Here is a 54,668-nt window from a genome sequence, read left to right as displayed (position 1 = left end):
GCACGCTTGAACCTGTTGCATGCGCAGGTGGAACCGCACTTCCTCTACAACACGCTGGCCAACGCGCAGGTACTGACCCGCACCGATCCGGCGCGTGCCGAACAGATGCTCGGCCACCTCATTCAATACCTGCGCAGCTCGTTGCCGCAGGTGGACGAATCGGTATCCACGCTGGGCGTGGAGCTGGACCGCACCCGCGCGTACCTGGAAATCCTGCGCATCCGCATGGGCGCACGCCTGGCGGTGGAAATGCAGGTACCGAACGAACTGCACGGCGTGCACCTGCCGGCGATGGCACTGCAGACGCTGGTGGAGAACGCGATCAAGCACGGCCTGGAACCCAAGCCCGGCGGTGGCACGATCTGGATACTGGCGCGCGGCTTCGATGACCACGTGACCGTGACCGTGGCCGACGATGGGCTGGGCTTCGGCCAGGGCACCAGCGGTACCGGCATCGGCCTGAAGAACCTGCGCGAGCGCCTGCGCCTGACCTGCGGCGAGCAGGCCGGCGTGGCGATCGTTGCCAACTTCCCCAGCGGCGTGGCCGCGACCATGACCCTGCCGCAGTCGCCCAAGGAGCGCAGCCATGCCGCTTGAAGCCCTGATCGCCGAAGACGAAGAACTGCTGCGGCAGTCACTGGTGGAGCAGCTGGGCCGGTTGTGGCCGGAGCTGAAGCTGGTGGCCGAGTGCGAGGACGGTGCCAGTGCACTGGAGCAGCTGGCCGAGACGCAGCCGGATATCGCTTTTCTCGACATCCGCATGCCCGGCATCAGCGGCATCGAGGTCGCGCGCTCGCTGTCCGAGCTGAGCCCGCGCACCCAGGTAGTGTTCGTCACCGCCTACGACCAGTACGCCATCGATGCGTTCGAGCAGGGCGCGATGGACTACCTGTTGAAGCCGGTCAGTGACGAGCGCCTGCTGGCCACCCGCGAGCGCATCCTGTCGCGGCTGCCATCGACGCGCCAGGACGATGCCGTGCTGGAGCGCCTGCTGCAGCGGCTGGGCCCGTCGCAGGGCGCAGCGGAGCGCCCGCCACTGGCCTGGATCACCGCCAGCAACGGCCGCGAGACGCAGCTGATCATGCTGGAAGATGTGGCCTACTTCCGCGCCGACAACAAGTACACCACCGTGGTCACCGCTGCCGGCGAGAGCCTGTTGCGCACACCGTTGCGTGAACTGCTGGAAGTGCTCGACCCGCAGCACTTCCGCCAGATCCACCGCTCCACCATCGTCAACATGAAGGCGGTGGCAGCGGTGAGCCGCGACGATACCGGGCGCGGCGTGCTGCGCCTGCGCGGGCGCACGGAGACGCTGGTGGTCAGCCAACCGTTCATGAGCCTGTTCCGCGGCATGTAGCCGCGCCGCAGCCTCTGTCACCAGGAGCATTGCATGCGTTTTTTCCTGCTTGTCGGCTTCGCCGCATTGGCGCTTGCCGGTTGCCGGAAGTCCACTGAAACCGCGATCACCCGCACCACTGCCAATGGCGTGGACACGCTGTACAGCAAGCGCACGGTAGTGGACGGCGTGGCGCGTTTCGAGTGCATGGCCAGCCGCAGCGGCCAGTGCCATTACCTGGTGCTGGACCCGGCCTGTCGTCCTGATGCCGCCTGTGCGAAAGCGCCGATACGGTCGTTCGCGTTGGCGGCCGGCACGACCCGGGAGTTCAGGGGCCTGCCGAAGGGCTTCGCCCAGTGCGTCAGCGAGGATCGGAAAGAACAATGCCACCGTGAGTGATCACGGTGGCATTGTGGCTCCCCCCGCTTCCCTGAAGGGTCAGTAGGCAGGCTGTAGTGTCAGGTCGTGGTGGTGCTCGTTCTCGCCCACGTGGTTGAGGCGGCCGACCAGTTCGGAGTGCTGCTTCATGCGCCCGATCTCGGTCATGATGCGGATGTCCTCGTGGCGCAGCTCGCGCTTGGCGGTGACCGCCTGCTTGTAATCGAGCACTTCCGGGTAATGCTCGGCCAGGTCCAGTGCCTCGGCCACGTGCTCGACGCTGTCGGCCTTGGAGCTGATGCGTGCGCGACTGTTGAACGCCTTCATCCAGCGCTCGAAACCGGCCTGCTGATCGAACATGTTGGCCATGAACCAGATCACGAACAGGATCGAGACCCACGAACCGAACACGACTACCACGCGGGTGAACGTGATATGGAAGTCGTCGCGCCAGAGGTAGTTGGCGATCAGGCCAAGAATCAGCAGCGAGGCTGCCTGCCAGCCGACGATCGAGGCGATAAGCCATTGGCACTTGGCCTGGGCCAGCACCGCGACTTCATCGCGGATCTGCTGCTCGCTGAGATTGCGCCAATGCGCGACCTGTTTATCGAACGGGCTGCTGTAGAGCTCGTTGTCGCGAAGCAGAATTCCCAAACCCTTGAACAAAGCAATCATGGCTGGCTCCTTGTGGAACGTGCGTCGATCAGCATTGGACGGTGTGGCGGTTCCAGTTCTAGCACTTCCAGCGAGCCGTGCAATGGGCGCAATGCCAAGCTGCGCAAGGGCTTTCCCTGAATCGGTGAATGTTGTTGCACCGCAGCATCGAAGGCGCTGCCTGCGACAGGATGTCGCAGGGTGAAATGTGCTGCGGCCGCACATGAAACCGTGGCTGAGTACGAAGACTCGCCGCCGGCATCGTGATCGCCCAGAATCGGGGCCGACCGCGCAACTTGCGGCCATTCTTTCGCTTTTCCTGGACCAGTGATGCCGGCTCTGCTGCAGCGACTCTCCCGCCCCGTCACCGCGCCGATCCGGCGCTGGGTGCTGGAGGCCTTCCCCCGTGGCCAGAGCGGCATCGATTACGACCAGCCGCTGGGTGACCCGGGTTGGTTTGGACCCGACAGCGTGACCTGGCGCCTGCACGCCGAGTTCCCCTCGATGCTGGCCGGTGGCCTGTGCGCGCTGATGCTGCAGACCCTGCATCCGCGCGCGCTGGCCGGGGTCTACGATCACTCCAATTTCCGCCAGGACCTGGTGGGTCGCCTGCGTCGCACCACCGCGTTCGTTGCCGGTACCAGCTATGCGCCCACCGGCGAGGTGGAGGCGCTGGTGGCCAAGGTGCGCCGCATCCATGCACGGATCCGCGGCCAGACCGCACAGGGCGAACCCTACGCCGCCGATGATCCGCAGCTGCTGACCTGGGTGCATGTGACCGAGGCGTTCGGGTTCCTTCAGGGCTTCCGCCGGTACGGACGGGAGGTGCCGGCACACATCGCCGACCGTTACTACGATGAGTACCGCTGCGTGGCCGAGGCACTGGGTGCGGTGGACGTGCCGCGCAGCGAAGCGGAAGTGGCGGCGTACTTCTGTGCGCGGCAGCCGGAGCTGCGCGTCGACGAGCGCTCGCGCGAGGTGCTGGAGGTGCTGTCCGGCGTGCGCCTGCCGGTACCGGTGCCGGGGCTGTCGCGCGAAGTGTTCCTGGGTGCAGGCGCGGCACTGCTGCCGGACTGGGCCGAAGGCATGCTTGAACGCAGTGGCCGTCAGCGCGCGCAGGCCGCCGCGTCGGCGAAGCTGATGCAGGGCATGGCGCCGCTGTTCCGCCGTGCGTTGCCTGATGGCCTGGCCAGCCGCGCCTGTGCGCGCATGGGCGTGCCGGTGTCGGTGCTGCGCGAGTGGCCCGCCGTTCCCCGGTAGGTGCCAACCTTGGTTGGCACGCGTTGCGCGCGGTGCCGCAGGAGCGCCAACCAAGGTTGGCCTCTACCCGCGCGGATGCCGAAGTAGATCCACACCATGCGTGGATGGGCCTTACCCCGCCGACTTCAACCCGCGCAACAGCATCTCCAGCGCCGCCGTCGCCTGCCGCAGGCGCACGTCGCCATCCTCGCCCTCGGCGATCCAGAACGCGGCCTCGGCCAGGCTGCCATAGATCAGCGACGCCAGCGCCTGCGCATTCACCGGCGCCACCACGCCCTGGGCAACCAGATGTTCGATCAGGTGCTGCATCGAATGCACGCAGTGGCGCTGCGATTCCGGTGAGGCGCCACCGAGCACCGCGCGCGCATCGCGCAGCACGATGCGCTGGATCTCCGGTTCCAGCGCCATCTCCAGGTACGCGCGGCAACGCTGCACGAAGCCCTCCCAGGCATCGTCGGCGGCATCACTGATCGCCTGCAGGCGCTGGTCGGTCTCGGCATCGAGCTGGGCGACGACAGCCGCCAGCAGACCCTTCTTGTCGCCGAAGTGGTGGTACAGCGCGCCGCGGGTCAGCCCGGCCTGGGCGGTCAGGTCGTCCATCGAGGTGGCGGCATAGCCATGCTCGCTGAACACCCGGCGGGCGGTGGCCAGGAGGGTGGCGCGGGTTTCTTCCATCTCAGCGCGGGTGCGGCGAACCATTCAGAGCTCCTTACATACGCAGTGCATGATTATTTACATACGGCGCGTATGAATGTAGCCTCTTATTCATACGCCCCGTATGTATTGTCATGGCGCCCCGTGCGCCAGGCAAGTCGCTGCCTTGGAGAACCTGATGGCCACCCCCTATCGCGACCTGTTCGCGACCCCCGGCACCGCCGGCCTCGCCCTGGCCGGGCTGCTGGCACGCCTGCCGCTGCCGATGACCGGTATCGGCATCATCACCTTGCTGTCCCAGCTGTGCGGCAGCTATGCACTGGCCGGTGCGGTGTCGGCCACCTTCGTGCTGACCTATGCGTTGCTGTCGCCGCAGGTGTCGCGCTGGGTCGACCGGCGCGGGCAGGGCAGGGTACTGCCATGGGCCACTGCGGCCAGTGCGGCCGGTCTGCTGTTGCTGCTCGCGTGCACGCTGCTGGCCGCGCCGGACTGGACGCTGTTCGTTGCGGCGATGCTGGCCGGCTGCATGCCCAGCGTGTCGGCGATGGTGCGAGCGCGCTGGACCGCGACCCATCGCGGACGACCACAGCTGCAGACCGCGTATTCGCTGGAGACCGTGTTCGACGAGGTGACCTTCATCGCCGGGCCACCGTTGTCCGTCGGATTGTCGGTGGCGGTATGGCCACAGGCTGGCGTACTGGCGGCCGCCCTGCTGCTGGTGGCCGGCGTCGCCGCACTGGTGCTGCAGCGGGGCACCGAGCCGCCGACACAGCACTACGAAGGTGCAACATCCTCGCACTCGCTGCTGCGGCAACCGGAGATCCGCCTGCTGGCGTTGCTGATGCTGGCGATGGGCGTGATCGTCGGCACCGTCGACATCACCAGCGTGGCATTGGCCGAGCTGCGCGGACAGCCACTAGCTGCCAGCTGGGTGCTGTCGGCCTACGCGCTGGGCAGCTGCGCGGCGGGCCTGCTGTTTGGTGCCCTGAAGCTGCCGATGCCGCTGCCGCGCCTGTTGCTGGCCGGAGCAGCGGCCACCGCATTGACCACGTTGCCGCTGCTGTGGGTCGGCAGTCTGCGGGCACTGGCCGCTGCGGTACTGCTGGCCGGGGTGTTCTTCGCGCCGACGATGATCGTGGCGATGTCGCTGGTTGAACAACGCGTGCCCGAAGCACGCCTGACCGAAGGCATGACGTGGCTGCTGGCCGGCCTCAACATCGGCGTGGCGCTGGGCGCGGCGCTGTCCGGACAGAGCGTCGATGCGGCGGGCGTGCGCAGCGGTTTTGTGGTTGCGCTGGCGGCAGGCGGTGGCGTGCTGCTGTTCGCCTTGCTCGTGCAACGTGCGCTGCGCCCGTCTGCCGCGTCCACATCCCCTGAAGGAATCATCCCGTGAGCGCTTCATCGCCTGCGCATGCCGCGTCTGTGCCCCGCCATCCGTGGTGGGCGGTCTCCGCCGTCGGCCTCGCCACGTTCTCGGTGGTCACCACCGAAATGCTGCCGGTCGGCCTGCTGACTCCCATCGCCGAAGATCTCGGCGCGTCCACCGGCACCGCCGGCCTGATGATCTCACTGCCCGCCCTGCTGGCGGCAGTGTTCGCCCCGCTTGCGGTGATCGCAGCCGGTGGCATCGATCGTCGCCGCATCCTGTGTGCGCTGTTGGGCCTGCTGCTGGTCGCCAACCTTGCGTCGGCGCTGGCACCTGGCATCGGCTGGCTGTTGGCCGCGCGTGTGCTGGTGGGGTTCTGCATGGGCGGCATCTGGACCATTGCCGGTGGGCTGGCAGCGCGCCTGGTACCTGCGCAGCGCATCGGTCTGGCCACCTCGATCATCTTCGGAGGCGTGGCCGCAGCTTCGGTGCTCGGCGTTCCGTTGGGCGCGCTGATCGGGGATGCATTGGGCTGGCGCAGCGCGTTCGTGGCGATGACGTTGTTCAGTGCGGCGGTGATGCTGCTGCATCTGCGGGTGGTTCCCGCGTTGCCGGTCAGCACATCGGTGCGGCCGCGTCAGTTCGTGCAGCAGCTTGGCCAGCGCAACCTGCGGCGTGGCCTGTGGCTGACCGGGCTGCTGGTGTCCGGGCACTTCATCGCCTTCACGTACGTGCGGCCGCTGCTGACGTCCGTATCGGGCGTGGATGCGTCGTGGATAGGTGCACTGCTGTTTGGGTACGGCCTGGCTGGCATCGCCGGCAACTTCATCGCCGGGCCGCTGGCTGCGCGCCATCCACTGGGCATGCTGCTGGCGATAGCCTCGGGCCTGCTGCTGACGCCTCTGCTGTTCCTGTGGGTGGGAAATACGCCCTCCGCAGGTATTGCGGTGCTGCTGCTGTGGGGTCTGGCCTATGGCGGTGTATCGGTGGGCCTGATGAGCTGGATGATGAAGGCGGTGCCGCAGGCCGTGGAGATCGCCACCGCGTTGTATGTGGCGGTATTCAACATCGGCATCGCAATGGGTGCGTGGGGTGGTGGCCGCCTGCTGGATGGCGTGGGCCTGCATGCGAATCTGTGGGCTGCGGCGGTGTTGGCTGGGAGTGCCCTGCTGATGGCTGCCATCACCCGCAGGTAGATCCACGCCATGCGTGGATTCCTACCCCGTGCCGACCAAGGTCGGCACCCACCAGAGCGAAGTATGTGCCGACCAAGGTTGGCATCCACCAGAACGAGGCATGCGCCGACGATGGTTGGCCGCTACCCGGAAATGAAACGGGCGCCTTGCGGCGCCCGTTCCGGTTACATCACCACACCTTGACCCGCTTGTCCGGGGCCAGGTACAGCTTCTGGCCTTCCTTCACTTCGAACGCCGGGTACCAGGCGTCGATGTTGCGCACGGTCAATGCGCGGAACTGGCCCGGGGCATGCACATCGGTCAGCAGCGAGTTGCGCAGCGCCTGCTCGCGGCTCTTGCTGCGCCACGCCTGGGCGAAGCCGAGGAAGAAGCGCTGGTCCGGGCTGAAGCCTTCCAGGGTCTGGCCCGGCTTGCCCTGCAGCGACAGCTGGTAGGCATCGTAGGCGGTACCCAGGCCAGCCACGTCGGCGATGTTCTCGCCCAGGGTCAGCTTGCCGTTCACGTGCACGCCGGGGAACGGCTCGTAGCTGCTGAACTGCGCGGCCAGCGCATCACCGGCGGCGTTGAACTGCTTCAGGTCCTCGGCGGTCCACCAGTTGTGCAGCTTGCCGGTCTCATCGAACAGCGCGCCGGCGTTGTCGAAGCCGTGGCTGATCTCGTGGCCGATCACCGCACCGATCGCACCGTAGTTCACCGCGTCGTCGGCAGCGCCGTCGAAGAACGGCGGCTGCAGGATCGCGGCCGGGAACACCAGGCGGTTCTCCAGCGGCACGTTCATCGCATTGATGGTCTGCGGCAGCATCGCCCACTCGCTGTGGTCGACCGGCTTGCCCAGCTTGGCGATGTTGCGCTGGTACTCGAACAGCTCGGCGCGCTGTGCATTGCCCAGCGGGTCATCACGGCGGATCTCCAGGCCGGTGTAGTCGCGCCACTTCTCCGGATAGCCCATGCCCACGGTCAGGCCCGTGACCTTGGCCTTGGCATGCGCCTTGGTCTGCGGCGACATCCACGACAGCGCGTCGATGCGCTTGGCAAAAGCGGCGATGATGTTCTTCGCCATCTCGTCCGCGCGCTCCTTGGTCCTGGCGTCGAAGTGCTTTTCGACGTAGCGCTTGCCGATCGCTTCGCCGACGGCATGGTTGGCATCGTCCACCGCGCGCTTCCAGCGGTCGCTCTGCTGCGGCGTGCCGCTCAGCGCGGTGCCATGGAAGGCGAAGCGGGCATCGGCGAACCTCTTCGGCAGGTAGGCGGCGGCACGGTCCAGCGCGTGGAACGCCAGGTAGTCCTTCCAGGCGTCCAGCGGCTCGGTGGCGACCAGCCTGGACAGGCCGGCCACGGCCTTGGGCTGCCACACGATGAAGTCCTGCTGGTTGCCCAGCGCGGCCGCATCGAGGAAGGCGTTCCAGTCCAGGCCCGGCGCCTTTGCATTGAAGTCGGCCTGGGTCCAGGGGTTGGCGCCCTTGGTCACGTCGTTGGTTTCTTCCTGGGTGGCATGCGCCTGCGCGATCTTCGTTTCCAGCGCAAGGATGCGCTGCGCCTTGCCGGCCGGGTCGGCGACGCCGGCCAGCTGCAGCATCTGTGCGATGTAGGCCTGGTACTGCTTGCGCAGTTCGGCCATGCGGCCATCGCCCAGGTAGAAATCGCGGTCGGGCATGCCCAGGCCGCCCTGCACCAGGTACGGTGCGGTGCGATCCGGCTGCAGCATGTCCACCGACACCCACAGGCCGAACAGGCGGTCGGTGTAGAAGTTGGTGGCGTTGAGCAGGTCGACGTCGGCGCGCAGGTCGCCGCCGAGTGCGCGGGCCAGCCCGGCCTTGTCGGCGATCGCATCGATGGCCTTCAGCTGCGGCTGCACCGGCGCCAGACCGTGCTGCTCGATGCCGGCTTCGTCCATGTAGGCGGCGTAGTAGTCGCCGATCAGCTTGTCGTCGCCGCTGGCCTGGGTGTTGCCGGCGGCCCCTTCCAGGATGGCGCGGGTGTCGGCCAGGGTCTTCTCGGCAATGACATTGAAGCTGCCGAAGCGCGAGCGGTCGGCCGGAATCTCGGTGTTCTTCACCCAGGTGCCGTTGGCGAAGCCGAAGAAGTCGTCGCCGGCGGCGATGCTGCGGTCCATGCCGCTGGCATCGAAGCCGAAACTGCCCAGCATCGGCTTGGCCGCAGCGGGGGCGGCATCGGCCGGCGCGGTGGCACCGACGGCCGGGTCGGCCGGGCGGTCACAGGCGGCCAGGGACAGGCTGGCAACAATGGCCAGCGCCAGGGTGGGACGGCGCAGCTTGGACATGGACTTCTCTTGCAGCGGAAAACCCCAAGTCTAATCCGCTCCGGCGCCACTGGCCGCCCCCCTGCGGGGCCCGCCCTGTGCAGGATCTGGCTGAACCTGCGGATGCGATCTTCACGCCGTCACCGGGGTGGTGCATGCTGGACCCTGGAACCCTGCGCGGACACGGGGAGGTGGCCATGCAGGGCGGGGTCAGGCGTCAAGAATGGCGTCCGCCGGCCGTTGAGGTCGGGGACGTGGAGGATTCGTTCGCGCATGAAGCCAGCCGACTGCACAAGGAACATCAACCGATGCCCGCGCTGAAACGGGCGTTGGCCCGGCCGCTGCGCGCCATCACCTGGGGCGGTGTGCTGCTGGGCGTACTGCTGGTGACCGGTCTGGCCCTGATGCTGGTCAACGACCACCACCGCCGCCTGGAAGCGGCGCAGCGGCAGAGCCGCGCGCTGGCGGTGGGCAGCGAGCGCCTGCTGGCGCTGGAGCTGCGCAACCTGGAGCGGGCCATGACCGGCATCGCCGCCGACGCCGCGGAACTGTTCCGCAGCGTGCCGGCACAGGCGCCGGCCTTGCTGGATGCCTCCATCGGCGGCGTGCTGCGCCGGCACGCCGAACTGCACAGCATCGTGGTGCTCGACAGCTATGGCCGCGCATTGACGGCCGGCAAGGGCGACCTGCAGTTGCCGTTGTGGACCGATCCGCAACGGCGCGGCTCGGGCAGCGCGCTGTACATCGGCCCGCCACAGCGCGCCAGCGACGGGGGCTGGGTGGTCCCGCTGGCGCTGCCGATGGCCGATGGGCGCTGGCTGCTGGCACGGCTGCGCTGTGGCGAACTGCAGCGCATCGTCGGCGGCCTGGATGTCGGTCCCAACGGATTGGTCTCGATCAGCGATGCCCAAGGCTACATGCTGGCCCGCGTACCCGATCCGCATGGCACGGTGGGCCGCCGCTATGACCTGCCGCGCCGGGACCTGCTCGGCACGCAGGCGGTGGTCGAGCTGGGCAGCATGCCCGGCGTCGTCGACGGCGTGCCGCGCATCCTCACCATCAGCACGCTCGAACGCAGCCCGCTGGCGGTGCAGGTCGGCCTGGCCGACGAAGATGTACTCGCACCGTGGTGGCCGTACCTGAAGGCGTCGGTGGCGATCGTACTGGCCTACATCGCGGTGTTGCTGGTACTGCTGTACGCCGTGCGCCGCAGCACCCGCAGCCAGCAGGCGATGGCCGAGGAACTGAAGACGGGCCACGCCGAGCTGCGCCTGGCGCACCAGGTCGGGCGTGTCTGCACCTGGTACGTGGATGAGGACGCCGCGCTGCTGCGCTGGTCGCCGCTGGCCCGCGAGATCTTTGGGGTACAGACCGACGCCTTGCCGGTCGCGGATTTCTTCGCGCGCGTGCATCGCGATGATGCCGCGCGCCTGCAGCAGGCCTTTGACCAGGCCTTCGCCGGCAGCGCTGTGCTCGACCAGGTGTTCCGCCTGGTGCTGCCCGGGGGCGAGGTGCGCTGGGTCGGCGCGCGCGGGCAGCGGGTGGAAGTGGCCGACAGCGAGCGGCGCATGATCGGTGCGCTGACCGACCTGAGCGAACGCTATCAGGCGCGCGAGCAGATGAGCGAAGTGGAACGCCGCTTCCGCCTGCTGTTCGACCGCAATCCGGCACCGTTCTGGGTGTTCGACCCGGATACGCTGCGCTTCATCGAGGTCAACGACGCTGCAGTGCGCCAGTACGGCTACAGCCGCGACGAGTTCCTGGCGATGAGCATCCTCGACATCCGCCCGCGCGAAGGCTGGGACGAAGTGCGTGGTGCCATCCAGCGGGCGCAGGTGGGCGATCCCCCCGACGCGACCGTGCGCCTGCACCGGCGCAAGGACGGCAGTGTGTTCGAGGTGCGCGCACACCTGTCCAAGCTCGACTTCGACGGACAGCCCGCGTGCCTGGTGCTGGCCGAGGATGTCAGCGAGCGTCTGGCCTACGAGCGCGACCTGGCCTATCAGGCACGGCACAACCCGGCCACCGGCCTGCTCAATGTGCGCGCCCTGACCGAACAGCTGGACGAGCAGGAGGAGGGCTACACCATCGCCTTCGTGCAGCTGCGCGGGCTGCAGCTGGTGGCCGATACGCTGGGCCGCGAGATCGGCGATGCGGTGCTGCAGTCGATGGCGACCCGGCTCGGGGGCCTGGGCGCACGCTGTGGCACGCTGGCGTTCCAGCCGGCCGAGGATTTCGTCTTCGCCATCGGTGCCGAGCACGATACCCAGCGCGTGCTGGACGACCTGCTGCAGATCGTGTCGGCGCCGATGCGCGGCAAGGACTCGCTGCACCAGTTCGAGCCGCGCATCGGCGTGGCCGTGCACATCGCTGGTGACGGGCACACGGCCGAGCAGGTGATCGGCATGGCCGCGCAGGCCGCGCATGCGGCGCGCGCCGAGGGCAACGTGGTGGTCTGGTTCGACGCGGCCGTGACCACGCGCCTGGCCGACCGCCTGCGCCTGGCCGGGCGCATCCATGCCGCCATCGACAACGAATTCCAGCTGTATTTCCAGCCGATCCGGCATGCCGGCGATGGCAGCCCGGCAGCGCTGGAGGCACTGCTGCGCTGGCCGCAGGCCGATGGCAGCTTCATCCCGCCCAACGAGTTCATCCAGCTGTGCGAGGACACCGGGTTGATCCTGGCACTGGGCCGCTGGGTGATCCGCGCGGCGGCGAAGGCGCAGCGCCGTCTGGTCGAGGCCGGGTGGGGTGAGTTGCCGATCGCGGTCAACGTGTCGGCGGTTCAGTTCTTCAACAGCGACCTGGTGGCCGAATTCACCCGTGCCCAGCAGGATTTCGGCCTGGCCCGTGGCGCGCTGCACGTGGAGCTGACCGAGAGCAGCCTGATGCGCAAGCCGGCACAGGCGATGCAGACCATGCAGCGCCTGCACGAGCAGGGCATCCGCGTGTCGCTGGATGATTTCGGCACCGGCTATTCCAGCATGTCCTACCTGCAGCACCTGCCGCTGGACATCCTGAAGATCGACCGCAGCTTCGTCGCCGACGTGGAAACCAATCCACGCAATGCCTCGATCTGCCGCGCGCTGCTGTCGCTGGGCCACAGCATGGGCCTGACCATCATCGCTGAAGGCGTGGAGACGCCGGGGCAGCTGGACTGGCTGGCTGCGCATGGCTGTGACCAGGTGCAGGGCTACCTGTTGGGGCGGCCGGCGCCGCTGGAACAGATCATCGACGCGCTGGATGAGGTCCCCGCCTGATCGGGTTTCGTATGTGCCGGCCAGCGGCCGGCACTACCCGACCGAAGCACGACGGGGCTTCGTATGTACCGGCCAGCGGCCGGCACTACCCGACCGAAGCATGACGGGGTTTCGTATGTGCCGGCCAGCGGCCGGCACTACCCGACCGAAACATGACGGGGTTTCGTATGTGCCGGCCAGCGGCCGACACTACCCGACCGAAACATGACGGGGTTTCGTATGTGCCGGCCAGCGGCCGGCACACCCGACCGAAGCACGACGGGGCTTCGTATGTGCCGGCCAGCGGCCGGCACTACCCGACCGAAGCATGACTGGGTTCGTATGTGCCGGCCAGCGGCCGGCACTACCCGACCGAAGCATGACGGGGTTTCGTATGTGCCGGCCGGCGGCCGGCACACCCGACCGAAGCATGACGGTAGTGCCGGCCGCTGGCCGGCATTCGCCCAAGACCGGGATGTGTCTGATTGCCGGCCAGCGGCCGGCACTACCGGCAAGCGCCAGACTCGGCTACACCCCGGTGTCCACCAGATGGTCGATGAAACTGCGCACCTTCGGTGCCAGGTGGCTGCGGCTGGTGTAGACCGCGAAGATGCCGATCGGCGAGGCCTCCCATTCCGGCAGCACGCGCACCAGGCGGCCATCGGCCAGCGCGTCTTCCAGCAGGAAGTCGGGCTGCAGGATGACGCCCATGCCGGCGATCGCCGCTTCACGCAGCACGTCGCCGTTGTTGGCGTGCAGCAGGCTGTTCACCGCTACTTTCACTTCGCCGCCCGGCCCCTGCAGCGGCCAGTGGTCACCGGCGGCCCAGTAGCTGTAGCCCAGGCACGCGTGCGCCTGCAGGTCCTGCGGGGTCTGAGGGGCGCCGCGTGCGGCCAGGTAGGCCGGCGCGGCGCACAGGCTCACCCGCGATTCGCCCAAGCGGCGGGCGATCAGGGTGGGGCCCGGCTCGCGGGTGATGCGGATGGCCACGTCGTAGCCTTCCTCGACCATGTCCACCAGGCGGTCGGACAGGGCCAGGTCCAGTTCCACCTGCGGAAAGCGTTCGCGGTAACTGGCCAGCAGTGGGCCGAGGCGGGCGATGCCCCAACTGACCGGTGCATTGATGCGCAGCATGCCGGAGGGCTCCAGCGCCTGCGCGCCGATGCTGGCCTCCAGCGCGTCGAACTCGGCCAGCAGGCGCACGCATTGGGCGTAGTAGGCGGCGCCGGTGCTGGTGGGGCTGACCCGCCGCGTGGTGCGATGGAGCAGGCGGGTGGACAGGCGCTTTTCCAGTGCGGCGACCTGGCGGGTAACGCCGGCGGTGGACATGTCCAGGGCCTGGGCGGCGGCGCTGAAGCCGTTGCGCTCGACCACCGCCACGAACACGCGCATCGCCTCAAGGGTGTCCATTGTTGCGCCTTCTGAAATAAATACGGTCAATCGATCGTATTTATCGGCCCGTGAAGGCGCAATAACCTGAGCCCACTCCCTTCAAGGTGCTTTCCGATGCACGCCACGACCGCTCCTGTTTCGCCGCTGGCCCCGTATGGCGCCACCCTGCTGCGCCTGGCCCTGGGCGTGCTGTTCCTGGTCCATGCGCTGACCAAGCTGCTGGTATTCACCCCGGCCGGCACGGCAGCATTCTTCGAGTCGCTGGGCCTGCCCGGCGTGCTTGGCTACCTCACCCTCGGCGTCGAGCTGGTGATCACTGTCGCGCTCCTGCTGGGCATCTATGCGCGCTGGGTGGGCCTGGTCGGCGTGCCGCTGCTGCTGGGCACCATCGTCACCGTGCACGGCGCCAACGGCTTCGGTTTCGCCAATGCCGGCGGCGGCTGGGAATACCCGGCGTTCTGGGCGCTGGCGCTGGTGGTGCTGTTCCTGGTCGGCGATGGCAAGTGGACCCTGCGTTCGCGCTGATCGCCGCCTGATCCTGCAACTGGAGAATTCCATGTCCCGCCTGCCTTCGCTGTACATCTCCCATGGTTCGCCGATGACCGCCCTGCATCCGGGCCAGGTCGGTGTGCGCCTGGCCGAGCTGGCGCGCGACCTGCCGCCGCCGCGCGCCATCGTGATGGCCTCGGCGCACTGGCTGGGCCGGCAGCCGCTGGTCGGCGCACATCCGCAGCCGCCGACCATCCACGACTTTGGTGGCTTCCCGCGCGGGCTGTTCGAACTGCAATATCCGGCGCCGGGTGATCCGGCACTGGCCGAAGAAGTGGCTGGCCGCATCGCCGCCGCAGGCCTGCCAGTGGCCATCGACCCGCAGCGTGGCCTCGACCACGGCGCGTGGGTACCGCTGCGGCTGTTGCGCCCGCAGGCCGACATCCCGGTGGTGCCGGTGTCGATCCAGCCGCTGCTCGGCCCCGAGCATCAGTTCGCGCTGGGCCGCGCGCTGGCACCACTGCGCGAACAAGGCGTGCTGCTGGTCGGCTCGGGCAGCATCACCCACAATCTGCACGACTGGGGCGACTACCAGGACGGCAAGGAAGCGCCATACGTGCGGCCCTTCATCGAGTGGGTGGAGCAGCGGCTGGCCGCTGATGACCGCCAGGCGCTGTTCGATTACCGCCGGCAGGCCCCGTTCGCCGAGCGTGCGCACCCGACCGACGAGCACCTGCTGCCGCTGTTCTTCGCGATGGGAGCGGCCGGTGAGGGCGGTTTCGGCGCACGCCGCATCGACGCCGGCATCGATGCCGGCTTCCTGGCCATGGATCTGTACCGGTTCGACGGGGCATGAGCCGGGGCTGACGCGCGGCGGCCCCGGCCGTCGCGGTCAGGGCCGCATGTGGTAGTTTTTTCCGGGTTTCCGGCGCTGGCCCTCGTGCCTCCCCACGCGCCGCTTCCTGGAAGAAGCATGCATACCATTGAAGTCGTCCTGGCGATGCTGGTGGCCGTTGTCGCCAGCGGCTACCTGGTTCGCGTCCTCCCGTTCTCGCTGCCGTTGCCGCTGGTGCAGATCGGCCTGGGCGCGGTGATCGCCGGCGTGTTCAACCGCGGCCATGCGCTGGAGCCGGAAGTGTTCTTCCTGCTGTTCCTGCCGCCGCTGCTGTTCCTGGATGGCTGGCGCATTCCCAAGCAGGGCCTGTTCCGCGACAAGGGCGCGATCCTCGAACTGGCGTTCGGCCTGGTGGTGTTCACTGTGATCGGCGCCGGCCTGCTGATCCACTGGATGATTCCGGTGATGCCGCTGGCAGTGTGCTTCGCGCTGGCGGCCATCGTCTCGCCGACCGACCCGGTGGCGGTCGGGGCGATCGCCTCCAAGGCACCGATCCCGAAGCGCCTGATGCACATCCTGGAAGGCGAGTCGCTGCTCAACGATGCGTCCGGCCTGGTCTGCTTCCGTTTCGCGGTGGCCGCGGTGATGACCGGCTCCTTCTCGCTGGCCACGGCCTCGCTGACCTTCCTGTGGGTGGCGGTGGCCGGCCTTGCCGTGGGCGTGGCGGTCACCCTCGGCGTGTCCACCTTCCAGCGCTGGTTGTGGCGCCGCTTTGGCGAAGAGCCGGGTGCGGCGATGCTGGTCAACCTGCTGATTCCGTTCGCGGCCTACCTGCTGGCCGAAGAAATCCATGCCTCGGGCATCCTCGCTGCGGTCGCCGCCGGTATCGCGATGAGCTACGTCGAGCTGACCGGCCGTGTCTCCGGCAGCATGCGCGTGCAGCGCGCGGGCGTCTGGAACATGCTGCAGTTCAGCTTCAACGGCATCATGTTCGTGTTGCTGGGCGAGCAGCTGCCGGGCATCGTCGAGCGCGCCACCACCACCATGAACGAGTCCGGCCACCAGAGTGCATGGTGGCTGCTGGTATACGTGGTGGTGATCAACCTGGCGCTGATCCTGCTGCGCCTGCTGTGGGTATGGCTGTCGCTGCGCTGGAACCTGCTGCGCGCGCGCCGCCGTGGCCTGGAGCGGGGCGAGGCGCCGAACTGGCGCATCGTGGTGGCGACCTCGGTGGCTGGTGTGCGCGGCGCGATCACCCTGGCCGGTGTGTTGACCCTGCCGCTGTTCCTGCCCGATGGCAGTGCGTTCCCGGCGCGTGACCTGGTGATCTTCCTGGCCGCGGCGGTGATCCTGTTCTCGCTGATCGGCGCCAGCGTGGCGCTGCCGCAGCTGCTGAAGGGCCTGCAGCTGCCAGCCGATTCGGGCGAGCGCAAGGAAGAGGACCTGGCACGCAAGCTGTCCTCGAAGGCCGCGCTGGCCGGGGTCGAACGCATGCGCCAGCAGCTGGTGATGAACCAGAACACTGAGAACGTGCAGCTGTACAACGATGCTGCCTCGCGGGTGAGCCTGCTGTACCAGCGGCACCTGGAGAAAGACAACGACGGCCCCGACGTGGACCCGGAGAAGGTGCGGCGCATGGAGCTGGGTTACCGCCAGCTGCGCAGCGCGGGCCTGAATGCCGAGCGCGAGGAACTGTTCCGGTTGACCCGGCGCGGGGTGATCTCCGATGAGATCTCGCGGCGCCTGATCCGCAACCTGGACCTGCTGGAATCGCGCAAGCGCGAATGACGCGGCGGTCGTGCGCCGTCGAGCGGGGTCAGGTCCCTTTCCGCAGGAAAGGGACCTGACCCCAGGTCGGAACAGCGGGTTATTCCGGCTTCTGGTCCAGGAAATACACCTCGACCTTGCCCTTGACCTTGATGGTCATCGGGTTGCCACGGCGGTCGCGGGCCTTGCCGGCCTGCACGCGGATCCAGCCTTCGCTGACCGAGTATTCCTCGACGTTGTCGCGCTCGACGTCGTTGAAACGCACGCCAACGCCGCGCTCCAGCGCCTGCGCATCATGGAAGGGGCTGGCCGGGTTGATCGCCAGGTGGTCGGGAGGGGTATCGCTCATCGCTTCATTCACAGTGACGGCCACCAAGGCCGGCTTCAGCGGCACAGGATAAACCGTAGAATGCGGGCCTGCCCCAGAGGACGTTCCGCCATGCCCGACAACAGCGACTATTTCGACTTCGAGGAAGACATCCACGACTTCGACGAGGAGGGCTTCGAGGCGCGGGTCTGGAACCTGCTGGTGCTGATCAACCCGGGCGACGAAGAGCTGGCCCTGCAGCAGTTCAACCGCTGGCGCGAGCACCTGTCCGAGGACGGGCAGCCGCTGGAAGCGGACAGCGACTGGCTGCCGGCGCTGTTCACCGCCATCGCCTGGCAGTCCGGTTTCGATGTGGAGCGCGATGACCTGGAATCGCTGCAGTCGGCGGTGAACGAGCTGTCGGCGCGCTTCAACCTGCAGCTGGACTGGGGCGGCGACCTGGACGACGAGGACTTCGCCGAGGGCCTGGACGGCGTGCAGCTGATGTCCACCGCCTTCGACCGCCTGCGCGAGCACAACTACACGCTGTGGAGCGTGGATGCCGGCAGCGACGGCTTCACCGGCGTGATGGCGCTGACCCGCGACGACGACGCGATGCTGGCGCTGTGCTCGCTGCTGAACGTGGAAATCCGGCTGGGCAGCGACCCGTTCTGAGCGATGGGCCGATCCGCCGGGCACGACCCGGCGGGGACGATCTGCTGGGCGCGGCCTACGGCCGGTACTGCGCCCTGGCGTTGGCAATCACCGCTTTGACCAGGTCACGGTCGGTGTGCCGGGAAATCGCCCGCGCACCGAGCGCTATTGCCTGTGCGCGCAGCTCGGTAGTGACGTCGTAGTGCGCACCGCTGGCCTTGTTCTGGAAGGCCCGCAGGGGAATGCCGAGCTGCGCCGCCATCGCGTGCAGCTCGGCCAGGGTGTCGGCCATCAGGTGCGCCCAGCGCTGTCCGCGCCAGGGATGCACCGCGTCATCGACGTAGACCGTCACCCGCCGCGGCCGGTTCAGGCCTGCGGCTTGCTGTCGCTGTCAGCGGCCGGGGCGGCCTCGGCAGCGGCTTCTTCGGCCGCGTCGCCTTCGACGGCTTCGCCTTCTTCGCCTTCAGCGGCGTCGACGCCTTCGAACTCGGCAACCAGCTTGTCCAGGTATTCGTCAGCGGTCTGCTCGGATTCGGCAGCCAGGGTGTCCAGCAGCTTCTGCAGCAGTTCGGAGTACTCCAGGTTGACCTTGCGGCCTTCCTTCTCCTGCACGTTGGCCAGGTGCTTGAGCATGGCCAGCATCGGTACCGGATTCTCGGCGTTGCCCATGGTCTGGCCGCCGATCGCCAGCAGCCACTCACGGCCCTGCAGGCCGATGGCCGCGACCACCTGGCCGTCTTCGTTGGTCAGCACGGCATGGTTCTGCACCTGCTGCTGGGCATTCAGGCGGAGGAACGGGCGCTTGGCCTGCTGCTTCTTGCGCTTGTCGCGCTTGGCCTTGGAGTTCTGGGACATGGAGTGGGGTCACCTGGAAACGGAAAGACCGCCATTGTACCGGCCGCACGCAGGCGGGGTCAGATCCCTTTACATGGAAAAGGGATCTGACCCCGGTTCAACGTGCCACGGGCGCGGCCTCACCTTGCGCGGCCTGCACGTCCGGGTCGGCGGTCGGCGCCGACAGTCCCACCTGCGGGCCGGCACCGGCCAGGGCGGCCGCTTCGGCGGCCTGGGTCATCACCACGATGCTGATGCGGCGGTTGATCGGGTTCTGCGGGTCGGCCTTGTCGAACAGCACCGACGAAGACAGGCCGACCACGCGGGTGATCTTGCTGTCCTCCAGGCCACCGTCCACCAGCGCACGCCGTGCGGCGTTGGCACGATCGGCGCTCAGCTCCCAGTTGCCGTAGCCGCGCGCGGCCGAATAGGCGGTGATGTCGGTGTGGCCGGTCAGGCTGATCCGGTTCGGCACATGGTTCAGGTAGTTGGCCAGCTCGTGCAGGATCTGTTGCGTGTACGGCTTCAGCGTAGCGCTGCCGAGGTCGAACATCGGCCGGTTCTGCTTGTCCACGATCTGGATGCGCAGGCCTTCCGGGGTCAGGTCCAGCAGCAGCTGGTCCTTGAACGGCTCCAGTGCCTGGCTCCTGCTGATCGCTTCCTGCAGTTCCTTCATCAGCGCTTCCAGCTGCTGCTTGTCGCGCTGCTGCTGGTCCACCGGCTGCGGCACCGCTTCCTTCTGGTTCTGGAAGGGATCGTTGCTGCTGCCGCGCGAGATGTCGGTGGCACCACCCAGCTTGATCATCGAGGTGCTGGCGCCGCCCGGGCCGGCCATGCCGGGCGCCGGCGTGGCGTTCTGCCCGCTCAGCGGGCTGGGGTTGCGGAAGTACTCGGAAATGGCCGCACGGTCGTTCTTGTTGGTGGTGGCCATCAGCCACAGCACCAGGAAGAACGCCATCATCGCGGTCACGAAGTCAGCATAGGCCACCTTCCACGAACCGCCATGATGGGCGGCGTGGCCGGCCTTCTTGACCCGGCGGACGATGACAGTGGGCTTGGTCTCGGCCATGGTTTACTTGACCGTCTTCAGGTGCTGCTCGAAATCGGAGAAGGCCGGGCGCACGTTCGACGGCAGCGTCTTGCGGGCGAATTCCAGCGCGATCTTCGGGTTGTAGCCGCGCAGGCAGGCCAGCAGGGCGGTCTTGACCGATTCGTAGATGCGGCTGTCCTGCTCGGCGCGGGCCTCCATTGCTGCCGCCATCGGGCCGACGAAGCCGTAGCCCAGCAGGATGCCCAGGAAGGTACCGACCAGCGCGCCGGCCACGTGGCCACCGACCTCGACGATGTCACCGCCGATCGAGCCCATGGTGATGACGATGCCGAGCACCGCCGCGACGATGCCGAAACCGGGCAGTCCGTCGGCGACCTTGGTCAGCACCTGCGACGGCGCCATGGCCTCGGCGTGGTGCTTCTCCAGTTCCAGCTCCAGCAGCGGCTCGAGCTCGTGCGGCTCGATGTTGCTGCCGATCATCAGGCGCAGGCAGTCGGTGATGAAGTCGATCAGGTGGTGGTCGGCCTGCACCTTGGGGTAGTTGGCGAACAGGGCGCTCTCGGCCGGCCGCTCGACATGGTCTTCCAGGGCCATGAAGCCTTCGCGGCGGGCCTTGTTGAGCAGTTCATAGAGCAGGCTGAGGACATCGATGTAGTCCTGCTGCTTGTAGCGCGGACCCTTGAAGACACCGACCATGGCCTGCAGGGTCTGCTTGACCGTCTTGGCCGGGGTGCCGACCAGGAACGCGCCCAGTGCGGCACCGCCGATGATGACCAGCTCGTAGGGCTGCCAGAGGGCACCCAGGCGGCCGTGGGCACCGAGGTAGCCCCCGATCACGCTGATGATGACGACCAGGAATCCAACGATGATGAGCATGGGGCGACGCAAGGAGGGGGGATATCTCCTTGTCGGCCCGTCACCCGGTTTTCTGAAGAGGGAATTCTGTGAAATCGGTCAGCGGGGTGTTTCAGCCCGCCACACCGCTTTCCGCGCCGCCACGCTGCAACGGGTCGGGCCAGGGCTCGCCATTGCCGGTGAACGAAAGTGAGACGGAGTTCAGGCAGTGGCGCTCGTAGGTGGGCGGCGGACCATCCGGGAATACGTGGCCGAGGTGGCTGCCGCAGCGCGCGCAGGTGATCTCGGTGCGCACCATGCCATGGCTGGTATCGCGGATCTCGCGCACGTGCGCCGGGTCGAACGGGGCGAAGAAGCTGGGCCAGCCGGTGCCGGAATCGAACTTGGTGCTGGAGCGGAACAGCGGCAGCGCGCACAGCCGGCAGCAGTAGACGCCCTCGCGCTTGTTGTCCAGGAACACGCCGCAGAACGGCGCTTCGGTACCGTGCTGCAGCAGCACGCGGCGCTCTTCGCTGCTGAGGCCGGCGATCAGCGCCTCGGTCTGGGTGGCAGTGGGGGGCGTCAGGTCGAAGGCAGTCATGCCGGCTCTCCGTGGGGTCGATGGCCTGGGGATGCCGGAAAACGTGGGGGTGCCGGCGCGCGCTTGCAAGTGTGACGGCCGTTCATGGGCGGCACACAGGTGCAGGCGCAAGGTAAATGCGATCCACGCCGGAGCGTGCCATGAAACCGACCCTTCCCCTGCTGCTGATGGCCCTGTTGCCCACGTTGGCGCTGGCCCAGGTGCCTGCTGCCGACCCGACGGTCACCCGCAGCGCGACCACCGTGGCTCCGGCGCCGGTGGTACCGCCGCCGCAGGCCGCACGCCCGCAGCCGCAGGTGCTGCCGTCGCCGCAGCCGGCGCAGCCGATCAGGTCCACGGGTCCTGCCCGGATTGCGCCCGCCCCGGCGCCGAGGCCGGCCGACAAGGTCTATGACCGCAATGGCCGCATCGTGCCTGGCGTGCGCCCGGCTGGCCCGAACCGGGTGTTCGATTCGCGTACCGGCCGCTATTACGACAGCGTGCCGGCCGGCGATGGGCAGCAGATCAAGCGCTGAGCTCGGATGCCAGGCAAGGGTGGCAGCTTCCACACACTGCACGGCCTGAACGCACGAAAACAACATCCTGCCGATCACTGCTTTTTCGCCTGCGATTAACCGTGCCGGGACCACCGTGGCCCTGCGCCGGCATTCCGCCGCCGCATGTCCTTTGTCCACTGGATCGCGATCATGAAAAACCAGCAGAACCGTCATCCCGGCAAGGAACCGCAGGGCCGCAACCCGCAGCAACAGCAGCAACAACAGATGGAACCGCAGCAGCCGCACAAGGGTGGCAAGCAGCAGGAACAGCGCTCGCAGAAGCATCCGCAGCAGCGCTGACTGTCGACATGACCGGGGTCAGAGCCCGCTGCGCGGGATCTGACCCCTTGCCTGACCCCGACCGGGGCCGGATCCCGCAACGCGGGCTCTGACCCCAACCTGCGACCGCCTCAATCCGGAATCGGCAGGCTCAGCGTTTCCTTCACTTCTTCCATCACGATGTAGCTTTTGGATTCACGCACATGCGGCAGTGTCAGCAAGGTGCTGCCGAGCAGCTTGCGGTAGGAGGCCATCTCACTGATCCGCGCCTTCAGCAGGTAATCGAAGTCGCCCGAGACCAGATGGCACTCGAGCACATTGGGCAGCTTCAGGGCGGCGCGCCGGAACTCTTCGAAGATGTCACCGGACTTGTAGGCCAGGCTGATCTCCACGAACACCAGCAGGCTGGCCTTCACCGCCGCCGGGTCCAGGTGGGCGTGGTAGCCGGTGATCACCGCTTCGCGCTCGAGCCGGCGCACGCGCTCGGTGCACGGGGTGGTCGACAGGCCGACCCGCTCACCCAGTTCGGTGAAGGAAATACGGCCCTCCGCCTGCAGGATGCGCAGGATCTTGCGGTCGATCTTGTCCAGTTCGCGGGTACGGGTGGCCATGGCCGTCAACCTTGGGGAATGAATTGCAGGAGAACATCCTGCCGGTTGATTTCAAATCAGGCAAATCAACTGGGATTGGCTGTCTATACTTCCCCAATTATGGTCCCGGCACGCTCCAGTGCAGGGAATGATCGGGTTGGAGAAGTCCCATGCGAGTTCTAGTCCTCGGCAGCGGCGTGATCGGCACCACCAGTGCCTGGTACCTGCGACAGGCCGGGTTTGAAGTCACGGTCATCGACCGCCAACCCGGCCCGGCGCTGGAGACCAGCTTCGCCAATGCTGGCCAGCTGTCGTTCGGCTACACCTCGCCGTGGGCAGCCCCGGGCGTGCCGAAGAAGGCCATCGGCTGGCTGTTCGAGAAGCACGCGCCGCTGGCGATCAAGCCGGGCATGGACCTGGCCCAGTACCGCTGGCTGTGGCAGATGCTGCGCAACTGCACCCACGAGCGCTACGCGATCAACAAGGCGCGCATGGTGCGCATGTCCGAGTACAGCCGCGACTGCCTGAACGAGCTGCGCGCGCAGATCGGCATTGAGTTCGAAGGCCGCGACCTGGGCACCACGCAGCTGTTCCGCACCCAGCAGCAGCTGGATGCCTCTGCGCAGGACATCGAGATCCTGGCCCAGTACGGCGTGCCGTACGAGGTGCTGGACCGCGCCGGCATCATCCAGGCCGAACCGGCCCTGGCGCATGTCGATGGCCTGGTCGGCGCGCTGCGCCTGCCGCGTGACCAGACCGGCGACTGCCAGCTGTTCACCCGGCGCCTGGCGCAGATGTGCGTGGACGCCGGCGTCGAGTTCCGCTTCGACCAGGACATCACCGGCCTCGAGTTCGAGGGCGACCGCATCACCGGCGTGCGCATCGACGGCAAGCGGGAAACCGCCGACCGCTTCGTGGTCGCGCTCGGCAGCTATTCGCCGGCGCTGGTCGCACCGCTGGGCATGCGCCTGCCGGTGTACCCGCTGAAGGGCTATTCGCTGACCCTGCCGATCACCGACCCGGCGATGGCGCCGACCTCTACCATCCTCGACGAGAGCTACAAGGTGGCGGTCACCCGCTTCGACGACCGCATCCGCGTCGGTGGCATGGCCGAAGTGGCCGGTTTCGACCTGTCGCTGTCGCAGCGACGCCGCGAGACCCTGGAGCTGGTGGTCAGCGACCTCTACCCGAAGGGCGGCGACCTGTCGCGCGCACAGTTCTGGACAGGCCTGCGCCCGGCCACGCCGGACGGCACGCCGGTGATCGGCGCCACGCCGTTCCGCAACCTGTACCTCAACACCGGCCACGGCACCCTGGGCTGGACCATGGCCTGCGGCTCGGGCCGTTACCTGGCCGACCTGATGAGCGCGCGCCAGCCGCAGATCAGCACCGAAGGACTGGATATTTTCCGCTACGGCCAGTACGGTCACGCCCCGCAACATGAGAACCGCACATGCGTCCTGCCCGCGCGCTGATCGATCTGGGCGCCCTGCGCAGCAATTACCGGCTTGCCCGTGAACTGGGCGGTGGCAAGGCCCTGGCGATCATCAAGGCCGATGCCTATGGCCATGGCGCGGTGCGCTGTGCACAGGCGCTGGAAGGCGAGGCTGATGGTTTCGGCGTGGCCACCATCGAAGAGGCGCTGGAACTGCGCCAGGCCGGGATCCGTGCGCCGATCCTGCTGCTGGAAGGCATCTTCGAACCCAGTGACATGGCGCTGGTGGCCGAGCACGATTTCTGGTTCGCGGTGGGCTCGCCGTGGCAGCTGGAAGCGCTGGTCGCATTCGACAGCCCGCGCCCGCTGACCGTGTGGCTGAAGCTGGACAGCGGCATGCATCGCCTCGGCCTGGACGTGGACAGCTTCCGCGCCGCGCATGCACGCCTGTCGGCGCTGCCGCAGGTCGAGCGCATCGTGCTGATGACCCACCTGGCGCGTGCCGATGAGCTGGACAGCGAACGCACCCATGAACAGGCGGCGACCTTCGCGCGCGCCATCGACGGCCTGGACGGCGAGACCAGCGTGTGCAATTCGCCGGCACTGCTGGGCTGGCCGGATGTACGCAGCGACTGGGTGCGCCCGGGCCTGATGCTGTACGGCGCCAATCCGCTGCCGGACAACACCGCGCTGACCGAGCGCCTGCGCCCGGTGATGACGATGCAGTCGAAGGTGATTGCCGAGCGCTGGATCGAGGCCGGTGAGCCGGTGGGCTATGGCGCACGCTTCGTGGCCAAGGCGCGCACCCGCGTGGGCGTGGTCGCGCTTGGCTATGCCGACGGTTATCCGCAGTTCGCCCCCAACGGCACGCCGGTACTGATCGATGGCCAGCCCGGCGTACTGATCGGGCGCGTGTCGATGGACATGCTGACGGTGGACCTGACCGCGCATGCGCAGGCCGGCATCGGCAGTGTGGTGGAACTGTGGGGTTCTGCGCCGACGCTGTCGGAACTGGCGCCGCGCTGCGGCGTGAGTGCCTACCAGCTGCCGTGCGCGGTCAAGCGCGTGGCGAAAGTCTACGTGTAGAGCCGAGCCCGCGCTCGGCTCTGGTAGCAGCCGACCCTGGTCGGCACCGTGCAATGCGTGTCGACCAAGGTCGACACCTGCCGGCAGGTAGAGCTGCCCGGAATCATCGTGCAGCAGTAGCCCGCGTGCTCAGCTCACGCTTCACCCAGTCGTCGATCAGGCGCTTCTCGTAGCGCAGCGGATCGCTGTCGCTCTTCAGCCCCAGGTTGTGCAGGTAGCCGGTGTCGCTGAGCTTGGCTTCGCCCTCATCGACGATGCGACCACTGGCGTCCTTCAGCGTGTACTGCAGGGTGATCCGCGGCGGATAGATGTCGCGCATGATCCGGATGTCGCTGCCGCGCGGGCCGTGCCAGGGCTCGTAGTCGCCGGCGCGCTTGATGTCGACCAGGGTCACGTCCAGGGTCTGCCCGGGCTGCAGCGGTTTGGCCGCCGTGGTCTGCACGTAGCTGGCCAGCTGCTGCACCCAGTTGCCGCGTTCGGCCTCGAAGCGGTTGGTGCTCTGGCGGATTTCGGTGAATCCGGCTGGATCGTCCCACTTCACGCTGACCGGGCCATTGGCCTGCAGCGCGCGGGGCGCATCCGGATCGGTGACGGCGCGCGGCGCGGCGTTCGCGCTGCCCGCCATGAGGGCGCCTGCCAGCAGCAGGGCAGTGGCCAACGAGCGGTTCATGACGGTCTCCTGCGTCCCATCGACGGGGACGATGCGATTTATAGATCGAGTGTGATCCCGCTTTCCAGCCACCGCAACGGCCGATTGCGACACCGACAAGCGCGGTTGCCGCCAATTCATCGTCGTCAACCATGACTGACGGCGCTTGACGCTGTGAATACGCGCTTTGGAAGATGCTGTGCTTCCAATCCGGCCCGTCCAGACGCCCTTGTCCACACTGCCGCCCCTCGTGGAGCGCCCACCGATGATGGTGCAGGCGCCCGAACCCGACCTGCATCATGGCGTGCTTGAGCGCATCAACGCTGGTTTCTGCGTGATCCAGGTGCTGTTCGAGGGCGATCGTGCGGTCGACTATCGTTTCCTCGAGGTCAACGATGCCTTCGAGCGCCACACCGGGCTGAAGGATGCGCGTGGACAGCGCATGACCGGGCTGGAACCCAACCATGAGCAGGACTGGTTCCGCATCTACGGCGAGGTCGCACGCAGCGGCCGTCCCGCCCAGTTCGAGATGGAAGCGCGTGCGCTGGGTCGTTCGTTCGCGGTCGACGCGGTGCGCGTGGGCCGGCCAGGCGAGGACAAGGTCGGCATCCTGTTCTTCGACATCACCGCGCGCAAGCAGATGGAAGTGGAGCTGGGCGAGAGCGAAGCGCGCTTCAGCGCACTGGCCGACGGCCTGCCGATGCCGGTGTGGGTGCTCGATGAGCGCGGCCATGCCCGTTTCGTCAACAGCGCCTTCAGCGAGTTCTTCGGTGGCGACGAGACGCGTGTGCCGGAAGATGTCTGGCGCGGCCTGGTGCATCCGGACGATGCGTCGGTATTCGAATACGAACTGCAGGAAGCGCTGAAGGCGCAGCGTTCGATGCACGCGCTGGTGCGTGCGCGGCGCGCCGATGGCCAGTGGCGTTGGCTGGAGATGAACGCACGCCCGCGTTTCTCGCGGATGGGCCGCTTCATCGGCCTGGCCGGCAGCAGCCCGGACGTGACCGAACGCCGCGAGATCGAACTGGCCCGCGAGGAACTGCTGCAGTCCGAACGCGCCGCGCGCAGCGCTGCGGAGAACATGGCGCGGCTGAAGGACGAGTTCCTGGCCACGCTGTCGCATGAACTGCGTACGCCGCTGACCACCATCCTCGGGTGGAGTGAGCTGCTGCTGCAGCGTGTGGACAACACCAGCCCTCTGTACAAGGGCCTGAACGTGATCGCCAACAGCGCCGGCGCGCAGAAGCGGCTGATCTCGGACATGCTGGACCTCAGCAGCATGCTGCTGGGCAAAGTGCAGCTGGAGGTGGAAGTGCTGGACCTGCGCACGGTGCTGGGCGAGGCCATCGGCGCGCAGGAACTTGTGGCCGAAGGCAAGGCACTGGACGTGCACCTGCAACTGCCCGAACAGCCGAGCCTGGTGCTGGGCGATGCCACGCGCCTGCAGCAGGTGTTCTGGAACCTGCTCTCGAACGCGATCAAGTTCACCCCGGCTGAAGGCCGCATCGACCTGCAGCTGCGGGCCGACGGCAACCACTGGGAGATCACCGTGCGCGACACCGGTGATGGCATCGCACCCGAATTCCTCAATCACCTGTTCAGCCGCTTCCGCCAGGCCGATGGCACCACCACCCGGCGCCATGGTGGACTGGGACTGGGCCTGGCGATCGTGCAGCAGCTGGTCGAACTGCATGGCGGCACGGTCGCTGCGGCCAGCGAGGGCCACGGCCATGGCGCCACGTTCACCGTGCGCCTGCCGCAGCACCTTCCCGATGCCGAGCGGCGCCCGCTGCGCGAAGTGATCAGCGGGCCGATCCTGGAACCGGTGATCGTCGAGCCGTATCCGCTGCGCGGCATGCACGTGCTGGCGGTGGAAGACCAGCCGGAAGTGCTGGAGTACCTGCGGCGCATGCTGGAAGAGCAGGGCGCCAGCGTATCGGCGGCCAGTTCGGCCGGTGAGGCGCTGGCGTTGCTGGCCGACACCGGCCATCTGCAGTACCACGTGATGCTGACCGACATCGGCATGCCGGGCATGGATGGTTATGGCCTGGTGCGCACGCTGCGCGAGGACATGGGCGTGGATGCCACGACCCTGCCCGCGGTCGCCGTCACCGCGCTGGCGCGTGCCGATGACCGCCGCCGTGCGCTGGCGTCGGGTTTCCAGGAACACGTGGCCAAGCCGTACTCGGTGGCGCAGCTGGTGGCTGCGGTGCGCAAGGTGCAGGTACCCCGCGCGGACAGCGCGCTGCACTGAGCATTCACGGCCGATCGGTGACCCTGCATGCAGGAGGTCGCCGATGTCCCGCATAGCTCCCCGTATCCATACCGATCCGGCGCAGGTCGCGCGCCTGGAAGCCCTGCTGCCGCAGCTGGAAGGCGAAACGCAGGTGGAACTGATTCTGCACGATGGCCGCCGCCTGCTCGGCACGGTGGCCGTGAGGCCAACCGTGCAGCAGTACCGCAACGTCGCTGGTGATGAAGGCAGCAACGGCCAGCTGCGCCTGGATGACTACGACACGCCGGTGCAGCAGCACCATGTGTGGCTGGACGAGATCGCCAGCATCAACCGCCTGCCACCCAAGGCGCCTTGATCGGATGTAGAGCCGAGCCCACGCTCGGCTGCGCCGTCGCCCGAGCGTGGGCTCGGGCGCTACCGGTGTGTCAATGCTCGAACAGGGTCGGCGTCGCCTCGAATCGGCGTGCGTACGCCCGCTCCTCTGCAATCCTCGCCACCTCGTCATCGGCCAGGTCCGGTGCCCCGTAGACGGCGTAGGCCACGCTGCCATCGGCGCCATGGCCGACCTGGTGCAGCCGGTAGCGCGAGTGGCCGCCGCCGGTGTCCTCGGGGTAGTGCACGGGCGGATGGCTGCCTTCCAGGTCCATTTCACTGTTGTCGACCACGCCACCGACGAACAAGGCTCGCATGCAGGTTCTCCTGGGTTTCCGGGGGAGCCTCTACCCTGAACGTTTCAATGTTTCTGGCGGATCAAGGCCCCGTTCGGGTTTCGCAAAGCGGGCCGCCGGGGCCGGCCCGGCCAAGCCGGTACAATGGACGGCCCTCACGCTTGAAGTACCCGCGCCGATGGCCTCCAGCGACGACGCCCCCCTGCAGACCCTGCTCCTGCCGTTCTCCCAAGGCGCCCTGCGCTGGCCGGAGGGCCCGGTGGCTTTCCTGCGTGCCCGCGATGGCTGGCCGCTGCGCGAAGCGGCCGGCAACCGCGAGCTGCACTGCGAACAGAGCTTCGCCCCGTTCGCGCAGCCGCTGCAGCTGGCCGCCGGCTGGACCGTCAGCGGCCAGCTGGACGATGTGGCCGGCAAGGGCCGTTACCCGCTGGTGCTGGTGCTGCCGCCGCGCCAGCGTGAAGAAGCCCGTGCGCTGTTCGCCCGCGCGTTGGCGCTGGTCGCCGAGGGCGGCCGCATCGTTGCCTGCCAGGCCAACAACGAAGGCGCGCGCTCCGGTGAAGGCGACCTCAAGCAGCTGGCCGGTCTCGGCGGCTGCCTGACCAAGAACCACTGCCGCGTGTACTGGACCGCCCCGCTGCAGGGCCAGCACGACGCCGACCTGGCCAAGCGCTGGTCGGCGCTGGATGCGGTGCGCCCGATCATGGGCGGACGCTTCCTCAGCCGCCCGGGCGTGTTCGCCTGGGACCGCATCGATCCGGCATCGGCGCTGCTGGCCGAGCACCTGCCGGCCGACCTGGCCGGCCGCGCCGCCGACCTTGGCGCCGGCTACGGCTATCTCTCGCGCGAGCTGCTGGAACGCTGCCCGAAGATCACCGCGCTGGACCTGTACGAGGCCGAGCAGCGTGCGCTGGCCCTGGCCGAACTGAACCTGGCGCCGCCGCCGCGCGCGCTGCCGCTGCGCTTCCTGTGGCGCGACGTCACCGCCGGCATCGAGCCGGGCTACGACGTCATCATCAGCAACCCGCCGTTCCACACGCCGTCGCGTGCCGACCGCCCGGACATCGGCCAGCGCTTCATCGCCGTGGCCGCGCAGGCGCTGCGCCCGGGCGGACGCCTGTACGTGGTGGCCAACCGCCATCTGCCGTACGAGCACACCCTCAACGACAGCTTCGGTGCGGTGCGCGTGGTCGCCGAGCGCGACGGTTTCAAGCTGGTTGAAGCAGTGAAGGGGAAGGGCAAGTGAAGCTGGTCAAGCTCATCGCCAACCTGGGCTATGGCAGCCGCAAGCAGGTGCAGTGGATGTTCCGCGAAGGCCGCGTCACCGACGCCGACGGTGAGGTGCTGTACGCCGATGACCAGGTGCCGCACGAGGCGATCCGCGTCGATGGCGAGCCGCTGGACCCGCCGGTGGGGCTGTCGATCGCGCTGCACAAGCCCGCCGGCTACACCTGTTCGACCAAGGACACCGGCCGCCTGATCTACGACCTGCTGCCGCCGCGCTTCCGCGACCGTGATCCGGTGCTGTCCACGGTGGGCCGCCTCGACCGCGAGACCAGTGGCCTGCTGCTGCTGACCGACGATGGCGGCCTGCTGCACCGGATCATCTCGCCGAAGTCGAAGCTGCCGAAGGTCTACGAAGTCGAGTTGAGCGAGGACCTGCGCGGCGACGAAGTGGCGTTGTTCGCCAGCGGCACGCTGATGCTGGAGTCCGAGAAGACGCCCCTGCTGCCGGCTGAACTCGAAGTGCTGGAGGCGCGTCGCGCACGCCTGGTGCTGCATGAAGGCCGCTACCATCAGGTACGCCGCATGTTCGCCGCCACCGGCAACCACGTGCAGGCCCTGCACCGCAGCCGCGTCGGCGGGCTGGACCTGCAGGGGCTGGACGAAGGGCAATGGCGGCAGCTCACTTCCACCGACCTGGATACGTTGTTCGCTCCATGACCCCCTTCGCTGCGCTGCCGTTCCTGCCCGACGCCGTCATCTTCGACATGGACGGCCTGATGATCGACAGCGAGCGGGTCTCGCTGGCCTGCTGGAGCGAGGCCGCCGACGAATTCGGGCTGGGCCTGGAGGAAGCGGTGTTCCTGCGCATGGTCGGCCTCGGCGACCACGATACGCATGCGTTGCTGCGCGCGCAGGGCATCGAGGACAGCGTGATCGACGCGGTGGCGGCGCGTTGCCATGAGCTGTACGAAGCACGCACGCAGACCGGGCTGCCGCTGCGGCCGGGCATCCTGGAGCTGCTGGAGCTGCTGAAGGCGCACGCGGTACCGCGTGCGGTGGCGACCACCACGCGGCAGCCGCGCGCCAACCGCAAGTTGGCGGCCGCAGGCCTGCTGCCGTACTTCGATGCCGTGATCACCAGTGGTGATGTGGCGCGGCCGAAGCCGGCGCCGGATATCTACCTGCTGGCCGCGCAGCGGCTGGGCCAGGCGCCCGAACGTTGCCTGGCGCTGGAAGATTCACCGGCCGGCACGCGGGCCGCACTGGCCGCCGGCATGACCGTGATCCAGGTGCCGGACCTGGTGCATCCGGATGAAGAGCTGCGCGCACTGGGCCACCGCATCGTCGACTCGCTGGTGGACGCGCACGCCCTGCTGCTGCCGCTGCTGCCGAAGTAGCGGTGGGTGCCGACCTTGGTTGGCACTGAGCCGGGCATGGGCTCGGCTCCACATCTTCTGGTGGGTGCCGACCGTTGGTCGGCACACCTGTTCAATCACACCCGCCCGAACACCAGCGCAGCGTTGGTGCCACCGAAGCCGAAGCTGTTGGACATCACCGTGTCCAGCTTCTGCTCGCGGCTCTCGCGCAGGATCGGGAAGCTCTCCACCTTCGGGTCCAGCTCGCCGATGTTGGCCGAACCGGCGACGAAGCCATCGCGCATCATCAGCAGGCAGTAGATCGCCTCGTGCACGCTGGCCGCGCCCAGCGAATGGCCGGACAGCGCCTTGGTCGAGGACAGCGGTGGTACCGCATCGCCGAACACTTCACGGATCGCGTTGAGCTCGGTGACATCGCCCAGCGGGGTCGAGGTGCCGTGGGTGTTGAGGTAGTCCAGCGGGCGATCGACGCCCTGCAGTGCCATCTTCATGCAGCGCACCGCGCCCTCGCCGGACGGCGCGACCATGTCGGCGCCATCGGAGGTCACGCCGTAGCCGATCAGCTCGGCATGGATGCGCGCGCCACGCGCAACGGCGTGGTCGTAGTCCTCCAGCACCAGCATGCCGCCGCCACCGGCGATGACGAAGCCGTCGCGGTCCTTGTCGTACGGACGCGAGGCGCTGGCCGGGGTCTCGTTGAAGCTGGTCGACAGCGCGCCCATCGCATCGAACATCACGCTCATCGACCAGTGCAGGTCTTCACCGCCACCGGCGAACATGATGTCCTGCGCACCGTGGCGGATCATGTCCGCGGCAGCCCCGATGCAGTGCGCCGAGGTCGCGCAGGCGGCCGACAGCGAGTAGCTGACGCCCTTGATCTGGTAGGCCGTGGCCAGGCAGGCCGAGACCGTCGAGCACATCGTGCGCGGCACCATGTACGGGCCGACCTTGCGCACGCCACGTTCGCGCAGCAGGTCGACCGCGCCGATCTGCCATTCGCTGGAGCCGCCGCCGGAACCGGCGATCAGGCCGGTGCGCAGGTTGCTGACCTGCTCGGGGCTGAGCCCGGCATCGGCGATGGCATCGCGCATGGACAGGTAAGCGAAGGCCGCCGCATCGCTCATGAAGCGCTTCTGCTTGCGGTCGATCAGCGCCTCCAGATCGAGGTCGACGCGACCGCCGACCTGGCTGCGCAGGCCCGCTTCGGCATGGTCGGCCAAGGCGGTGATGCCCGAGCGCCCTTCGCGCAGCGCGGCCGAAACGGTATCCAGATCATTGCCGAGGCAGGACGTGATGCCCATGCCGGTGATGACGACGCGACGCATCAGAAGCTCCCGGTTTCAGTGAACAGGCCGACGCGCAGGTCGCGCGCGCTGTAGATTTCGCGGTCATCCACGTACATGCGGGCGTCCGACTGGGCCATCACCAGCTTGCGGTTGATGACACGGCTGATGTCGATCTCGTAGCGCACGAGCTTGGCGTCCGGCAGTACCTGGCCGGTGAACTTCACCTCGCCGCAGCCGAGTGCGCGGCCCTTGCCGGGGGCACCCAGCCAGGTCAGGAAGAAGCCGGTCAGCTGCCACATGGCGTCCAGGCCCAGGCAGCCGGGCATCACCGGGTCGCCGATGAAGTGGCAGCCGAAGAACCACAGGTCCGGGCGGATATCCAGCTCGGCGCGTACCATGCCCTTGCCGTGCGGTCCGCCGTCCTCGTGGATGTCGGTGATGCGGTCGAACATCAGCATCGGATCGTTGGGCAAACGGCCGGCGGCGGTGCCGAACAGTTCACCGCGTGCGCTGGCCAGCAGCTGTTCGCGGTTGAACGCGTGGAGACGGGTCATGAAGCACAATCCTGGAAGCGGGGAAACAGGGAAACAAGCGTTCGAGGATGCCCGTGGAAACTGCGCCGATCAAACATTTCAACCGTACGCAACCGTAGTGTTTTCAATGGAATACGCGCATCCTGTTGATGTGCAACGACCATACTTCGGCGTGTGGCCCGTTCGGCACGCCCCCGCCCTTTCCGCCTGACATGACCCGACTGCGCAAGATCATCCACGTCGACATGGACGCGTTCTACGCGTCGGTGGAGCAGCGCGACGATCCGTCACTGCGCGGCAAGCCGGTGGTTGTGGCATGGCGCGGCGCGCGCTCGGTGGTGTGTGCGGCGTCCTACGAGGCACGCGTGTTCGGCGTGCGTTCGGCGATGCCGGCGCTGCGCGCCGAACGCCTGTGTCCGGACGCGATCTTCGTGCCGCCGGACTTTGCACGTTACAAGGCGGTGTCACGCCAGGTACGCGAGATATTCCTGCGCCACACCGACCTGGTCGAGCCGTTGTCGCTGGACGAGGCCTACCTGGACGTGACCGAGCCGAAGAGCGGCATCGAACTGGCCACCGACATCGCCCGCACCATCCGTGCGCAGATCCGCGAGGAGACGAACCTGACCGCTTCAGCCGGGATCGCGCCGAACAAGTTCCTGGCCAAGATCGCTTCGGACTGGCGCAAGCCCGATGGCCAGTTCGTGATTCCACCGCAGCGGGTGGACGCCTTCCTGCTGCCGCTGCCGGTGAACCGGGTGCCAGGCGTCGGCAAGGTGATGGAAGGCAAACTTGCCGCGCGTGGCATCGTCACCTGCGGCGACCTGCGGCAGTGGTCCCTGGTCGACCTGGAAGAGGCGTTCGGCAGTTTCGGCCGCAGCCTGTACAACCGTGCACGCGGCATCGACGAGCGGGCGGTGGAACCGGACCAGCAGGTACAGTCGATCTCCTCGGAGGACACCTTTGCCGAGGACCTGCTGCTGGAAGACCTGGGCGAGGCGATCGTGCAACTGGCGGAGAAGACCTGGAATGCCACGCGCAAGACCGAACGCGTCGGCCACACCGTGGTGCTGAAGCTGAAGACCGCGCAGTTCCGCATCCTCACCCGCAGTTTCACCCCGGAGCGCCCGCCGGAATCGATGGAAGAACTGCGCGACATCGCACTGGCCCTGCGCGCCCGCGTCGACCTGCCGGCGGAGACGCGTTACCGCCTGGTCGGCGTCGGGCTGGGTGGGTTCCGCGAAAAGGAGGCCATGGTGCAGGGGGAATTGTTCGAGCACGGACCGAGCGATTCCACATCCCTCTGATCGGCAAAGGCGGGGTCAGAGCCCGTTGCGCAGCAACGGGATCCGACCCCAGCAGATTGCCGAGATCTGTCGAAGGCGAGGTGGGTCCGGTTGCGGGGGCGTGAGCGGCATGGATGCCGCGACCAAGCCCCCATGGACGGGTTCACGGCGTCCCCTGCCATCGGACCCACCCCGCCAACCCACAGATATCCAGCTGTTGCCGTTGCATTGAGCAGGTGCAGGGCGCAGCCCTGCAAAACAACCCTTTACCTTAAGGCCACTGCATCTCGCCCCTGGCCACTTTCGCACTCAGCTCCAGCGATGCCACGCCATCCAGCTTCGGGTAGCGCGACTGCATTGCTTTCACCAGCGCCGCACTGTCCCTGGCCTTTGCCGTCTCGGCATCGAACGCGCGGATGTAGTCCGCGGTGAAGCGCAACGCACTGGCATCCAGCGCCGCACCCGGCGCGTAATGCCCCGGCACCACCACCTTCGGCTTCAGTGCCTGCAACCGCTGCAGGGTCTGCAGCCAGTCGGTGTGCGACTTCGGCGTCTGCGTGTCGGCCATCCACACGTGCTCGCCGGCCACCACCGGAATGCCACCGACGATCGCGCGCAGCGACGGCACCCACAGCACCGTGCGGTCCGGGGTCGGGCCATCCAGGCCGATCAGCGGCAGGCGCTGGCCTTCCAGCTCCAGGGCATCGCCATCCAGCACCTGCGGCAGCACGATGCGCGCGGGCACGTCGGCACCCATCTTCGGTCCCCAGTAGGCCAGCTTGCCGGCCTGGGTCTGCTGGATATGGGCGACGGTCTGCGCGGTGGCGACGATGCGCGCCTGCGGGAACGCGTCCTGCAGGGTAGCCAGGCCGAAGTAGTAGTCCGGATCACCGTGGCTGATGTAGATGGTGGTCAGCTGCTTGCCGCTGGCGCGGATCAGCTCGACCAGTCTGCGCGCATCGCTGGCACCAAACTGCGCATTGACCAGGATCGCGTCGTGGCGGCCTTCGATCAGCACCGAGGACACCGAGAACATTGCCTGCGGGCCGGGATGGAAGGTCTGCAGGTGCAGCTGGGATTTCGTCGCCGCCGCCGGCGTCGTGGTGGCCGGTGCGGCCAGCAGCGGCGCACTGGTGAAGCTGGCGGCCAGGGCGAGGGGAAGCAGCAGGGCAGCGGTACGCATGGGAACTCCTTGTGTAGAGCCGGGCCAATGCCCGGCTGCATGTTCGCGTAGAGCCGAGCGCGGGCTTGGCTCTACATGGGACGTGCGTGGATCAATACGCTGCGGTGATGATCTGCTTCGGATACGCGTGCGCTTCCAGTTCGGCGACGAACGCCGCGCCATAGTCGGCGTAGCTGATGCGGCTGTGGCCGCTGGTATCGGCCAGGAACGCCTTGGGCTGCACGCGGTACTGGCCGCGCTCTTCACCCGGGCCGATTTCGGCGGCCGGCGAGAAGAAGGTCCAGTCCAGGTCGTCCACTGCCTGCAGGCGGTTGAACGCCTCGCGGTGGGCCAGCGCGTACGGCTTGTAGGCCTCCGGGAAGGTGGGGGTGTCGACCAGCTGCACGCCGGGTGCGACTTCCAGGCTGCCGGCACCGCCAACCACCACCAGGCGCGGCACGCCGGCCTTGCGCGCGGCAGCCACCAGCTGCGCGGCGACCTCACCGACGCGGCCGATGTCATCGCCCGGGCGCGGGCCGTAGGCACTGGCGAGCACGTCGTGGCCGGCGATGGCGGCAACCAGCGCGTCCTGGTCATCCAGCGAGGCGATCACCGGATGGGCACTGGCCAGCTCGGCCGGGAGGTCCTGCGCGCTGCGCACGATGACGGTGAGTTCGTGGCCGCGGGCCAGCGCGTGGCGGGCGATCTGGCGGCCGATGTTGCCGGTGGAACCAACGAGGGCGATCTTCATGGCAGGACTCCGTGGGGCGCTGTGGGGTGGGAATGGCGCCACTCTAGGCCGCTGCAGTCGCTCGAAAAACAGCGTATAACGCGCTTGTTTGTTGCATGGATCGAGCATATGGACCGATTGACCGCCATGACCGTGTTCGTCGAGGTGGCCGAGCGCGGCAGCCTGACCGCGGCGGCAGAGGTGCTGGACATGTCGCGGGCGATGGTCAGCCGCTACCTGGCTGAGGTCGAGGGCTGGCTGGGCGCACGCCTGCTGCACCGGACCACGCGCCGGGTCAGCCTGACCGGCCCGGGCGAGGCGGCGCTGGCGCGCTTCCGGCAGATGCTGGCGATCGGCGAGGAACTGCAGGGCGAGCTGGCCAGCGATGATCCGGAGCCGCATGGCACGCTGCGGGTGACTGCCAGCGTGTCGTTCGGGCAGAGCCACCTGGCGCGGGCGGTGGCCGGCTTTGTTGCGCGCCATCCGGCGGCACGCATCGAGCTGCTGCTGGTCGACCGCACGGTCAACCTGGTGGAGGAGCGGGTGGACCTGGCCGTGCGCATCGCGCGCCAGATCGATCCCAGCCTGATCGCGCGGCGGCTGGCCACCTGCCGCTCGGTGCTGTGCGCGACGCCGTCCTACCTGCAGGCACGCGGCACGCCGACTGCTCCCGAGCATCTGGCCGCGCACAACTGCCTGACCCACCACTACGTCGGCAAGAGCCTGTGGCAGCTGCACCGGGACGGCCGTTCACTGTCGGTGGCGGTGGGCGGCAACATCAGCGCCAACGAGGCCTCGCTGCTGCTGGAGGCAGTGCGGGCCGGTGCCGGTATCGCCATGCTGCCGACCTACCAGGTGGCGCCGCTGCTGCGTACCGGCGAGCTGATCGAACTGCTGCCCGAATTCAGCCTGGACGAACTCGGCATTCATGCCGTGTACGCGTCACGGCGACAGCAGCCCGCTATCATGCGGCGATTCCTGGACTACCTGGCCGAGTGTTTCGCCAGCCCGGCCTTCCAGGATCTGGATTGGCGCCCACCGGGCAAGGAGAACACATGAACCATGGACAGGCCTTGATCGACCACAACCGTGCTGCCTGGGACCGCCAGGCCAGCGAAGTGCGCGAATGGTCGCGCCCGGTGGAAAGTTCAACCATTGCCGCCGCGCGCGAAGGCCGCTGGCAGGTGCATCTGACCCCACGCGCGCTGCCATTGGACTGGCTGGGCGATGTGCGTGGCCGCCGCATCCTGTGCCTGGCCTCGGGCGGGGGCCAGCAGGCACCGGTGCTGGCCGCTGCGGGCGCCGACGTCACCGTGTTCGATCTCTCAGACGGGCAGCTGGAACAGGACCGCAGCGTGGCGGCGCGCGATGGACTGCAGCTGCGCACGGTGCAGGGCGACATGCGCGACCTGCACGTATTCGCCAACGACAGCTTCGACGTGGTGTTCCATCCGATCTCCAACCTGTACGTACCCGACGTGCGCCCGGTGTGGACCGAATGCCGCCGCGTGCTGGCGCGCGATGGCATGTTGATGGCCAGCTTCTACAACCCGGTGCTGTTCGTCGGCGCGCGCGATCCGCAGCTCGATGCGCAGGGCCTGATCCGGCCGCAGTACGCCATTCCCTATTCGGACCTGGAAGACCTGCCCGCCGCAGAACGTGAGGCGAAACTCGGCCGCGGCGATGCGCTGACCTTTGGCCACAGCCTGACCGAACTGATCGGCGGGCAGCTGGATGCGGGGTTCGTCATCGATCGCTTCATGGAAGACTGGCAGCCGCAGCCGCGCTTCCTGATCGACCGCTACCTGCCCACGTTCCTGGCCACCCGCGCACGCCGGATCGGTTGAGGCGGATCGGCGCAGAAACCAGCGGCGTACAATGGGCGGCCCAATGTCGTGCAGGTGCCGTCCCTTGTCGTATCCCTATCCGCTGGTCGTGTTCGACCTTGATGGCACGCTGGTCGACAGCGCAGCTGATATCGCCGAAGCACTGAACCGCACGCTGGAAGACATCGGCATGGCACGCGTGCCGGAAGCCACGGTTCTGGGCTGGATCGGCGACGGTGTGCGCCGCCTGGTCGAGCAGGCCGTGCATGCCGCGGGTCGTGAGGTCGACCTGGCCGAAGTGATGCCGGTGTTCATGGTGCACTACCGTGAGTGCCTGTTGCGCAGCCCGCGCCTGTTCGATGGCGTGGCCGAAGCGCTGATGCAGCTGCGTGCACGCGCTGTTCCGCTGGCGATCTGCACCAACAAGCCCGAAGCGCTGGTGCCGCCACTGCTGCAGCACCTGGGCATTGGTGATGCGTTCGCGCTGGTACTGGGCGGCGATTCGCTGCCGCAGCGCAAGCCCAGCGGTGAGCCGCTGCGGCACATCGCTGCGCACTTCGGGCTGGCGGTGGATGCCTGCCTGATGGTGGGTGATTCGTTGACCGACTACCGCGCCGCTGAAGAGGCGGGTATGCCGATCGCACTGGTGCGTTACGGTTATCCGCGTGGCCTGGACCTGGCCACCGCACAGGCGGTGGCGGTGATTGACGACCTGCGTGAGTTGCCGGGGTTGCAGGGCTGACGCAGGGGGTAGTGCCGGGCGCTGGCCGGCAACCCCGAGGACGTTGCCGAGGGTCACGATGTTGCCGGCCAGCGGCCGGCACTACCATGACCGTCGCGGTCATTTCGGCTGGTAACGCACGCTCAGCTGGTATTCGCGGCCGGGCTGGTTGAACCACGCCACCGTCTCGTAGCGGCGGTCGAACACGTTGGCGGCACGTGCCAGCAGCGACCACGCCGGCGTCAGCGCGTACTCGGCGCGCAGGTCCAGCGTGCCGTAGCCACCGACCTTCACCGCGTTGGCGGCATCGTCATAGCGCTTGCCCGCACCCTGCACGGTCAGGCCGGCGCGGAAATCGCCGAAGCGGCGGTCGACGTCCAGGCGCGCGGTCTGCTGTGCACGGCGCGGCAGCCAGTTGTCGAACTGGGTGCTGCCATGGGTGCGGTTGCGCGGGTCGGTGTAGCTCAGCTGCGCGTTGAGGTCGAAGCCGGCCAGCAGCACGCCACCGGTCAGTTCGGCGCCACGGATGCGCGCCTTCTCCACCTGCTGCATTTTCATCGTGGACGCATCGTAGGTGATCAGGTCATCGATGCGGGTCTCGTACACGTCCAGGCCCCAATGCCAGCCCTGGCCCTGCTGCGAAACACCGAGGTTGGCGCTCTTGGACTTCTCCGGCTTCAACGTCGGCACGCCGCTCCACGGGTCGTACAGGTCGCTGAAGGTCGGTGCCTTGAAGGCGGTGCCGTAGCTGGCATTGACGCGCAGGCCGTGGTCCAGCTGCATTGCCCAGCCGAGACTGCCGGTGGCGTGGTTGCCGAACTGCTGGTTGTCGTCGTTGCGCGCGCTGGCCTGCAGCTGGTGGCGGCCGAAGCGGCCCTGGTACTGCACGAATACACCGGTGTTGCGGCGGCTGTCGACAAGGTAGCCCGCGCTGCTGCCATCCAGGTTGTCTTCGCTCCAGTCCACGCCGGTGCTCAGCAGCTGGCTTCCGGTCAAGGTGAAGTCACCCTGCAGCGAGGCGCTGTCGCGGTGGGTCTGCGCGCTGCCGCGTGCGCCGAAGTCGCCGAAGTTGTCCGACTCGTTGTCGCTGCGGCCGACGTTGGCGGTGACGGCCAGGCGCCCGGACGGGGTGTAGCGCACCTTGCCGGCCAGCACCTGCTGGCGGATTTCCGAGTAGTTGTAATAGCCGTCGTAGTGGTTCCTGCCGTCGGCGCGCAGCGCACTGCCTTCCACATTCCACTGGTCGTTGAAGGTGTAGCCGCCACGCAGGCTCTTGGACAGGTTGCGGTAGCCGTCGCGGTCGGGTTCGTCGGCGAAGCAGCCGGTGAACAGCGTCGCCGAGCCACGGCAGGCATCGACGCCATCGGAATGCTGGTAGGCGATGTCGGCGCCGAACCAGCCGCGTTCGGTGCCACCTCCGATGCCGCCGCTGGCTTCGCGCAGGCCGTTGCTGCCACCACCGAGCTGGAAGTGCGGAGCAAAATCGCCCTGGTTGCGGCGGGTGAAGATCTGGATCACGCCACCGATGGCGTCGGCGCCGTACAGGCTGGACTGCGGGCCGCGCACGATTTCCACGCGTTCGATCTGCGCCAGCGGCAGGTCCTGGTACATGGCCAGGCCGAGGTCGGCACTGTTGATGCGCACGCCATCGACCAGCACCACGGTGTGGCCCGAGTTGGTGCCGCGCAGGAACAGCGAGCTCTGCTTGCCGAGCCCGCCGGCATTGGTCAGGTTGATGCCGGCGCGGCCGCGCAGCAGTTCCTGCAACGAGGTGGCCTGGCTGGATTCGATCTGCGCGCGGTCGATCACCTGGGCTGGTGCGATGCTGTCCTGCAGGGCGATCGGGGTGCGGGTGGCGGTGACCAGGATCTGGTCGAGCGCGGTGGTGTCATCGGCGGCCTGGGCCTGCGCGGGCAGGGCGGCCAGCACGGCCAGGGACAGCATTCGGGACTGCAGCTTCATGGGGGACTCCAGGTGCCACGCACGCCCGCGTGGCGAAGGGGAGGAGCCGCGAAGGCAGGCATGCGCCGACGCCGCAGCGCAGGCTGCGGTCATCCAGCGCCATGCCCACCGCACCGCGACCTGAGGCTTCCGGGCCGGTCTCCGGGCTTGCCGCCGGGTGGCGCGAGGCCACCGTCCAGGCGCCTTCCCATGCCTGCGGCACAGTGGCTTTGTTGCCTGGAACTGACGTGCTTACCGTTGCGGGGGCAGCGCCGGCCTGGCGTGGATTCACGCGTCACCGGCTTCCCGTTTCAACCTGCCGGCCGTGGCCGCAGGTCACCTGGAAGTGGGCGCAGTCTACGGCATCGCAGGCGGCCCGTAGCGTCGAGCGTACCCGACTGCCTTTGCTGTGCCCTTAGAATGGTCCCTCGATCCCGTGGTGCCGTTGCCGATGTCCGCCCGTTTTCCGCTGTTCCCGCGTTGCCTGTACAGGACGCACGCATGATCCTCGACCTGGTCCGCCATGCCGGCAACGGTCGCGATGAGTTCCTCGATGGCCGCAGCGATCCACCGCAGCTGGCCCGCCTGCCGCAGGAACTGGTCGACGCCTATGCTGCGCAGCCCTGGGAACGGGTGATCAGTTCGCCGCGGCTGCGCTCGCTGCACACGGCGATGGCCCTGGCCACCCCGCGCGGGCTGGACGTGGAAGCGGAGGAGGAATGGGAAGAGCTGGATTTCGGCGATTGGGACGGGCAGCCGCTGTTCGACCTGCCGGAGGACGCACTGGCGGCCTTCCATGCCGATCCGCATGCATTCCCACCGCCCAACGGTGAAAGCTGGGGCCACTTCGAGCGGCGTATCGCGCGCGCGCTGGATCGACTGCTCGATGATGACGACCCGGTGCCAACGCTGGTGGTCAGCCATGGCGGCCCGCTGCGCATGGTGCTGTCGCAGGTCTGCGGCCTGCCGATGTCGCTGTGCTGGGCACTGCGCATCGACCACGGTACGCGCCTGCGGGTACGGCTGGAACGTGGCGAAGCCGGGCTGGCAGGCGAGCTGCTAGAACTGCAGCAGCCGTAACCCATCGGTAGTGCCGGCCGCTGGCCGGCAGTCTCAGGATCGTTGAAAAGACCACGCAGTTGCCGGCCAGCGGCCGGCACTACCGGTGCGGTCAATCCTCGTCCGCATCCTCGGTCACGCTGTCTTCCGCGTCATCGTCGGCATCGAAGCGCTGCTCATGCACCGGACCCGACGCCGGGCCGGCCGCCTTCAGCGGATGCGCGGCGATGCGTGCTTCGTAATCCTGCACCAGCGCCTCACGCTGCGGCTCGCTCAGTTCCTGCCAGTGGCAGTCCAGCAGCGCGCCTTCCAGCGAGTACAGCAGGTTCAGGCTGGGCTTGAAGCCGGCGCGCTTGACCTTGACGAAGGCGCCGACTGCGCCGGTCGCAACCAGGTCCTCGCGGCTGCGCAGGCCGACCTGGCGCAGCCACGCTGCACTCTTGGGGCCGATGTTGCGCAGCTTCGGTGCGCTCATCCCAGCGCCTCGACGAACACGCGGGCGATGGCTTCCAGGCCGGCCTGGTCATCGGCATCGAAGCGGCCGATCTTCGGGCTGTCGATGTCGAACACGCCGATCAGTTCATCGCCGCGCAGCAGCGGCACCACCAGTTCCGAACGCGAGGCCGAATCGCAGGCGATATGGCCGGGGAAGGCATCGACGTCGTCCACGCGCTGGGTCACGCGCTGGCTGGCGGCGGCACCGCACACGCCCTTGTCCAGCGGGATGCGCACGCAGGCCGGCAGGCCCTGGAACGGGCCGACCACCAGTTCCTTGCCGTCGTACAGGTAGAAGCCCACCCAGTTCAGGTCGGGCAGGGCGTGGTAGACCAGTGCGGAGAGGTTGGCCGCGTTGGCGATGCGGTCGGACTCGGCGTAGACCAGGCCACGGGCCTGTTCCAGCAGCTGGGCGTATTGTTCCGGCTTGCTGCCGGTAAGCGAGGCATTGGCGAACATGCCCGCAGTCTAGCAAGCGCGCCGGGCCGGCGATAATGCACGCTCTGTTGCCCTGTTGGAGCCCATCGATGCCGTTGCCCGCTACGCTGCCGCCCGCCCTGTTCATCACCGGCACCGATACGGAGATCGGCAAGACCGCGGCCAGCACCGCGCTGCTGCATGGGCTGCGCCGGCGCGGCCTGCGCGCGGTGGGTATGAAACCGGTGGCCAGCGGCAGCGAAGACCTGGGGCAGGGCCTGCGCAACGAAGACGCGCTGGCGCTGCAGGCAGCCAGCTGGCCGGTGCCGGACTATGCCGATCTGAACCCGTATGCGCTGCGGCAGCCGCTGGCACCGGAGCTGGCCGCTGCCGAGGACGGCGTGCAGGTGGAACTGGCGCCGATCGTCGCTGCGTTCGCGCGACTGCGCGCACAGGCCGACATCGTGGTGGTGGAAGGCGTCGGTGGGTGGCTGGCGCCGGTCTCGGCCACGCTGGACCAGCTGGACCTGGTGCGAGCACTGCAGTTGCCGGTGCTGCTGGTGGTGGGCATGCGGCTGGGCTGCGTCAACCATGCGCGGCTGACTGCGCAGTCGCTGCAGGCCAGCGGCGTGCAGTGCCTGGGCTGGATCGGCAACCACATCGACCCTGCGATGCAGCGCCAGGATGAGAACATCGCCACGTTGCAGCAGCGCCTGCCGATGCCGTGCTGGGGACGGCTGCCGCATCTGCCGGGAGCGGATGGCGAAGCGCTGAGCGCGCACCTGCTCGAGTGATCCTGGGTAGTGCCGGCCGCTGGCCGGCAACCGCGTCCACCCGGTGATCCCGATGTTGCCGGCCAGCGGCCGGCACTACCGTGCTGCGGGCGCCAGCTCCCGCGCGATCGCGCCCAGTCGTTCCACCGCGCCGATGAAGCGCGCATCCAGGGTCTGGCAGCACGACAGCCGCAGGCAGTGGCGGTATCGCGCGCCACGTGAATAGACCTGGCCGGGCATGAACACGATGTCCTCCTGCAGCGCTCGCTCGAACAGCTCGCGCGTATCCACGCCCGGCAGTTCCAGCCACAGCAGGAATCCGCCCTGCGGTTCGGTGGCGCGGGTGCCGGCTGGGAAGTGCTCGGCCACCAGCTGGCGCAGCCGTCCCACCTGTTCGCGGTACAGCCGGCGCATGCGATGCAGGTGGTGCTCGTAGCTGCCCGCTTCCAGATACGCCGCGACCGCGTCACCGAGCAGCTGCGGCTCGCCGCCGGTGGACTGGAATTTCAGCAGCGCGATGCGCTCGGCGAAGCGGCCGCCATCCAGCCAGCCGATGCGGTAATCCGGCGCCAGTGTCTTGGAGAAACCTCCGACCACCATCACCCAGCCGTCGCGATCGAAGGCCTTCAGCAGGGGCGCCGGCGGTTCGCAGAACTGCAGCTCGGCGTACACCGCGTCCTCGATCAGCGGCAGCTGCCGTGCGTTGACCAGCTCGGCCAGGCGCTGCTTGGCGGCGGTCGGCATGGTGCAGCCGAGCGGGTTGTGCACGGTCGGCATCACCACCAGTGCGGCCAGCGGTGTGTGCTGCAGCAGCGCGTCCAGCGCATCCACATCCAGTCCGTGCTGCGGATGGGTGGGCAGCTCGATGGCCTGCAGGCCGAGGTTGGCCAGCAACGGATACAGGTTGAAGTAGGACGGTGCCTCGATGCCGACCGCATCACCGGGCTGGGTGACCGCGCGCAGCGCCAGCTGCAGGCCCTCCATCGCACCATGGGTCAGCAGCAGGCGTTCGCTGTGGGTGTGCAGCCCCATGCGCGGGCCACGCCGCACGATCTGCGCCAGCAGCCGTGGCGAGCCGTTGGGGCGCGCGTAGGTCTCCACCGTCTGCTGGCCGTGGCGCAGCACCTGTGCGGTATGCCGGGCCAGCTGCGCGCCCGGATAGAACTGGCGCCCGCGCGGACCGGCAAAGGCCAGGTCGATCACACCGGGGCGGCGCTGTGCTTCCAGCACGCGGGCCATCAGCACCTGCTGCAGTGGTGCGGTGGGTGCGGACGGGGTATCACGCAGCGAACGCTCTGGCACCGACAAGCGCGGCGCCACCTCGAAGCCGGCTTTGGGCCGCGGAATGACCAGGCCGGCGTCCTCCAGCTGGCGATAGGCGGCAATCACCGTGTTCAGGCTGAGCCTGCGCTGCAGGGCCATCTGCCGCAGCGAAGGCAGGCGGCTGCCAACCGGAAGGCGTCCGCCGTGGATGGCCTCGGCCAGCTCATCGGACAGCCGTTGGTAGCGGGGTGGGATCATCGCGCTCTGGTCATCTGTATCCATCGAATTTCCCACCATCTGGTGCTGTACCCATGATGATGGCGAGCCTAGCATGTCGTTGTCGGCCGGGCCTGATCGGGGCACGGCCGATACTTCCCAAACGCACGGCTGGATGGCCGTGCGTCTTTTTCTGTGTGTAGAGCCGAGCCCATGCTCGGCTGCACTCCCGCCAACAGCAGCCGAGCGTGGGCTCGGCTCTACAGAGAGCACCGCCGAGCGTCGGTCAGCCCAAGGGGGAATGCCGGCTACCGCATCGGCACCAGCACCGCCTCGCGCCGGTACAGCGCCGGGAACTGCCTGCCCAGCGCGGCCAGCTTCGGTGCGTCGTAGTAGCGGATGTAGGCCGCCTGCGGGTAGTTGGTCATGTAGTTCTGGTGGTAGCTCTCGGCCGGGTAGAAGCGTTGGCCGCTGACCAGCTGGGTGACGATCGGCGCGCGGTAGCTGCCGGCCTGGCCGAGCTGGGCGATGTAGGCGCGGCTGGCAGCCTGCTGGCGTGCGTCGTCACTGAAGATCGCCGAGCGGTATTGGCTGCCGTGGTCCGGCCCCTGCCGATTGAGCTGGGTCGGGTCGTGCACCACCGAGAAGAACACCTGCATCAGCTGCCCGTAGCTGACCTGGCGCGGGTCGTAGTCGATCTTCACTGCTTCGGCATGGCCGGTCTGGCCACCGCTGACGCGCTCATAACGCGCATTGGCCGCACTGCCACCGATGTAGCCGGACACGGCATTGCTCACGCCCTTGACGTGCTGGAACACGCCCTGCACACCCCAGAAGCAACCACCGGCGAACACCACGCTGGCGTGGCTGGCGTCATCGCGGAACGCCGCATCGCCGGTGGGGGCCGGCAGTGCCTGGATCTGCGCGCTGGCCTCGACCGGCGCCGCAATCGCGCCGTGGTCAACCAGCAGCACACCGGCAATCAAGGCCGTGGCCACCAGGCCGGCCACACCGGCGGCGATGCCCTGTTCAAAGGAGAGTTTCATCATGTCCTCCCGGTTCAACCGAAGGTGAAGGCATAGGCCTGCACGCCCGCATCGAGGAACTCGATCTCGAAGCGATGCGGACCGACTGCGCCGCGCTGGCGCACCAGCTGGTACAGGCGGTGCTCGTCGACCACGCCACTGCCATCGGCACCAACATCACTGCCGGCATCGGCGGCGGGCAGCGCTTTGCCGTCCAGCCAGACGCGGAAGCGCACCGGCCTGCCGTCCTCGCTCGGTGCCAGCACCAGGTGCAGGTCGCGCGCATGGAACTGGAAGGCGATGCGGCCGCCGGCCTGCTGCAGCTGTGCGGCCTCATCGGTGACGGTCCAGCGCCCGGACAGCCCCCACTGGTTCAACGCCAGGGTGGCCGGCAGCGTGTAGTCGAACGCGGCGTCGCTGCGCTGCCCGCCGGGCGAGGCGAACTGCTCGGCGCGGGCGTGGCCCAGGTAGGTTTCCGGCGAACGCAGGTTGCCCATGTCGGCCTGCACGGCCACGCCCTTCAGGCCGGCGGCAGCGGGATCGGCCGGTGGCGGCAGATTGGTCTGCCCGGCTTCGGTCAGCAGGCGACGGATCATCTGTTCCGAGCGCGCATAGTTGCCCTCGCCGAACTGGTGGCCGCGGATATTGCCCTGCGCGTCGACGAAGTACTGCGCCGGCCAGTAGCGGTTGTTGAAGGCGCGCCAGATCGTGTACTGGTTGTCCAGCGCCACCGGGTACTCGACCTTCAGCTGCTGCACCGCTTTCATCACGTTGCGTGGGTCACGCTCGAAGGCGAACTCCGGCGTGTGCACGCCGACCACCACCAGGCCGTGGTCGCGGTAGCGTCGCTCCCATTCGTGCACGAACGGCATCGCGCGCAGGCAGTTGATGCAGGAATAGGTCCAGAAATCGACCAGAACCACCTTGCCGCGCAGCTGCTGTGCACTCAGCGGCGGGCTGTTGAGCCAGCCAGTGGCACCGTCCAGCGCGGGCAGCGTGCCCTCCACCGGCAGCGCTGCATCGGCACCGGCATTGGCGCCGGCCATCATCATCGGCGGTGCCGCCGGCTGCGCGCCGGGCACTGCATCCAGCAGGCGTTGCTCGATACGGGCGGTGCTGACCGTGGACAAGCGGGTCAGCAGGCCGGTATCCCAGCCGAGGCCGATCGCCACGACGGCCAGCAGCGCGGCCACACCCAGCACCTTGCGAAGTGCATCGCCGAGGCCGAGCCGCGCCTGCATCGCGCGGAACACCCGGCCGCCGATCCACACCGCCAGCGCCAATGCGGTGATCGCACCCAGTGCGTAGGCCAGCAGCAGCGCAGTGGTACCGACGCTGGCGCCATGCAGGGCGGCGCCGGTCAGCACCAGACCGAGGATCGGCCCGGCACACGGTGCCCACAGCAGGCCAGTGGCGATGCCGATCAGCAGCGAGGTCCACGCGCCGCCGTGCCCCGCGGCATCCGCCGCATCGGCGCGCGCACTCAGGCGGGCACCCATGCGCTGGAACGGCGCCAGCAGGTGGTCGGCCAGTCGTGGCCAGAGCAGGGCGACCGCGAACAACGCCATCAGCAGCAGGGCGACCCAGCGTCCGACCTGGTTGGCCTGTGCCACCCATTGGCTGCCCACCGCGGCCAGGCTGGCGACCACGGTAAAGGTAAGCGCCATGCCCAGCAGCAGCGGCAGCGTGCTGCGCAGGAACGGGCGATCGGCACGCGCGAACACGAACGGCAGCACCGGCAGGATGCAGGGGCTGAGCAGGGTCAGCGCGCCCCCCAGATAGGCAAGCAGCAACAGCAGCATCGTCAGGCTCCGGAAGCAGGGGAAGAACCGACCGGCACCCGCCAGCCGTCGGCAGTGCCATCCGTGGCGCCGGGAGCGAACACCATCGCCGCACCGTTCATGCAGTAGCGCAGCCCGGTGGGGCGTGGCCCATCGTTGAACACATGGCCGAGATGGCCGCCGCAGCGGCGGCAATGCACCTCCACCCGCAGCATCCCGAAGGTGACGTCGCGGTCTTCGCCGATGGCGTTGTGCAGCGGCGCCCAGAAGCTGGGCCAGCCGGTACCGCTCTCGAACTTGGTGGACGAGGAGAACAGCGGCAGTGCGCACCCGGCGCAGGCGAAGGTGCCCTGCCGGTGTTCCTTGTTGAGCGGGCTGCTCCAGGGGCGCTCGGTGGCCTGCTGGCGCAGCACCGCGTACTGCGCCGGCGTCAGTCGCTGGCGCCACTCGGCATCGCTGTGCATGACCTCGAACTGTCGCGACGGGCGCGCTTCGGCGGCGGCCGGGGCGGCGCGGCTGCAGGCCCCCAGGCCGAACAGGCCGGCGGCGGTGGCGACACCGCCCAGGCCCAGCAGATGGCGGCGGGAGAGGGACATGGCGGACTCCGGGAAGGGGCGACGGGGCCATGCTGCGCCCGCCCGGGTCAACGAATCCTCACGCAGGATTCAATTTTTCGTGAGGTATCGGCGGCCGTCCCGCGCCACAATGCAGCCAGCCTCCCCACTGGCCCCGAGCTGCCGATGTCGACCAAACGCGTGCTGATCGTTGAAGACGATGCCCACATCGCCGACCTGCTGCGCATGCACCTGGGTGATGAGGGCTACGACGTCGCCCATGCCGCCAGCGGCGATGCCGGCCTGCGCCTGCTCGAGCAGGACGGCCCGTGGGATGCGCTGGTGCTGGACGTGATGCTGCCCGGCGTGGACGGGCTGCAGGTGTGCCAGCGCGCACGCGCGATGGCGCGGTATGTCCCGATCATCATCATCAGCGCGCGCGGCAGTGAAACGCAGCGCATCGTCGGCCTGGAACTGGGCGCGGACGATTACCTGGCAAAACCCTTTTCGATGCCGGAACTGGTGGCACGGGTACGTGCGCTGCTGCGCCGCGCCGAGGCGATGGCGCAGAGCGCGCGCATCGATGCCGGCGCGATCGAGCTGGGTGGGCTGCAGCTCGATCCGGTCGCGCGCACCGCTTCGGTGGATGGCAACACGCTGGAACTGACGCCGCGCGAGTTCGACCTGCTGCTGTTCTTCGCCCGTCATCCGGACCAGGTGTTCGCGCGCATGGAACTGCTCAACCAGGTCTGGGGCTACCAGCACAATGGCTACGAGCACACGGTCAACACCCACATCAACCGCCTGCGCAGCAAGATCGAACCCGACCCGGCCAACCCACGGCGGTTGCTGACGGTGTGGGGCCGCGGCTACAAGCTGGTCGACCCGGCCGGGGCGGCGGCATGATCAAGCCGAACCTGTGGCAGAAGCTGGCGGTGGTGACCGCCGCGCTGATGCTGATGTGCTGCATGGCGCTGCTGGCACTGCAGATGCGTGCCAACACCCGCCACGAGCAGGAAGTCGTGCAGCGGCTGTCGCTGGGCCTGGCCGAACATATCGCCCAGCGCAGCGAGCTGATGGACACCAGCGGCATGCGCGATGCCGCGGTGCGCGCGCTGTTCGGCCAGCTGATGGCGGTCAACCCCAGCGTCGAGGTCTACCTGCTGGACGACCAGGGCCGCATCCTCGGTCACGATGCACCCAGTGGACATCTGGTGCGCAACCGGGTGGACGTGGCGCCGTTGCGTCGCCTGCTGGCCGGTGCACCGCTGCCGATCCTCGGCGATGACCCGCGCAGCGCCGATGGCCGCAAGGTGTTCAGCGCTGCACCATTGATCGTGCAGGGCCGGCCGGCCGGCTATGTGTACGTGGTGCTGGTCGGCGAGCACCGGCAGATGCTCGCCGACGATCTTGCCGCCGGCAGCCAGTGGAACACCACGCTGTGGTCGGTGGTGCTGGTCGGCAGCCTCGGCCTGTTGGCCGGGCTGGTCGCATTCTACTGGGTGACGCGTCCGTTGCGGCGGCTGACCCGGCGGATCCAGGCCTTTGACATCGATGCGCCGACGCCGCTGCCGCCGCCGGAGCCGCTGCGCGCTGGTGAGCGCGACGAACTGGTGATCCTGGAACATGCGCACGCGCAGATGGCGCAGCGGCTGGGCGAGCAGTGGCAGCAACTGCGCCAGCAGGATCTGCAGCGCCGTGAACTGGTCGCCAACATCTCGCACGACCTGCGCACGCCGTTGTCGTCGCTGCACGGCTACCTGGAAACGCTGGCGTTGAAGGACGCCACGCTGTCACCGGATGAGCGCCGCCGCTATCTCGGCATTGCGCTGGCACAGAGCGCCAAGGTCGGCCGGCTGGCGCGCGCGCTGTTCGAACTGGCGCGGCTGGAGCACGGCGAAGTGCGGCTGGAGTGGGAAGTGTTTGCGCTGCCGGAGCTGCTGCAGGACGTGCTGCAGAAGTTCGAACTGGCGGCACAGGCGCGTGGCCAGCAGCTGCACGCGGCGTTTCCGCCTGGCCTGCCGCTGGTCCGTGCGGACCTGGGCCTGGTCGAGCGGGTGCTGACCAACCTGCTCGACAACGCGCTGCGCCATGCACCCGAGGGTGGCCAGATCGAGGTGCGCCTGCGCGCGACCGCCGACAGCGTGGAGGTCTGCGTCGCCGATGATGGCCCCGGGGTAGCCCCGGCGCTGCGTACCCAGCTGTTCCAGGCACCGGCCGCGCTCGGCGCGCGGCGTGGCGACAACGGCGGATTGGGCCTGTTGATCGTGCAGCGCATCGTGCAGTTGCATGGCCGCCGCATCGAACTGCGCGACAGCGAACGAGGCGCGCTGTTCGTGTTTGCCTTGCCGCGCGCGGAAACGGCGGTCTAGCAGGCTGCCTCGGCCTCCACGACACCGCCGGTTTCCAGCGGCAGGTGCAGGCGGATGCAGGCGCCGCCCAGCGCCGAATCGGTCACCTCGACCTGGCCGCCATGCTTGTCGGCCACCACCTGCACCAGCGCCAGCCCGAGGCCGAAGCCGGGGCTGCCCGGGTCCAGCCGCACATAGGGTTGCAGCACCTGGCCGCGCAGTTCCGGTGCGATGCCGGGGCCGTCGTCCTCCACCTGCAGGCACAGCCAGCCGTCATTGACCGTGCTGGCGATGCGGATCTGCCGACGCGCGTAACGCAGCGCATTGCCGAGCAGGTTGCGCAGCGCCAGTTCCAGCATGTGCCGGTTGACGTTGACCAGGCCCACCGGCGACAACGCCTGCTGCACCGGCATCGGCAACGGTGCGAACTGGGCCATCACGCCGCGCACCAGCGCCGCCAGCTGCAGGCGCTGGCGGGTCAGCTGATGGCAGCGACCGAGGGCGGCGTACTCGACGCCGGCATCGGTGAGGTGCTGCAAGCGATCAACGTCGGTGCGCAGCCCGCCCAGTGCATCGCGCTGCACATCATCGAGCGCGGTGTCCTCCAGGTCGGCCAGGCCGAAACGCATCCGTGCCAACGGCGTGCGCACCTCGTGCGCGACCGCCTGGGCCAGCACGCGCTGGCTTTCCAGCAGCTGCTGCAGCTGCTCGGCCATGTGGTTGAAGGCGTTGGCCAGCGGCCGCACCAGCGCGGTGCCGGCGCGCGGCGCACGCGTGTCCAGCTGGCCGTCGCGCATGCGGCGGGCCGCCTGGGCCAACTGCGAGACGTCGCGCCACAGCCGGTACACCATCACGTACATCGGCAGTGCCACCGCCACCATCAGGATCAGCAGCAGGATCGCCACACCGGATACTTCGCTGTCCTGCCAGCCTTCGTCCGGCAGCGCCTCGTCCAACGGGCCCAGCATCACGGCGTAGTCGCTGTCGCCGATCCGCTGCAGGCTGCGCATGTGCTCCAGGTCGATCTGTACGCGGCCGTTGTTGAACGGCGGGCGCTGGCTGGCCGGCAGCGCCTTCACCGCCTCGGCCAGCGGCACCATGCGCAGCGCGTAGGCGAAATCGGCGTCGAGTTCGCGCGCCAGTGCCGGCCACTGCTCGCGCGGGGTTTCGGCGAAGCGATGCTGCAGCAGCGCGTGCGTGCCGCGCATCTCGGCCTGCAGGCCGGCTTCGGTGCGGTCTTCCAGCAGGGCGTCCCAGGCCCACAGGCCCAGCACGATCAACAACAGGTGGGCGACCAGGAAACCGATGCCGTAGCGCAGGAAGTGGAAGGCGTGGCCGCGCATCGCCGACGGTGTGCGTTTCATCCCCATGCCGAGCGGCTGAACAGGTAGCCGCGGCCACGGACGGTCTTGATCCGTTCCGGCTGCTCCGGGTTGTCGCCCAGCTTGCGGCGCAGGCGCGAGATGCGGGCATCGATTGAGCGGTCCAGGCCATCGAAGGCGATGCCACGCAGGCCGCGCAGCAGCGCGTCGCGGTCCAGGATCTGGCCGGCATTGCTGGCCAGCAGGAACAGCAGGTCGAACTCGGCGGTGGTCAGCTCCAGCAGGCTGCCCTGCAGGTGCACGTTGCGGGTGGACGGGTCGATGCTCAGCTCGCCGAAGCGCAGGCTGCCGTCACGCGGTTCGACCCGGCGGTGGCGGCGCAGGTGGGCGCGCAGGCGGGCCAGCAGCACCCGCGGTTCGATGGGTTTGCCGATGTAATCGTCGGCCCCCAGTTCCAGGCCCAGCACCTGGTCGATGTTGTCGGTACGGGCGGTCAGCACGCAGATGATGCCGTCATAGTGGGGCCGGATCTGCCGACACACTTCGAAACCATCCTGGTCGGGCAGGCCCACATCGAGCAGCACCAGGGCCGGCTTCTCCGCCAGGATCCGGGCCACGGCGCGCTCGCCGCTGCGCTCGTGGGCCACCTGGTAGCCATGCCGTTGCAGGTAGTCGCTGACCATCGTTCCCAGGCGGGCATCGTCTTCGACCAGTACGATATCCAGCATTTCCAAGGCCTCCGTGGGCGCAAACGTACCGCCACGGCACGAGCGCGGCGATGCTATCCCAGGCTTCGGGCCGCCCGGGTCCCGGGGGCGGGCGCCATTCAGCCGGGGTTGCTGGCGCGCGGGCCGGGTCTCAGTCCCGGCAACAACTTGGCGGCCAGCATAGCCTGTTGCTGTTACAAAACGTTACCTTCGTGATACGGCTGGTGACGATCGCTGACAGCAAAGCGACTGACGCCGCGCGCCCCCGCGCCGAGCATGGAGTCTCCTCCGCTCCGCGTGCCGTCCCCATGTCGCCCGCCGCCCCCTGCCTGCCGAACCTGTCCCGCCGCTGCCAGTGCGGAGGCTTCCGATGAGCGGCGTGGTCGGGGCCTGGCTGCCGCCCGCCGAGGATGAGCAGCTGCTGCAGCAGCTGGCCCCGATGCTGCGCGCGCTGCAGCAGCGTGGGCGTGGCCGCATCGGCTACTGGACCGACGCCGAGGCCGGCCTCGCGCTGGGCCATTGCCGGGCGCCGACCGATACGCCGTTGCAGCCGCTGAGCTCGGACTGCGGTCGCTACGTGCTGTGCCTGGACGGCCGCCTGTACAACCGCGGCGACCTGCAGGCGCAGCTGCGCGATCTGCCCCGCAGTTGCAGCGATGCGCGGCTGCTGCTGCAGGCGATCGTCGAATGGGGCGTGCAGCGGGCGCTGTCGCGCATCGAAGGCGCCTTCGGTTTCAGCGTCTGGGACCGGGAGTCGCGCGTGCTGTGGCTGGCCCGTGATCCGGTGGGCGAGCGGCCGCTGTATTACGGCTGGTACCAGGGCCAGTTCCTGTTCGCCTCGGAGTTGAAGGCGCTGCAGGCATTCGCCGGCTTCGCGCCGAGCATCGACCAGGATGCCCTGAGCCTGCTGCTGCGCCACGACTATGTGCCGGCGCCGCACACCATCTACCGTGGCATCCACAAACTGGTGGCGGGCGCGATGCTGCGTATCGATCTCAGCGACCATGCCGCGGGTTGCTCCAGCCAGGCCGCGCAGGGCGGCGCGCGTTACTGGTGCGCACGCGACGCGATGCAGAGTGCACTGCAGGAGCCGCTGCAGCCGGCGCCGAGCCTGGAACAGGCCACCGACCAGCTTGAAGCGGTACTGCAGAAGGCCATCGCCTCACGCATGCACTCGCCCCTGGCGTGCGGCGCGTTCCTGTCCGGCGGTACCGACTCCTCGCTGGTGACGGCGATGATGCAGGCACAATCGACCCTGCCGATCGAAGCGTGGACGGTCGGCTTCGACGATCCGGGGCATGACGAGAGCGACTGGGCGTCGCAGGTCGCGCGCCATCTGGGCGTGCAGCACCACCTGCATCGCATGGACGCGCGCCAGGGCCTGGACCTGCTGCAGCGCCTGCCGCAGGTCTGGTGCGAACCCTTTGCCGACGCTTCACAGCTGCCGACGTTGCTGGCCAGTGAACTGCTGGGGGCGCGCAAGCCGGTGGCACTGACCGGTGACGGTGGCGATGAACTGTTCTTCGGGCATCCCAGCTATGGCCGCGCGCTGCGCAATGCGCGCCTGTGTGGTGGCCTGCCGGACTGGGTACGCGACCTGGCGCGGCGCAGCGGCAACCGCATGAACGTCGAGCGCGGCCGCCTCGGTGGTTGGCGCGCCCTGGTGGCCGAGGTGGCTGCCAATGATGTGGAAGGCCACTACCTGCAGCGCGTGACCCGCTGGCGGCAGCCGGCGCAGGTGGTGCTGGGTGCGCGCGAACCGGTGACGATCTTCCAGCAGCAGGACACGGCGCTGCCGGCCGAGGCGCGCATCCAGCTGCTGGATTTCCGCATGGACCTGGCCGAGGGCATCCTGGCCAAGGTTGATCGCGCGGGCATGGCGGCGGGTGTTGAAACCCGTGCACCGCTGCTGGACATGGAGGTGGTGCGCCTGGCCTGGCGGCTGCCGCAGCACCTGAAGTACCACGATGGCGAGCACAAGCTGATCCTCAAGCACCTGCTGGCGCGCTACCTGCCGGAACCGCTGGTGTATCG

At 68.2% G+C, this 54,668-nt stretch carries 55 protein-coding genes and 1 riboswitch (2 of these 56 running past the window's edge); of the genes, 29 read left to right on the top strand and 26 right to left on the bottom strand.

Annotated features, from left to right (window positions below):
• The 3 genes in view from AC5QAB_RS12135 to AC5QAB_RS12125 are tightly spaced (at most 33 nt apart) and all read left to right on the top strand, a layout consistent with a single transcriptional unit that may run on beyond the window.
• Positions 1-597, top strand: partial view of a sensor histidine kinase gene (locus tag AC5QAB_RS12135; RefSeq protein ID WP_126411677.1) — the 3' portion only. 663 nt of this gene lie to the left of the window's left edge; only the last 597 of its 1,260 coding nucleotides appear in the window; the start codon falls outside the window, past its left edge; it ends in the stop codon at positions 595-597.
• Entirely contained in the window at positions 587-1,357 is a 771-nt protein-coding gene (locus AC5QAB_RS12130) for a LytR/AlgR family response regulator transcription factor (protein WP_014645782.1), read from the top strand. The genes AC5QAB_RS12135 and AC5QAB_RS12130 overlap by 11 nt, the downstream gene beginning before the upstream one ends.
• Positions 1,358-1,390: 33 nt before the next feature.
• Positions 1,391-1,735: a hypothetical protein gene (locus tag AC5QAB_RS12125; RefSeq protein WP_032959261.1), complete on the top strand. Its 345-nt coding sequence runs from the start codon at positions 1,391-1,393 to the stop codon at positions 1,733-1,735.
• A gap of 39 nt (positions 1,736-1,774) precedes the next feature.
• Here the strand turns inward: AC5QAB_RS12125 and AC5QAB_RS12120 are convergent, their stop codons facing one another.
• Positions 1,775-2,389, bottom strand: a complete 615-nt coding sequence (locus AC5QAB_RS12120; RefSeq protein ID WP_014645784.1) for a hypothetical protein — start codon at positions 2,387-2,389, stop codon at positions 1,775-1,777.
• Between the two features lie 309 nt (positions 2,390-2,698).
• Between AC5QAB_RS12120 and AC5QAB_RS12115 the strand changes: the two genes are divergently transcribed.
• Complete coding sequence (locus AC5QAB_RS12115; RefSeq protein WP_164110285.1) at positions 2,699-3,628, top strand: oxygenase MpaB family protein; 930 nt, start codon at positions 2,699-2,701, stop codon at positions 3,626-3,628.
• Between the two features lie 111 nt (positions 3,629-3,739).
• Here the strand turns inward: AC5QAB_RS12115 and AC5QAB_RS12110 are convergent, their stop codons facing one another.
• The gene (locus AC5QAB_RS12110; protein WP_014645786.1) at positions 3,740-4,327 is read right to left on the bottom strand and encodes a TetR/AcrR family transcriptional regulator; all 588 of its coding nucleotides are present in this window, start codon (positions 4,325-4,327) and stop codon (positions 3,740-3,742) included.
• A gap of 133 nt (positions 4,328-4,460) precedes the next feature.
• Between AC5QAB_RS12110 and AC5QAB_RS12105 the strand changes: the two genes are divergently transcribed.
• Both AC5QAB_RS12105 and AC5QAB_RS12100 read left to right on the top strand, forming a co-directional pair.
• Positions 4,461-5,675 (top strand): MFS transporter, encoded by a 1,215-nt coding sequence (locus tag AC5QAB_RS12105; protein WP_164110287.1) that lies wholly within the window; start codon positions 4,461-4,463, stop codon positions 5,673-5,675.
• The gene (locus AC5QAB_RS12100) at positions 5,672-6,844 is read left to right on the top strand and encodes an MFS transporter (RefSeq protein WP_197561753.1); all 1,173 of its coding nucleotides are present in this window, start codon (positions 5,672-5,674) and stop codon (positions 6,842-6,844) included. The genes AC5QAB_RS12105 and AC5QAB_RS12100 overlap by 4 nt, the downstream gene beginning before the upstream one ends.
• A 169-nt stretch (positions 6,845-7,013) precedes the next feature.
• Here AC5QAB_RS12100 and AC5QAB_RS12095 read toward each other — a convergent pair whose 3' ends face one another.
• Positions 7,014-9,125 (bottom strand): M13 family metallopeptidase, encoded by a 2,112-nt coding sequence (locus AC5QAB_RS12095; protein ID WP_197561754.1) that lies wholly within the window; start codon positions 9,123-9,125, stop codon positions 7,014-7,016.
• A gap of 176 nt (positions 9,126-9,301) precedes the next feature.
• Between AC5QAB_RS12095 and AC5QAB_RS12090 the strand changes: the two genes are divergently transcribed.
• The gene (locus AC5QAB_RS12090; RefSeq protein WP_495233427.1) at positions 9,302-12,364 is read left to right on the top strand and encodes a bifunctional diguanylate cyclase/phosphodiesterase; all 3,063 of its coding nucleotides are present in this window, start codon (positions 9,302-9,304) and stop codon (positions 12,362-12,364) included.
• 507 nt (positions 12,365-12,871) lie between these two features.
• Here AC5QAB_RS12090 and AC5QAB_RS12085 read toward each other — a convergent pair.
• Positions 12,872-13,753 carry a LysR family transcriptional regulator gene (locus tag AC5QAB_RS12085; RefSeq protein WP_049408296.1) on the bottom strand — a complete coding sequence of 294 codons (882 nt, stop codon included), beginning with the start codon at positions 13,751-13,753 and terminating at the stop codon, positions 12,872-12,874.
• Between the two features lie 96 nt (positions 13,754-13,849).
• Here AC5QAB_RS12085 and AC5QAB_RS12080 point away from each other — a divergent pair, with 96 nt between their 5' ends.
• The 3 genes from AC5QAB_RS12080 (at position 13,850) to AC5QAB_RS12070 (ending at position 16,847) form a co-directional block, all read left to right on the top strand.
• Positions 13,850-14,260 (top strand): DoxX family protein, encoded by a 411-nt coding sequence (locus AC5QAB_RS12080; protein WP_046428617.1) that lies wholly within the window; start codon positions 13,850-13,852, stop codon positions 14,258-14,260.
• 31 nt (positions 14,261-14,291) lie between these two features.
• A complete protein-coding gene (locus AC5QAB_RS12075) occupies positions 14,292-15,080 on the top strand; it encodes a dioxygenase family protein (RefSeq protein ID WP_049408294.1) in 789 nt (262 codons plus the stop codon).
• Positions 15,081-15,197: 117 nt separating this feature from the next.
• Positions 15,198-16,847: a Na+/H+ antiporter gene (locus AC5QAB_RS12070; protein ID WP_014645794.1), complete on the top strand. Its 1,650-nt coding sequence runs from the start codon at positions 15,198-15,200 to the stop codon at positions 16,845-16,847.
• Between the two features lie 79 nt (positions 16,848-16,926).
• Here AC5QAB_RS12070 and AC5QAB_RS12065 read toward each other — a convergent pair whose 3' ends face one another.
• Positions 16,927-17,175, bottom strand: a complete 249-nt coding sequence (locus AC5QAB_RS12065) for a DUF3297 family protein (RefSeq protein ID WP_005415112.1) — start codon at positions 17,173-17,175, stop codon at positions 16,927-16,929.
• Between the two features lie 90 nt (positions 17,176-17,265).
• On the opposite strand from AC5QAB_RS12065, the gene AC5QAB_RS12060 reads away from it, so the two are divergent.
• Positions 17,266-17,808, top strand: a complete 543-nt coding sequence (locus AC5QAB_RS12060; RefSeq protein WP_032959249.1) for a DUF6630 family protein — start codon at positions 17,266-17,268, stop codon at positions 17,806-17,808.
• Positions 17,809-17,863: 55 nt separating this feature from the next.
• Here AC5QAB_RS12060 and AC5QAB_RS12055 read toward each other — a convergent pair whose 3' ends face one another.
• The 5 genes from AC5QAB_RS12055 to msrB (AC5QAB_RS12035) all read right to left on the bottom strand — a co-directional run bounded on the left by AC5QAB_RS12055 (position 17,864) and on the right by msrB (AC5QAB_RS12035) (position 21,107).
• Positions 17,864-18,139 carry a DUF4031 domain-containing protein gene (locus tag AC5QAB_RS12055; protein ID WP_049408292.1) on the bottom strand — a complete coding sequence of 92 codons (276 nt, stop codon included), beginning with the start codon at positions 18,137-18,139 and terminating at the stop codon, positions 17,864-17,866.
• 14 nt (positions 18,140-18,153) lie between these two features.
• Entirely contained in the window at positions 18,154-18,642 is a 489-nt protein-coding gene (locus AC5QAB_RS12050; RefSeq protein WP_049408290.1) for a hypothetical protein, read from the bottom strand.
• Positions 18,643-18,739: 97 nt separating this feature from the next.
• Positions 18,740-19,690 (bottom strand): flagellar motor protein MotB, encoded by a 951-nt coding sequence (gene motB, locus AC5QAB_RS12045; RefSeq protein WP_053495233.1) that lies wholly within the window; start codon positions 19,688-19,690, stop codon positions 18,740-18,742.
• A gap of 3 nt (positions 19,691-19,693) precedes the next feature.
• Entirely contained in the window at positions 19,694-20,548 is an 855-nt protein-coding gene (motA, locus tag AC5QAB_RS12040; RefSeq protein ID WP_014645799.1) for a flagellar motor stator protein MotA, read from the bottom strand.
• Positions 20,549-20,639: 91 nt separating this feature from the next.
• Positions 20,640-21,107, bottom strand: a complete 468-nt coding sequence (gene msrB / locus AC5QAB_RS12035) for a peptide-methionine (R)-S-oxide reductase MsrB (RefSeq protein ID WP_005415117.1) — start codon at positions 21,105-21,107, stop codon at positions 20,640-20,642.
• A 140-nt stretch (positions 21,108-21,247) separates the two neighbouring features.
• Here msrB (AC5QAB_RS12035) and AC5QAB_RS12030 point away from each other — a divergent pair, with 140 nt between their 5' ends.
• Positions 21,248-21,622, top strand: coding sequence for a classical arabinogalactan protein 4 (locus AC5QAB_RS12030; RefSeq protein WP_100449309.1), 375 nt, complete (start codon positions 21,248-21,250; stop codon positions 21,620-21,622).
• A gap of 144 nt (positions 21,623-21,766) precedes the next feature.
• Positions 21,767-21,943 (top strand): hypothetical protein, encoded by a 177-nt coding sequence (locus AC5QAB_RS12025; protein WP_049441350.1) that lies wholly within the window; start codon positions 21,767-21,769, stop codon positions 21,941-21,943.
• Positions 21,944-22,053: 110 nt separating this feature from the next.
• Here AC5QAB_RS12025 and AC5QAB_RS12020 read toward each other — a convergent pair whose 3' ends face one another.
• Positions 22,054-22,533, bottom strand: a complete 480-nt coding sequence (locus tag AC5QAB_RS12020) for an Lrp/AsnC ligand binding domain-containing protein (protein ID WP_004140558.1) — start codon at positions 22,531-22,533, stop codon at positions 22,054-22,056.
• 149 nt (positions 22,534-22,682) lie between these two features.
• Between AC5QAB_RS12020 and AC5QAB_RS12015 the strand changes: the two genes are divergently transcribed.
• Positions 22,683-23,987 carry a D-amino acid dehydrogenase gene (locus tag AC5QAB_RS12015; RefSeq protein WP_032959242.1) on the top strand — a complete coding sequence of 435 codons (1,305 nt, stop codon included), beginning with the start codon at positions 22,683-22,685 and terminating at the stop codon, positions 23,985-23,987.
• Positions 23,966-25,033, top strand: coding sequence for an alanine racemase (gene alr / locus AC5QAB_RS12010; RefSeq protein ID WP_014645804.1), 1,068 nt, complete (start codon positions 23,966-23,968; stop codon positions 25,031-25,033). Before AC5QAB_RS12015 ends, alr begins: the two co-directional genes overlap by 22 nt.
• A gap of 103 nt (positions 25,034-25,136) precedes the next feature.
• Here alr and AC5QAB_RS12005 read toward each other — a convergent pair whose 3' ends face one another.
• Positions 25,137-25,703, bottom strand: a complete 567-nt coding sequence (locus AC5QAB_RS12005) for a DUF3016 domain-containing protein (RefSeq protein WP_014645805.1) — start codon at positions 25,701-25,703, stop codon at positions 25,137-25,139.
• A gap of 244 nt (positions 25,704-25,947) precedes the next feature.
• Here AC5QAB_RS12005 and AC5QAB_RS12000 point away from each other — a divergent pair, with 244 nt between their 5' ends.
• A complete protein-coding gene (locus AC5QAB_RS12000; protein ID WP_197561875.1) occupies positions 25,948-27,936 on the top strand; it encodes an ATP-binding protein in 1,989 nt (662 codons plus the stop codon).
• 43 nt (positions 27,937-27,979) lie between these two features.
• On the top strand, positions 27,980-28,273 hold the full coding sequence (locus tag AC5QAB_RS11995; RefSeq protein ID WP_164110295.1) for a DUF3247 family protein: 294 nt from the start codon (positions 27,980-27,982) through the stop codon (positions 28,271-28,273).
• A gap of 70 nt (positions 28,274-28,343) precedes the next feature.
• On the opposite strand, the gene AC5QAB_RS11990 is transcribed toward AC5QAB_RS11995, so the two are convergent.
• Complete coding sequence (locus AC5QAB_RS11990; protein WP_241875811.1) at positions 28,344-28,607, bottom strand: hypothetical protein; 264 nt, start codon at positions 28,605-28,607, stop codon at positions 28,344-28,346.
• A gap of 157 nt (positions 28,608-28,764) precedes the next feature.
• On the opposite strand from AC5QAB_RS11990, the gene AC5QAB_RS11985 reads away from it, so the two are divergent.
• The 3 genes from AC5QAB_RS11985 to AC5QAB_RS11975 are packed head-to-tail and all read left to right on the top strand — an operon-like array spanning position 28,765 to position 31,207.
• Entirely contained in the window at positions 28,765-29,829 is a 1,065-nt protein-coding gene (locus tag AC5QAB_RS11985; RefSeq protein WP_049408280.1) for a class I SAM-dependent methyltransferase, read from the top strand.
• The gene (locus tag AC5QAB_RS11980) at positions 29,826-30,527 is read left to right on the top strand and encodes a pseudouridine synthase (protein WP_014645809.1); all 702 of its coding nucleotides are present in this window, start codon (positions 29,826-29,828) and stop codon (positions 30,525-30,527) included. Before AC5QAB_RS11985 ends, AC5QAB_RS11980 begins: the two co-directional genes overlap by 4 nt.
• The gene (locus AC5QAB_RS11975; protein ID WP_053495237.1) at positions 30,524-31,207 is read left to right on the top strand and encodes an HAD family hydrolase; all 684 of its coding nucleotides are present in this window, start codon (positions 30,524-30,526) and stop codon (positions 31,205-31,207) included. Before AC5QAB_RS11980 ends, AC5QAB_RS11975 begins: the two co-directional genes overlap by 4 nt.
• A 95-nt stretch (positions 31,208-31,302) precedes the next feature.
• On the opposite strand, the gene fabB is transcribed toward AC5QAB_RS11975, so the two are convergent.
• Together fabB and fabA are read right to left on the bottom strand one after the other, a co-directional pair.
• Entirely contained in the window at positions 31,303-32,511 is a 1,209-nt protein-coding gene (gene fabB / locus AC5QAB_RS11970; protein WP_049408278.1) for a beta-ketoacyl-ACP synthase I, read from the bottom strand.
• The gene (gene fabA / locus AC5QAB_RS11965; protein WP_014035851.1) at positions 32,511-33,026 is read right to left on the bottom strand and encodes a 3-hydroxyacyl-[acyl-carrier-protein] dehydratase FabA; all 516 of its coding nucleotides are present in this window, start codon (positions 33,024-33,026) and stop codon (positions 32,511-32,513) included. Before fabA ends, fabB begins: the two co-directional genes overlap by 1 nt.
• Before the next feature lie 191 nt (positions 33,027-33,217).
• Here fabA and dinB point away from each other — a divergent pair, with 191 nt between their 5' ends.
• A complete protein-coding gene (gene dinB / locus AC5QAB_RS11960; RefSeq protein ID WP_053495238.1) occupies positions 33,218-34,312 on the top strand; it encodes a DNA polymerase IV in 1,095 nt (364 codons plus the stop codon).
• A 250-nt stretch (positions 34,313-34,562) separates the two neighbouring features.
• Here dinB and AC5QAB_RS11955 read toward each other — a convergent pair whose 3' ends face one another.
• Both AC5QAB_RS11955 and AC5QAB_RS11950 read right to left on the bottom strand, forming a co-directional pair.
• Entirely contained in the window at positions 34,563-35,474 is a 912-nt protein-coding gene (locus AC5QAB_RS11955; RefSeq protein WP_241884883.1) for an MBL fold metallo-hydrolase, read from the bottom strand.
• Positions 35,475-35,565: 91 nt separating this feature from the next.
• Positions 35,566-36,204, bottom strand: coding sequence for an NAD(P)-dependent oxidoreductase (locus tag AC5QAB_RS11950; protein WP_053495240.1), 639 nt, complete (start codon positions 36,202-36,204; stop codon positions 35,566-35,568).
• Positions 36,205-36,312: 108 nt separating this feature from the next.
• Between AC5QAB_RS11950 and AC5QAB_RS11945 the strand changes: the two genes are divergently transcribed.
• The 3 genes from AC5QAB_RS11945 (at position 36,313) to gph (ending at position 38,751) form a co-directional block, all read left to right on the top strand.
• On the top strand, positions 36,313-37,242 hold the full coding sequence (locus tag AC5QAB_RS11945; RefSeq protein ID WP_014645815.1) for a LysR family transcriptional regulator: 930 nt from the start codon (positions 36,313-36,315) through the stop codon (positions 37,240-37,242).
• Positions 37,239-38,030 carry a class I SAM-dependent methyltransferase gene (locus AC5QAB_RS11940; protein WP_014645816.1) on the top strand — a complete coding sequence of 264 codons (792 nt, stop codon included), beginning with the start codon at positions 37,239-37,241 and terminating at the stop codon, positions 38,028-38,030. The genes AC5QAB_RS11945 and AC5QAB_RS11940 overlap by 4 nt, the downstream gene beginning before the upstream one ends.
• A 64-nt stretch (positions 38,031-38,094) precedes the next feature.
• Entirely contained in the window at positions 38,095-38,751 is a 657-nt protein-coding gene (gene gph, locus AC5QAB_RS11935) for a phosphoglycolate phosphatase (protein ID WP_075076144.1), read from the top strand.
• Between the two features lie 99 nt (positions 38,752-38,850).
• Here gph and btuB read toward each other — a convergent pair whose 3' ends face one another.
• On the bottom strand, positions 38,851-40,692 hold the full coding sequence (gene btuB, locus AC5QAB_RS11930; RefSeq protein WP_197562201.1) for a TonB-dependent vitamin B12 receptor: 1,842 nt from the start codon (positions 40,690-40,692) through the stop codon (positions 38,851-38,853).
• Positions 40,693-40,807: 115 nt separating this feature from the next.
• Positions 40,808-41,030, bottom strand: a riboswitch (cobalamin riboswitch).
• A 142-nt stretch (positions 41,031-41,172) separates the two neighbouring features.
• Here btuB and AC5QAB_RS11925 point away from each other — a divergent pair.
• Entirely contained in the window at positions 41,173-41,751 is a 579-nt protein-coding gene (locus AC5QAB_RS11925; protein ID WP_075076142.1) for a histidine phosphatase family protein, read from the top strand.
• A 91-nt stretch (positions 41,752-41,842) separates the two neighbouring features.
• Here AC5QAB_RS11925 and AC5QAB_RS11920 read toward each other — a convergent pair whose 3' ends face one another.
• Together AC5QAB_RS11920 and AC5QAB_RS11915 are read right to left on the bottom strand one after the other, a co-directional pair.
• Complete coding sequence (locus AC5QAB_RS11920) at positions 41,843-42,205, bottom strand: TfoX/Sxy family protein (protein ID WP_014645820.1); 363 nt, start codon at positions 42,203-42,205, stop codon at positions 41,843-41,845.
• On the bottom strand, positions 42,202-42,684 hold the full coding sequence (locus AC5QAB_RS11915; RefSeq protein ID WP_032959222.1) for a GAF domain-containing protein: 483 nt from the start codon (positions 42,682-42,684) through the stop codon (positions 42,202-42,204). The genes AC5QAB_RS11920 and AC5QAB_RS11915 overlap by 4 nt, the downstream gene beginning before the upstream one ends.
• 68 nt (positions 42,685-42,752) lie before the next feature.
• Here AC5QAB_RS11915 and bioD point away from each other — a divergent pair, with 68 nt between their 5' ends.
• Positions 42,753-43,436 carry a dethiobiotin synthase gene (gene bioD, locus AC5QAB_RS11910; RefSeq protein WP_241884934.1) on the top strand — a complete coding sequence of 228 codons (684 nt, stop codon included), beginning with the start codon at positions 42,753-42,755 and terminating at the stop codon, positions 43,434-43,436.
• A 75-nt stretch (positions 43,437-43,511) separates the two neighbouring features.
• Here bioD and AC5QAB_RS11905 read toward each other — a convergent pair whose 3' ends face one another.
• The 4 genes from AC5QAB_RS11905 to msrB (AC5QAB_RS11890) form a co-directional block, all read right to left on the bottom strand.
• On the bottom strand, positions 43,512-44,960 hold the full coding sequence (locus AC5QAB_RS11905; protein ID WP_241884614.1) for an aminotransferase-like domain-containing protein: 1,449 nt from the start codon (positions 44,958-44,960) through the stop codon (positions 43,512-43,514).
• Positions 44,961-45,202: 242 nt separating this feature from the next.
• Positions 45,203-45,940: a peptide-methionine (S)-S-oxide reductase MsrA gene (gene msrA, locus AC5QAB_RS11900; protein ID WP_032959274.1), complete on the bottom strand. Its 738-nt coding sequence runs from the start codon at positions 45,938-45,940 to the stop codon at positions 45,203-45,205.
• 14 nt (positions 45,941-45,954) lie between these two features.
• The gene (locus AC5QAB_RS11895; protein WP_164110307.1) at positions 45,955-47,721 is read right to left on the bottom strand and encodes a cytochrome c biogenesis protein DipZ; all 1,767 of its coding nucleotides are present in this window, start codon (positions 47,719-47,721) and stop codon (positions 45,955-45,957) included.
• Positions 47,722-47,723: 2 nt separating this feature from the next.
• On the bottom strand, positions 47,724-48,296 hold the full coding sequence (gene msrB / locus AC5QAB_RS11890) for a peptide-methionine (R)-S-oxide reductase MsrB (protein WP_032959218.1): 573 nt from the start codon (positions 48,294-48,296) through the stop codon (positions 47,724-47,726).
• 144 nt (positions 48,297-48,440) lie between these two features.
• On the opposite strand from msrB (AC5QAB_RS11890), the gene AC5QAB_RS11885 reads away from it, so the two are divergent.
• Positions 48,441-49,160: a response regulator transcription factor gene (locus AC5QAB_RS11885; RefSeq protein WP_495233409.1), complete on the top strand. Its 720-nt coding sequence runs from the start codon at positions 48,441-48,443 to the stop codon at positions 49,158-49,160.
• Positions 49,157-50,626 carry a sensor histidine kinase gene (locus AC5QAB_RS11880; RefSeq protein ID WP_032959213.1) on the top strand — a complete coding sequence of 490 codons (1,470 nt, stop codon included), beginning with the start codon at positions 49,157-49,159 and terminating at the stop codon, positions 50,624-50,626. Before AC5QAB_RS11885 ends, AC5QAB_RS11880 begins: the two co-directional genes overlap by 4 nt.
• Here AC5QAB_RS11880 and AC5QAB_RS11875 read toward each other — a convergent pair.
• Positions 50,623-51,969, bottom strand: coding sequence for an ATP-binding protein (locus AC5QAB_RS11875; RefSeq protein WP_046428672.1), 1,347 nt, complete (start codon positions 51,967-51,969; stop codon positions 50,623-50,625). The two genes, AC5QAB_RS11880 and AC5QAB_RS11875, sit on opposite strands and share 4 nt — an antisense overlap.
• A complete protein-coding gene (locus AC5QAB_RS11870; protein WP_014645829.1) occupies positions 51,966-52,655 on the bottom strand; it encodes a winged helix-turn-helix domain-containing protein in 690 nt (229 codons plus the stop codon). Before AC5QAB_RS11870 ends, AC5QAB_RS11875 begins: the two co-directional genes overlap by 4 nt.
• 349 nt (positions 52,656-53,004) lie before the next feature.
• Between AC5QAB_RS11870 and asnB the strand changes: the two genes are divergently transcribed.
• Positions 53,005-54,668, top strand: partial view of an asparagine synthase (glutamine-hydrolyzing) gene (gene asnB / locus AC5QAB_RS11865; RefSeq protein ID WP_049419261.1) — the 5' portion only. 238 nt of this gene lie beyond the right edge of the window; 1,664 of the gene's 1,902 nt are visible here — the first part of the coding sequence; its start codon is at positions 53,005-53,007; its stop codon lies off the right edge, out of view.

The sequence above is a fragment of the Stenotrophomonas sp. YJH_SMC_127 genome, from assembly GCF_059372445.1.
This window is presented reverse-complemented; position numbering and strand designations above follow the sequence as displayed.

Coding starts and splice junctions, on each gene's coding strand:
- AC5QAB_RS11950 (WP_053495240.1), bottom strand. CDS start 36,204: ATGAAGATCGCCCTCGTTGGTTCCACCGGCAACATCGGCCGCCAGATC.
- AC5QAB_RS11880 (WP_032959213.1), top strand. CDS start 49,157: ATGATCAAGCCGAACCTGTGGCAGAAGCTGGCGGTGGTGACCGCCGCG.
- AC5QAB_RS12000 (WP_197561875.1), top strand. CDS start 25,948: ATGATGGTGCAGGCGCCCGAACCCGACCTGCATCATGGCGTGCTTGAG.
- AC5QAB_RS12095 (WP_197561754.1), bottom strand. CDS start 9,125: ATGTCCAAGCTGCGCCGTCCCACCCTGGCGCTGGCCATTGTTGCCAGC.
- dinB (WP_053495238.1), top strand. CDS start 33,218: ATGACCCGACTGCGCAAGATCATCCACGTCGACATGGACGCGTTCTAC.
- AC5QAB_RS12080 (WP_046428617.1), top strand. CDS start 13,850: ATGCACGCCACGACCGCTCCTGTTTCGCCGCTGGCCCCGTATGGCGCC.
- AC5QAB_RS11870 (WP_014645829.1), bottom strand. CDS start 52,655: ATGCTGGATATCGTACTGGTCGAAGACGATGCCCGCCTGGGAACGATG.
- AC5QAB_RS11995 (WP_164110295.1), top strand. CDS start 27,980: ATGTCCCGCATAGCTCCCCGTATCCATACCGATCCGGCGCAGGTCGCG.
- AC5QAB_RS12085 (WP_049408296.1), bottom strand. CDS start 13,753: ATGGACACCCTTGAGGCGATGCGCGTGTTCGTGGCGGTGGTCGAGCGC.
- AC5QAB_RS12130 (WP_014645782.1), top strand. CDS start 587: ATGCCGCTTGAAGCCCTGATCGCCGAAGACGAAGAACTGCTGCGGCAG.
- AC5QAB_RS12115 (WP_164110285.1), top strand. CDS start 2,699: ATGCCGGCTCTGCTGCAGCGACTCTCCCGCCCCGTCACCGCGCCGATC.
- AC5QAB_RS12065 (WP_005415112.1), bottom strand. CDS start 17,175: ATGAGCGATACCCCTCCCGACCACCTGGCGATCAACCCGGCCAGCCCC.
- AC5QAB_RS11945 (WP_014645815.1), top strand. CDS start 36,313: ATGGACCGATTGACCGCCATGACCGTGTTCGTCGAGGTGGCCGAGCGC.
- fabB (WP_049408278.1), bottom strand. CDS start 32,511: ATGCGTCGCGTCGTCATCACCGGCATGGGCATCACGTCCTGCCTCGGC.
- AC5QAB_RS11975 (WP_053495237.1), top strand. CDS start 30,524: ATGACCCCCTTCGCTGCGCTGCCGTTCCTGCCCGACGCCGTCATCTTC.
- AC5QAB_RS12030 (WP_100449309.1), top strand. CDS start 21,248: ATGAAACCGACCCTTCCCCTGCTGCTGATGGCCCTGTTGCCCACGTTG.
- AC5QAB_RS11940 (WP_014645816.1), top strand. CDS start 37,239: ATGAACCATGGACAGGCCTTGATCGACCACAACCGTGCTGCCTGGGAC.
- AC5QAB_RS12120 (WP_014645784.1), bottom strand. CDS start 2,389: ATGATTGCTTTGTTCAAGGGTTTGGGAATTCTGCTTCGCGACAACGAG.
- AC5QAB_RS11925 (WP_075076142.1), top strand. CDS start 41,173: ATGATCCTCGACCTGGTCCGCCATGCCGGCAACGGTCGCGATGAGTTC.
- AC5QAB_RS11885 (WP_495233409.1), top strand. CDS start 48,441: ATGTCGACCAAACGCGTGCTGATCGTTGAAGACGATGCCCACATCGCC.
- msrA (WP_032959274.1), bottom strand. CDS start 45,940: ATGAAACTCTCCTTTGAACAGGGCATCGCCGCCGGTGTGGCCGGCCTG.
- alr (WP_014645804.1), top strand. CDS start 23,966: ATGCGTCCTGCCCGCGCGCTGATCGATCTGGGCGCCCTGCGCAGCAAT.
- AC5QAB_RS11875 (WP_046428672.1), bottom strand. CDS start 51,969: ATGAAACGCACACCGTCGGCGATGCGCGGCCACGCCTTCCACTTCCTG.
- AC5QAB_RS12050 (WP_049408290.1), bottom strand. CDS start 18,642: ATGTCCCAGAACTCCAAGGCCAAGCGCGACAAGCGCAAGAAGCAGCAG.
- AC5QAB_RS11920 (WP_014645820.1), bottom strand. CDS start 42,205: ATGAGCGCACCGAAGCTGCGCAACATCGGCCCCAAGAGTGCAGCGTGG.
- AC5QAB_RS12105 (WP_164110287.1), top strand. CDS start 4,461: ATGGCCACCCCCTATCGCGACCTGTTCGCGACCCCCGGCACCGCCGGC.
- AC5QAB_RS12005 (WP_014645805.1), bottom strand. CDS start 25,703: ATGAACCGCTCGTTGGCCACTGCCCTGCTGCTGGCAGGCGCCCTCATG.
- AC5QAB_RS11915 (WP_032959222.1), bottom strand. CDS start 42,684: ATGTTCGCCAATGCCTCGCTTACCGGCAGCAAGCCGGAACAATACGCC.
- AC5QAB_RS12090 (WP_495233427.1), top strand. CDS start 9,302: ATGCAGGGCGGGGTCAGGCGTCAAGAATGGCGTCCGCCGGCCGTTGAG.
- AC5QAB_RS12125 (WP_032959261.1), top strand. CDS start 1,391: ATGCGTTTTTTCCTGCTTGTCGGCTTCGCCGCATTGGCGCTTGCCGGT.
- AC5QAB_RS12060 (WP_032959249.1), top strand. CDS start 17,266: ATGCCCGACAACAGCGACTATTTCGACTTCGAGGAAGACATCCACGAC.
- AC5QAB_RS12020 (WP_004140558.1), bottom strand. CDS start 22,533: ATGGCCACCCGTACCCGCGAACTGGACAAGATCGACCGCAAGATCCTG.
- AC5QAB_RS12075 (WP_049408294.1), top strand. CDS start 14,292: ATGTCCCGCCTGCCTTCGCTGTACATCTCCCATGGTTCGCCGATGACC.
- AC5QAB_RS12025 (WP_049441350.1), top strand. CDS start 21,767: ATGTCCTTTGTCCACTGGATCGCGATCATGAAAAACCAGCAGAACCGT.
- fabA (WP_014035851.1), bottom strand. CDS start 33,026: ATGACCCGTCTCCACGCGTTCAACCGCGAACAGCTGCTGGCCAGCGCA.
- motA (WP_014645799.1), bottom strand. CDS start 20,548: ATGCTCATCATCGTTGGATTCCTGGTCGTCATCATCAGCGTGATCGGG.
- AC5QAB_RS12110 (WP_014645786.1), bottom strand. CDS start 4,327: ATGGTTCGCCGCACCCGCGCTGAGATGGAAGAAACCCGCGCCACCCTC.
- AC5QAB_RS11990 (WP_241875811.1), bottom strand. CDS start 28,607: ATGCGAGCCTTGTTCGTCGGTGGCGTGGTCGACAACAGTGAAATGGAC.
- btuB (WP_197562201.1), bottom strand. CDS start 40,692: ATGAAGCTGCAGTCCCGAATGCTGTCCCTGGCCGTGCTGGCCGCCCTG.
- AC5QAB_RS12070 (WP_014645794.1), top strand. CDS start 15,198: ATGCATACCATTGAAGTCGTCCTGGCGATGCTGGTGGCCGTTGTCGCC.
- bioD (WP_241884934.1), top strand. CDS start 42,753: ATGCCGTTGCCCGCTACGCTGCCGCCCGCCCTGTTCATCACCGGCACC.
- AC5QAB_RS11985 (WP_049408280.1), top strand. CDS start 28,765: ATGGCCTCCAGCGACGACGCCCCCCTGCAGACCCTGCTCCTGCCGTTC.
- AC5QAB_RS11905 (WP_241884614.1), bottom strand. CDS start 44,960: ATGGATACAGATGACCAGAGCGCGATGATCCCACCCCGCTACCAACGG.
- motB (WP_053495233.1), bottom strand. CDS start 19,690: ATGGCCGAGACCAAGCCCACTGTCATCGTCCGCCGGGTCAAGAAGGCC.
- AC5QAB_RS11895 (WP_164110307.1), bottom strand. CDS start 47,721: ATGCTGCTGTTGCTGCTTGCCTATCTGGGGGGCGCGCTGACCCTGCTC.
- AC5QAB_RS12015 (WP_032959242.1), top strand. CDS start 22,683: ATGCGAGTTCTAGTCCTCGGCAGCGGCGTGATCGGCACCACCAGTGCC.
- AC5QAB_RS11955 (WP_241884883.1), bottom strand. CDS start 35,474: ATGCGTACCGCTGCCCTGCTGCTTCCCCTCGCCCTGGCCGCCAGCTTC.
- msrB (WP_032959218.1), bottom strand. CDS start 48,296: ATGTCCCTCTCCCGCCGCCATCTGCTGGGCCTGGGCGGTGTCGCCACC.
- msrB (WP_005415117.1), bottom strand. CDS start 21,107: ATGACTGCCTTCGACCTGACGCCCCCCACTGCCACCCAGACCGAGGCG.